This window comes from Arthrobacter sp. zg-Y844, assembly GCF_024385465.1.
Classification (GTDB): Bacteria; Actinomycetota; Actinomycetes; order Actinomycetales; family Micrococcaceae; genus Arthrobacter_B.
In genome coordinates this window covers 1-55,913 of sequence record NZ_JANFLS010000002.1, presented here as the reverse complement: position 1 = coordinate 55,913, position 55,913 = coordinate 1, and the positions used below count along the sequence as shown (strand labels likewise).

The 55,913-nt window shown below is 66.6% G+C and carries 58 protein-coding genes, 2 tRNA genes and 1 rRNA gene (1 of these 61 running past the window's edge); 14 read left to right on the top strand and 47 right to left on the bottom strand.

All coding sequences use genetic code 11. The annotated features are described in order from the left end of the window. Positions 1–289 carry the 5' end (the start) of a 2'-5' RNA ligase family protein gene (locus NNX35_RS06980; RefSeq protein ID WP_255867359.1) on the bottom strand. 299 nt of this gene lie to the left of the window's left edge, so the window shows 289 of its 588 coding nt (coding positions 1–289); it begins with the start codon at positions 287–289; its stop codon lies beyond the left edge, outside the window. 43 nt (positions 290–332) lie between these two features. Here NNX35_RS06980 and NNX35_RS06975 point away from each other — a divergent pair, with 43 nt between their 5' ends. After that, a complete protein-coding gene (locus NNX35_RS06975) occupies positions 333–923 on the top strand; it encodes a GNAT family N-acetyltransferase (RefSeq protein ID WP_255766516.1) in 591 nt (196 codons plus the stop codon). On the opposite strand, the gene NNX35_RS06970 is transcribed toward NNX35_RS06975, so the two are convergent. The 10 genes from NNX35_RS06970 to NNX35_RS06925 form a co-directional block, all read right to left on the bottom strand. Next, a complete protein-coding gene (locus tag NNX35_RS06970; RefSeq protein ID WP_227901490.1) occupies positions 895–1,215 on the bottom strand; it encodes a DUF2469 domain-containing protein in 321 nt (106 codons plus the stop codon). The two genes, NNX35_RS06975 and NNX35_RS06970, sit on opposite strands and share 29 nt — an antisense overlap. Before the next feature lie 7 nt (positions 1,216–1,222). Next, positions 1,223–1,960 carry a ribonuclease HII gene (locus NNX35_RS06965; protein WP_255867358.1) on the bottom strand — a complete coding sequence of 246 codons (738 nt, stop codon included), beginning with the start codon at positions 1,958–1,960 and terminating at the stop codon, positions 1,223–1,225. Beyond that, entirely contained in the window at positions 1,957–2,721 is a 765-nt protein-coding gene (gene lepB / locus NNX35_RS06960; RefSeq protein WP_255766521.1) for a signal peptidase I, read from the bottom strand. The genes NNX35_RS06965 and lepB (NNX35_RS06960) overlap by 4 nt, the downstream gene beginning before the upstream one ends. 11 nt (positions 2,722–2,732) lie before the next feature. Further along, positions 2,733–3,443: a signal peptidase I gene (lepB, locus tag NNX35_RS06955; RefSeq protein ID WP_255766522.1), complete on the bottom strand. Its 711-nt coding sequence runs from the start codon at positions 3,441–3,443 to the stop codon at positions 2,733–2,735. 5 nt (positions 3,444–3,448) lie between these two features. After that, on the bottom strand, positions 3,449–3,808 hold the full coding sequence (gene rplS / locus NNX35_RS06950; protein WP_146364401.1) for a 50S ribosomal protein L19: 360 nt from the start codon (positions 3,806–3,808) through the stop codon (positions 3,449–3,451). A 239-nt stretch (positions 3,809–4,047) separates the two neighbouring features. Next, on the bottom strand, positions 4,048–4,827 hold the full coding sequence (gene trmD, locus NNX35_RS06945; protein ID WP_255867357.1) for a tRNA (guanosine(37)-N1)-methyltransferase TrmD: 780 nt from the start codon (positions 4,825–4,827) through the stop codon (positions 4,048–4,050). Continuing rightward, positions 4,828–5,391, bottom strand: a complete 564-nt coding sequence (gene rimM, locus NNX35_RS06940) for a ribosome maturation factor RimM (protein WP_255766524.1) — start codon at positions 5,389–5,391, stop codon at positions 4,828–4,830. Between the two features lie 169 nt (positions 5,392–5,560). Beyond that, complete coding sequence (locus tag NNX35_RS06935; protein WP_255766526.1) at positions 5,561–5,803, bottom strand: RNA-binding protein; 243 nt, start codon at positions 5,801–5,803, stop codon at positions 5,561–5,563. A gap of 1 nt (position 5,804) precedes the next feature. Next, positions 5,805–6,212, bottom strand: coding sequence for a 30S ribosomal protein S16 (gene rpsP, locus NNX35_RS06930; RefSeq protein ID WP_255867356.1), 408 nt, complete (start codon positions 6,210–6,212; stop codon positions 5,805–5,807). A gap of 194 nt (positions 6,213–6,406) precedes the next feature. Beyond that, positions 6,407–7,288 (bottom strand): VOC family protein, encoded by an 882-nt coding sequence (locus NNX35_RS06925; protein ID WP_255867355.1) that lies wholly within the window; start codon positions 7,286–7,288, stop codon positions 6,407–6,409. Positions 7,289–7,635: 347 nt separating this feature from the next. Here NNX35_RS06925 and NNX35_RS06920 point away from each other — a divergent pair, with 347 nt between their 5' ends. Then, positions 7,636–8,385, top strand: coding sequence for a hypothetical protein (locus NNX35_RS06920; RefSeq protein WP_255867354.1), 750 nt, complete (start codon positions 7,636–7,638; stop codon positions 8,383–8,385). Here NNX35_RS06920 and NNX35_RS06915 read toward each other — a convergent pair. The 7 genes from NNX35_RS06915 to ftsY form a co-directional block, all read right to left on the bottom strand. After that, positions 8,382–8,873, bottom strand: coding sequence for a GNAT family N-acetyltransferase (locus tag NNX35_RS06915; protein ID WP_255867353.1), 492 nt, complete (start codon positions 8,871–8,873; stop codon positions 8,382–8,384). The genes NNX35_RS06920 and NNX35_RS06915 overlap by 4 nt on opposite strands. A gap of 56 nt (positions 8,874–8,929) precedes the next feature. Continuing rightward, positions 8,930–9,502, bottom strand: a complete 573-nt coding sequence (locus NNX35_RS06910; protein WP_255867352.1) for an alpha/beta fold hydrolase — start codon at positions 9,500–9,502, stop codon at positions 8,930–8,932. Between the two features lie 8 nt (positions 9,503–9,510). Next, a complete protein-coding gene (locus NNX35_RS06905) occupies positions 9,511–10,059 on the bottom strand; it encodes an NUDIX domain-containing protein (protein WP_255867351.1) in 549 nt (182 codons plus the stop codon). Between the two features lie 116 nt (positions 10,060–10,175). After that, complete coding sequence (gene ffh, locus NNX35_RS06900; protein ID WP_229951593.1) at positions 10,176–11,759, bottom strand: signal recognition particle protein; 1,584 nt, start codon at positions 11,757–11,759, stop codon at positions 10,176–10,178. A 173-nt stretch (positions 11,760–11,932) separates the two neighbouring features. Then, on the bottom strand, positions 11,933–12,271 hold the full coding sequence (locus NNX35_RS06895; RefSeq protein WP_227923647.1) for a P-II family nitrogen regulator: 339 nt from the start codon (positions 12,269–12,271) through the stop codon (positions 11,933–11,935). Next, the gene (locus tag NNX35_RS06890) at positions 12,268–13,566 is read right to left on the bottom strand and encodes an ammonium transporter (RefSeq protein ID WP_255867350.1); all 1,299 of its coding nucleotides are present in this window, start codon (positions 13,564–13,566) and stop codon (positions 12,268–12,270) included. The genes NNX35_RS06895 and NNX35_RS06890 overlap by 4 nt, the downstream gene beginning before the upstream one ends. Before the next feature lie 210 nt (positions 13,567–13,776). Beyond that, entirely contained in the window at positions 13,777–14,964 is a 1,188-nt protein-coding gene (gene ftsY, locus NNX35_RS06885; protein ID WP_255766538.1) for a signal recognition particle-docking protein FtsY, read from the bottom strand. A 65-nt stretch (positions 14,965–15,029) separates the two neighbouring features. Here ftsY and NNX35_RS06880 point away from each other — a divergent pair, with 65 nt between their 5' ends. Together NNX35_RS06880 and NNX35_RS06875 are read left to right on the top strand one after the other, a co-directional pair. Then, positions 15,030–16,256: an MFS transporter gene (locus tag NNX35_RS06880; protein ID WP_255766539.1), complete on the top strand. Its 1,227-nt coding sequence runs from the start codon at positions 15,030–15,032 to the stop codon at positions 16,254–16,256. After that, positions 16,253–16,984 (top strand): glutamine amidotransferase, encoded by a 732-nt coding sequence (locus NNX35_RS06875; protein WP_255766540.1) that lies wholly within the window; start codon positions 16,253–16,255, stop codon positions 16,982–16,984. Before NNX35_RS06880 ends, NNX35_RS06875 begins: the two co-directional genes overlap by 4 nt. Here NNX35_RS06875 and smc read toward each other — a convergent pair. Continuing rightward, entirely contained in the window at positions 16,981–20,598 is a 3,618-nt protein-coding gene (gene smc / locus NNX35_RS06870; protein ID WP_255867349.1) for a chromosome segregation protein SMC, read from the bottom strand. The two genes, NNX35_RS06875 and smc, sit on opposite strands and share 4 nt — an antisense overlap. 214 nt (positions 20,599–20,812) lie before the next feature. Here smc and NNX35_RS06865 point away from each other — a divergent pair, with 214 nt between their 5' ends. From NNX35_RS06865 to NNX35_RS06850, 4 genes are read left to right on the top strand one after another with little or no spacing between them, the layout of a single operon-like run. Further along, the gene (locus NNX35_RS06865; RefSeq protein WP_255766543.1) at positions 20,813–21,838 is read left to right on the top strand and encodes a 3-oxoacyl-ACP synthase III; all 1,026 of its coding nucleotides are present in this window, start codon (positions 20,813–20,815) and stop codon (positions 21,836–21,838) included. Beyond that, on the top strand, positions 21,832–24,456 hold the full coding sequence (locus NNX35_RS06860; protein WP_255867348.1) for an alpha/beta fold hydrolase: 2,625 nt from the start codon (positions 21,832–21,834) through the stop codon (positions 24,454–24,456). Before NNX35_RS06865 ends, NNX35_RS06860 begins: the two co-directional genes overlap by 7 nt. After that, entirely contained in the window at positions 24,453–25,451 is a 999-nt protein-coding gene (locus NNX35_RS06855) for an NAD(P)-dependent oxidoreductase (RefSeq protein ID WP_255862850.1), read from the top strand. The genes NNX35_RS06860 and NNX35_RS06855 overlap by 4 nt, the downstream gene beginning before the upstream one ends. A gap of 9 nt (positions 25,452–25,460) precedes the next feature. Then, on the top strand, positions 25,461–26,279 hold the full coding sequence (locus NNX35_RS06850) for a serine hydrolase (RefSeq protein ID WP_255862849.1): 819 nt from the start codon (positions 25,461–25,463) through the stop codon (positions 26,277–26,279). Positions 26,280–26,290: 11 nt separating this feature from the next. Here NNX35_RS06850 and NNX35_RS06845 read toward each other — a convergent pair whose 3' ends face one another. The 4 genes from NNX35_RS06845 to NNX35_RS06830 form a co-directional block, all read right to left on the bottom strand. Then, on the bottom strand, positions 26,291–27,775 hold the full coding sequence (locus NNX35_RS06845) for an HNH endonuclease signature motif containing protein (RefSeq protein WP_255867347.1): 1,485 nt from the start codon (positions 27,773–27,775) through the stop codon (positions 26,291–26,293). Between the two features lie 120 nt (positions 27,776–27,895). After that, entirely contained in the window at positions 27,896–28,450 is a 555-nt protein-coding gene (locus tag NNX35_RS06840) for a hypothetical protein (protein ID WP_255867346.1), read from the bottom strand. 116 nt (positions 28,451–28,566) lie between these two features. Beyond that, on the bottom strand, positions 28,567–29,652 hold the full coding sequence (locus NNX35_RS06835; protein WP_255867345.1) for a serine hydrolase: 1,086 nt from the start codon (positions 29,650–29,652) through the stop codon (positions 28,567–28,569). A gap of 1 nt (position 29,653) precedes the next feature. After that, on the bottom strand, positions 29,654–30,184 hold the full coding sequence (locus NNX35_RS06830) for an ArsR family transcriptional regulator (RefSeq protein ID WP_255867344.1): 531 nt from the start codon (positions 30,182–30,184) through the stop codon (positions 29,654–29,656). A gap of 208 nt (positions 30,185–30,392) precedes the next feature. Between NNX35_RS06830 and NNX35_RS06825 the strand changes: the two genes are divergently transcribed. Then, positions 30,393–30,845, top strand: coding sequence for a VOC family protein (locus NNX35_RS06825; RefSeq protein WP_255867343.1), 453 nt, complete (start codon positions 30,393–30,395; stop codon positions 30,843–30,845). Here the strand turns inward: NNX35_RS06825 and mutM are convergent. The 5 genes from mutM to coaD all read right to left on the bottom strand — a co-directional run bounded on the left by mutM (position 30,781) and on the right by coaD (position 34,044). Beyond that, on the bottom strand, positions 30,781–31,761 hold the full coding sequence (mutM, locus tag NNX35_RS06820; RefSeq protein ID WP_255867342.1) for a bifunctional DNA-formamidopyrimidine glycosylase/DNA-(apurinic or apyrimidinic site) lyase: 981 nt from the start codon (positions 31,759–31,761) through the stop codon (positions 30,781–30,783). The genes NNX35_RS06825 and mutM overlap by 65 nt on opposite strands. 12 nt (positions 31,762–31,773) lie before the next feature. Beyond that, positions 31,774–32,481: a ribonuclease III gene (gene rnc, locus NNX35_RS06815; protein WP_255867341.1), complete on the bottom strand. Its 708-nt coding sequence runs from the start codon at positions 32,479–32,481 to the stop codon at positions 31,774–31,776. 85 nt (positions 32,482–32,566) lie between these two features. After that, on the bottom strand, positions 32,567–32,770 hold the full coding sequence (gene rpmF, locus NNX35_RS06810) for a 50S ribosomal protein L32 (RefSeq protein WP_146364453.1): 204 nt from the start codon (positions 32,768–32,770) through the stop codon (positions 32,567–32,569). Positions 32,771–32,772: 2 nt separating this feature from the next. Next, on the bottom strand, positions 32,773–33,339 hold the full coding sequence (locus NNX35_RS06805) for a DUF177 domain-containing protein (RefSeq protein ID WP_227923697.1): 567 nt from the start codon (positions 33,337–33,339) through the stop codon (positions 32,773–32,775). A 234-nt stretch (positions 33,340–33,573) separates the two neighbouring features. After that, positions 33,574–34,044 (bottom strand): pantetheine-phosphate adenylyltransferase, encoded by a 471-nt coding sequence (gene coaD / locus NNX35_RS06800; RefSeq protein WP_255766553.1) that lies wholly within the window; start codon positions 34,042–34,044, stop codon positions 33,574–33,576. Positions 34,045–34,084: 40 nt separating this feature from the next. On the opposite strand from coaD, the gene NNX35_RS06795 reads away from it, so the two are divergent. Further along, entirely contained in the window at positions 34,085–35,338 is a 1,254-nt protein-coding gene (locus NNX35_RS06795; RefSeq protein ID WP_255867340.1) for an aminotransferase class I/II-fold pyridoxal phosphate-dependent enzyme, read from the top strand. Then, positions 35,335–36,141, top strand: a complete 807-nt coding sequence (locus NNX35_RS06790) for a fused MFS/spermidine synthase (RefSeq protein ID WP_255867339.1) — start codon at positions 35,335–35,337, stop codon at positions 36,139–36,141. The genes NNX35_RS06795 and NNX35_RS06790 overlap by 4 nt, the downstream gene beginning before the upstream one ends. Here NNX35_RS06790 and rsmD read toward each other — a convergent pair. The 4 genes from rsmD to NNX35_RS06770 form a co-directional block, all read right to left on the bottom strand. Continuing rightward, positions 36,138–36,746 carry a 16S rRNA (guanine(966)-N(2))-methyltransferase RsmD gene (rsmD, locus tag NNX35_RS06785; RefSeq protein WP_255766556.1) on the bottom strand — a complete coding sequence of 203 codons (609 nt, stop codon included), beginning with the start codon at positions 36,744–36,746 and terminating at the stop codon, positions 36,138–36,140. The two genes, NNX35_RS06790 and rsmD, sit on opposite strands and share 4 nt — an antisense overlap. Positions 36,747–36,794: 48 nt before the next feature. Further along, positions 36,795–39,020 carry an ATP-dependent DNA helicase RecG gene (locus NNX35_RS06780; protein ID WP_255867338.1) on the bottom strand — a complete coding sequence of 742 codons (2,226 nt, stop codon included), beginning with the start codon at positions 39,018–39,020 and terminating at the stop codon, positions 36,795–36,797. Continuing rightward, entirely contained in the window at positions 39,010–39,969 is a 960-nt protein-coding gene (locus NNX35_RS06775) for a DAK2 domain-containing protein (protein WP_255863297.1), read from the bottom strand. Before NNX35_RS06775 ends, NNX35_RS06780 begins: the two co-directional genes overlap by 11 nt. 203 nt (positions 39,970–40,172) lie before the next feature. Then, entirely contained in the window at positions 40,173–41,126 is a 954-nt protein-coding gene (locus NNX35_RS06770) for an LCP family protein (RefSeq protein WP_255867337.1), read from the bottom strand. Positions 41,127–41,277: 151 nt separating this feature from the next. Between NNX35_RS06770 and NNX35_RS06765 the strand changes: the two genes are divergently transcribed. Next, complete coding sequence (locus NNX35_RS06765; RefSeq protein WP_255766559.1) at positions 41,278–41,757, top strand: DUF3515 domain-containing protein; 480 nt, start codon at positions 41,278–41,280, stop codon at positions 41,755–41,757. Here the strand turns inward: NNX35_RS06765 and NNX35_RS06760 are convergent. From NNX35_RS06760 to leuC, 6 genes are all read right to left on the bottom strand, one after another. Continuing rightward, positions 41,754–42,911 carry a D-alanine--D-alanine ligase family protein gene (locus tag NNX35_RS06760; protein ID WP_255862837.1) on the bottom strand — a complete coding sequence of 386 codons (1,158 nt, stop codon included), beginning with the start codon at positions 42,909–42,911 and terminating at the stop codon, positions 41,754–41,756. The genes NNX35_RS06765 and NNX35_RS06760 overlap by 4 nt on opposite strands. Continuing rightward, positions 42,908–43,951: an NAD(P)H-dependent glycerol-3-phosphate dehydrogenase gene (locus NNX35_RS06755; RefSeq protein ID WP_255862836.1), complete on the bottom strand. Its 1,044-nt coding sequence runs from the start codon at positions 43,949–43,951 to the stop codon at positions 42,908–42,910. Before NNX35_RS06755 ends, NNX35_RS06760 begins: the two co-directional genes overlap by 4 nt. Further along, positions 43,948–44,742 carry a 1-acyl-sn-glycerol-3-phosphate acyltransferase gene (locus NNX35_RS06750; RefSeq protein ID WP_255867336.1) on the bottom strand — a complete coding sequence of 265 codons (795 nt, stop codon included), beginning with the start codon at positions 44,740–44,742 and terminating at the stop codon, positions 43,948–43,950. Before NNX35_RS06750 ends, NNX35_RS06755 begins: the two co-directional genes overlap by 4 nt. Before the next feature lie 9 nt (positions 44,743–44,751). Next, positions 44,752–46,092 carry a UDP-N-acetylglucosamine 1-carboxyvinyltransferase gene (gene murA / locus NNX35_RS06745; RefSeq protein WP_255862835.1) on the bottom strand — a complete coding sequence of 447 codons (1,341 nt, stop codon included), beginning with the start codon at positions 46,090–46,092 and terminating at the stop codon, positions 44,752–44,754. A 275-nt stretch (positions 46,093–46,367) separates the two neighbouring features. Then, a complete protein-coding gene (gene leuD / locus NNX35_RS06740; RefSeq protein WP_255867335.1) occupies positions 46,368–46,967 on the bottom strand; it encodes a 3-isopropylmalate dehydratase small subunit in 600 nt (199 codons plus the stop codon). Between the two features lie 10 nt (positions 46,968–46,977). Beyond that, on the bottom strand, positions 46,978–48,429 hold the full coding sequence (leuC, locus tag NNX35_RS06735) for a 3-isopropylmalate dehydratase large subunit (protein WP_255867334.1): 1,452 nt from the start codon (positions 48,427–48,429) through the stop codon (positions 46,978–46,980). A gap of 113 nt (positions 48,430–48,542) precedes the next feature. On the opposite strand from leuC, the gene NNX35_RS06730 reads away from it, so the two are divergent. Then, positions 48,543–49,262, top strand: a complete 720-nt coding sequence (locus NNX35_RS06730; protein WP_227923577.1) for an IclR family transcriptional regulator — start codon at positions 48,543–48,545, stop codon at positions 49,260–49,262. 52 nt (positions 49,263–49,314) lie between these two features. Then, complete coding sequence (locus NNX35_RS06725; RefSeq protein ID WP_255862832.1) at positions 49,315–49,743, top strand: potassium channel family protein; 429 nt, start codon at positions 49,315–49,317, stop codon at positions 49,741–49,743. 1 nt (position 49,744) lies between these two features. Here the strand turns inward: NNX35_RS06725 and thiL are convergent, their stop codons facing one another. From thiL to rrf, 9 genes are all read right to left on the bottom strand, one after another. Then, the gene (gene thiL / locus NNX35_RS06720) at positions 49,745–50,755 is read right to left on the bottom strand and encodes a thiamine-phosphate kinase (protein WP_255867333.1); all 1,011 of its coding nucleotides are present in this window, start codon (positions 50,753–50,755) and stop codon (positions 49,745–49,747) included. 133 nt (positions 50,756–50,888) lie between these two features. Continuing rightward, positions 50,889–50,961 (bottom strand) — tRNA-Glu (locus NNX35_RS06715). A gap of 124 nt (positions 50,962–51,085) precedes the next feature. After that, positions 51,086–51,157 (bottom strand) — tRNA-Gln (locus NNX35_RS06710). Between the two features lie 112 nt (positions 51,158–51,269). Continuing rightward, the gene (locus NNX35_RS06705; RefSeq protein WP_255867332.1) at positions 51,270–51,995 is read right to left on the bottom strand and encodes an HAD family hydrolase; all 726 of its coding nucleotides are present in this window, start codon (positions 51,993–51,995) and stop codon (positions 51,270–51,272) included. Between the two features lie 11 nt (positions 51,996–52,006). Then, a complete protein-coding gene (gene gltX / locus NNX35_RS06700) occupies positions 52,007–53,524 on the bottom strand; it encodes a glutamate--tRNA ligase (RefSeq protein WP_255867331.1) in 1,518 nt (505 codons plus the stop codon). 39 nt (positions 53,525–53,563) lie between these two features. Next, positions 53,564–54,124, bottom strand: a complete 561-nt coding sequence (locus NNX35_RS06695; RefSeq protein WP_255867330.1) for a hypothetical protein — start codon at positions 54,122–54,124, stop codon at positions 53,564–53,566. A gap of 41 nt (positions 54,125–54,165) precedes the next feature. Then, positions 54,166–54,939 carry a fumarylacetoacetate hydrolase family protein gene (locus NNX35_RS06690; protein ID WP_227923562.1) on the bottom strand — a complete coding sequence of 258 codons (774 nt, stop codon included), beginning with the start codon at positions 54,937–54,939 and terminating at the stop codon, positions 54,166–54,168. A 45-nt stretch (positions 54,940–54,984) separates the two neighbouring features. Continuing rightward, on the bottom strand, positions 54,985–55,734 hold the full coding sequence (locus NNX35_RS06685; protein ID WP_255867329.1) for a DUF1648 domain-containing protein: 750 nt from the start codon (positions 55,732–55,734) through the stop codon (positions 54,985–54,987). Between the two features lie 83 nt (positions 55,735–55,817). After that, positions 55,818–55,913: ribosomal RNA gene (rrf, locus tag NNX35_RS06680) — 5S ribosomal RNA — on the bottom strand; the annotation flags it as partial.

Sequence of the window (55,913 nt, the reverse complement as noted above, 5' to 3'; positions counted from 1 at the left end):
GCCGGAAGGAAACCGCGGGCAGCAGCGCCTCGGTCCGGGCAACGTACCCGGCGAGCAGCTGCTCGTAGGCGGAACATGAAATACCGGTCTGGGCATTGACGGCCCGGTGCACGTCCAGCACCTTCCCGAAGTGGATCAGCGTCAGGTGCAGCTGCTGCCGCGGCACCAGCCGCGTGCCGGCCGGCAGCGACTGCTGCAGGGACAGCAGGTGTGCCAGTGACGGACCGTCGGGCTGCATTTGTGCGTACAGGCGGAGGTTGGCGTCGAAGCCGCGCCGGGACTCGGGCATGCCGCTAAGTCTAGGCCCGGATTACACCCGCTAGGCTGTCGGGATGGCTTTCGCGATCCCGCTGCTCAGCGACGACATCCTCCTGCTCCGTCCGCACGCCGCCGCCGACCTCGATGCTGTGTATGCACGCTGCATCGACCCCGTGTCGGTCCAGTGGACCACCATTCCGCTGGGCTACACGCCGGAGATGGCGCAGCAGTACCTGGCCGCCATCTCGGTGCCGCAGGAAAACGCCGTGTCCTGGGCGCTCGACGTCGGCGGCAGCTATGCAGGCACCATCGACCTGCGCTTCGAAGGTGCAGCCTCCGGTTCGCTGGGCTTCGTCACGTCGCCGGAATACCGGGGCCGCGGCCTGATGTCCCGCGCGGTCCGGCTGGCAGTGGGGCACGCCTTCGAGGACCTGGACTGGGACGTGGTCACATGGAAGGCGAATGCGGGAAACACCGGCAGCTATAAGACCGTCTGGCGCTGCGGTTTCCCGCCGCCGATCGCGGTGCCGTATCTGCTGAACCACCGCGGAACAATGGTTGAGGGATGGATTTCCAGCCTCGCCCGGAATGACCCAAGGAGCCCATCCGTCAGCTGGGCGAAGGCAGGGGCGGAAGCTACAGTTCGTCGGCCTTCGGCAGTGTGAGGTCGTCGTTGCGGGTCAATTCCTCCACGTTGACGTCCTTGAAGGTGATCACCCGCACGCTTTTGACGAACCGGGCGGACCGGTAGACGTCCCAGACCCACGCGTCCTGCAGCGTGAGGTCGAAGTAGATCTCGCCGTCGGCGGACCGGGCCTGCAGGTCCACGTGGTTGGCCAGGTAAAAGCGCCGCTCGGTTTCCACCACGTAGCTGAAGAGGCCTACGACGTCGCGGTACTCCCGGTACAGCTGGAGCTCCATGTCCGTTTCATAGTTCTCAAGGTCTTCGGCGCTCATGTTCCTATCATCCCCCAACTGTGCTCAAGTCGTCTTCCAGTTCCAGCAACGGTTCCCCCGGGCGGGGCTTGGAGCCCAGCCGCCAGGACATGCGGTGCAGCGGCGTTGGTCCGTGGACGTCGATGGCCGCGCGGTGCGACTCGGTGGCATAACCCTTGTTGATCTCCCACGAATAGTGCGGGTTCGAAGCGGCAAACTCTACCATCATGGCGTCGCGTTCCACCTTCGCCAGCACGCTGGCGGCGGCCACGCTCAGGCACTGCATGTCCGCCTTGATCCGGGTGTGCACGGGTGCGGTGCATCCCGGTGCCGGTTCATCCGGATCGTCGAACAGGCTGCCCTGCCGCTCGGGCGAGAGCCAGTTGTAGTTGCCGTCCAGGAGTACGACGTCGGGACGCAGGGTTGAGCACACCTGGTCCCAGGCGCGCGTTCCGGCCAGGCGAAGGGCGACGGTCAGCCCGTGCAGGTCGATCTCCGCCGCACTGGCATGGCCCACACCCCAGGCCAGGGCCCATTTCCTGATCTGCGGAACCAGCGCGTTCCGGTCCGCCACGGAAAGCAGCTTGCTGTCCCGCACTCCCTTGAGGGAGCGCACGGTAGCCAGGTCCACGGCCACCATCCCTACGGACACCGGTCCGGCCAGGGCGCCGCGGCCTACTTCGTCGCAGCCGGCCAGGATCCGGTGCCCGGAGGCAGCGAACGTGCGCTCATACCGAAGGGTCGGTGGCTTCGCCGTGGAACTCACTTGCTGCCGCTCGGTTCCGGGACATCCTCGAAGACTTCCGAATAGTCGTCAACCCCGCCGACGCGGTTCAGCGGCCAGGCCGTCACTACGGCCTTGCCCTCAATGTCCGCCACGTCTACGAAACCGCCGCCCTCACCGTATTGGTGTTCGCGGGAATCGGCAGAGGCATTGCGGTGGTCCCCCATCACCCAGACCTTGCCCTCGGGGACAACCACGTCAAAGGGGATGTCGGAGGGCGCGGCGCCGGGGTACAGGTAGGGCTCGTCCAAGGGTTCGCCGTTTACGGTGATCCTGCCGTTGGCATCGCAGCAGACCACATGGTCGCCTTCGGTGCCGATGACACGCTTGACCAGGTGCTGCTGGGACTCGTCAGGAAGCAGGCCAACAAAGGTCAGGCCCTCGCGGATCGGATTCGTTGCCTTCTCCGCGGTCTGCGGCAGCCAGCCCTTGGTGTCCTTGAAGACCACGACGTCGCCGCGGTTCAGGTCCATCGGTTCAGGGACCAGAAGGTTCACGAAAATCCGGTCGTTGATTTCCAGCGTCTCTTCCATGGACCCCGAGGGGATGTAAAACGCCCGGAAAAGGAAGGTCTTGATCAGGAAGGACAGCACCAGGGCTATCACCACGATCGTGAGGACTTCACGCAGCCAGGCGCCGAAACCGCGTTTCTTTTCCTTCGGTGCGGCCGAGTGCGCTGCGTGGTCCCGCTGCTCCCCGGAGCCGGGCGTCCCGTCAGGGGACTGGTCCGGTTGCTGCGACATTGCGTTTCCTCTTATTTCTCCGTGTTCCACTCGGCTCCTAAGGATAGCCGGTCAATATTGGTGCCGCGCTCGAGCGGCCAAAGAATTCGCTGGGCCTGTCCGATCACCCGTTCCGTGGAGATCAGGCCGCCGCCGGGAGCTCCCAGCAGGGACCGGGAATCCGCCGAAACGGACCGGTGGTCCCCCATCAGCCACAGCCTGCCTTCGGGAACGACGACGTCGAACCCGTGGTCGCTGGGAGCGTCTCCAGAGTAAACGTACGGCTCGTCCACGGGAGTTCCGTTGATGGTTATCCGCGGATCCCCGTCCGTGCAGCAGCTCACCCTGTCCCCCGCCACACCGATGACCCGTTTCACGTAAACGGTGTCGCTGCCGGCCAGCCCGACCCAGCGCCCCACGGTGACCGCGGCGTCGGCCACTGCCGGACGCCCGCTGTGCAGCGGCGCCAGCGAGCCCCGGCCGTCGAACACCACCACATCGCCGCGCCGGATGTCAGCCGAATCATAGGCGGTGCGGGAGACCAGGATCCGGTCACCGGGTTCCAGCAACGGCTGCATGGAATCCGAGGGGATGTAGAAAACGTCGAACAGGAACGCCCGCACGAGGGCGGCCAGGATCACGGCCGCGGCGAGAGCACATAGCACAAAACGCCAGCCCACAAACCGGGGCCGGCGTTTCGTGTGCTTCGCGGAGGGACCCCCGGAGGCGGATGCTGCAGTCAAGTAAGTTACTTGGCGGGACGGAAGTCGCGCTTTTCCTTGATCTTGGCTGCCTTGCCGCGCAGATCGCGCATGTAGTACAGCTTCGCGCGGCGGACGTCGCCCTTGGAGACAACCTCGAGCTTGTCGATGACCGGGGAGTGTACCGGGAAGGTACGCTCCACGCCGACGCCGAAGCTGACCTTGCGGACCGTGAAGGTCGCGCGGAGGCCGTCGCCCTGGCGCTTGAGCACGAAGCCCTGGAAGACCTGAACACGGGTGTTCTTGCCTTCGATGATGTTTACGTGAACCTTGACCGTGTCACCGGCGCGGAACTCGGGGATGTCCGTACGCAGGGAAGCTGCGTCAACAGAATCTAGGATGTGCATTGTTTATCACTCCTGGTGAACGCCACAGGTCATTCACTTTGGTAACGGCAGCAAGAATGCGCCCCCAAAATGCGGGCTGCACGGATGCTGTCGAAGTTAGTAGACCGGCAGGACCGAGGGTGGAATGCCGGTGTGTACGTATCTGTTGGCCGCGTCCCCCCTGTGGCAGGTACGGACCCAGATGACACAACTCCCCATTTTGCCATACGCATCCGAACGGCACCAATCCGGCGCTGCCGTCAGGCGGGCGGGCAGACCCTGCCGTCACGGATTTCGTAGCCCAGCGCCGCCAAAGTGGCCCGGTCGGCCTTGTCCAGCGAAGCGGCGTCGAGCTTTTCGATCAGATCGGGCCGGCGTGCCGCGGTGCGCCGCAGCTGTTCGTCCCGCCGGAACCGGGCGATCTTGCCGTGGTTGCCGCTGAGCAGGACCTCCGGGACGGCACGATCGCGCCAGGCCGAGGGCTTGGTATAGACCGGGTATTCCAGCAGCCCGTCCGAGTGGGATTCCTCGACAAGGGACTCGGGATTCCCGACGACGCCGGGCACCAGCCTGCCTACGGCCTCGACCATGGCCAGCACCGCGACCTCCCCGCCGTTGAGCACGTAGTCTCCGAGGCTGACGGGACGGACGTCAAAGCGTTCCCCGGCCCATTCCAGCACCCGCTCGTCGATTCCTTCGTAGCGGCCGCAGGCGAAGACGAGGTGCTTCTCCTCGGCCAGCTCGTAGGCCATGGCCTGCGTGAAGACTGCACCGGCCGGCGAGGGGACGATCAGGACCGGCCGCTCGTCGCCGTCGCCCGCAACCGCGTCCAGTGCGGCGGCCCAGGGCTCGGGCTTCATAACCATGCCCGCTCCCCCGCCGTAGGGGGTGTCATCCACGGTACGGTGCCGGTCTGTGGTGAACTCCCGCAGGTCATGCACGGCCAGGTCCAGCAGGCCTTCCTGCCGGGCCTTGCCGATCAGGGACAGCTCAAGGGCTGCCAGGTACTCCGGGAAAATACTGACGACGTCGATGCGCACTTACTGTCCGGCTTCCTTCGTGTCGGCCGGGGCTGCGTCCTTTTTGTCTTCGGGCTTATTCAGCTCGAAGAGCCCCTCCGGCGGAGTGAGCAGGACATAGCCGTCTTCGATATTCACTTCGGGGACAATGGCCTCGACGAACGGTACGAGGATTTCCTCGCCGCGGCCGTCCTCGACCACCAGCAGGTCCTGGACGGTGAGGGTGCGCAGGCCGCTGACGGTGCCGACGACGTCGTCGCCTACCCGTGCCTTCAGGCCCACCAGTTCGTGCTCGTACCAGCCCTCGTCGTCGTCGTCCTCGTCCACCGTTTCGGTGTCGATGAACAGCTTCACGCCGCGCAGTTCCTCTGCGCCGTTGCGGTCCGTGATTTCTTCGAAGCCCAGCAGCAGGATGTCCTTGTTCCAACGCGCACTGATCACCGTCAGCGGGCCCTTGGCGGCCGGCTCTACGGTGAGCTCGGTGCCCGGGACAAAGCGGTCCTCGGGTGCGTCGGTCAGCACCTGGACGGTCACTTCACCGCGGATGCCGTGCGGCTTGCCGATGCGTGCCACCTGTAACTGCATGGATTCTCCTCTATGGGGTTTTCGTCGCCTGGATTGGCCGGCGCCTGAAAAAAATCCGGCCCCTTCACCATTATCTGGTGTCGGGGCCGGATCCTGTGTACTGCTTTACTTCCGGTACTGCAGTGAAGAACTGTTCGCTTCCGCTGCGCCGTCGGTGATCATTTTCAGATCAGCGGCGCCGGTCCGTGTCCACTACGTCCACTCGGACCTGCTCACCGTCGGCAAGGGCTGCGATGACCGTGCGCAGTGCGCGTGCGGTCCGTCCCTGCCTGCCGATGACCCGGCCGAGGTCGTCCTGGTGAACCCGAACCTCGAGGGTTTCCCCACGGCGGTTGCTCTTGGCGGAAACCTTGACGTCCTCAGGACTGTCAACGATTCCGCGCACGAGGTGCTCCAGCGCTTCAGCGAGCAAGTTACTCTGCCTCAGCCTCGGTGGAGGCCTCGGGAGCCTCTTCCTTCTTGACCTTCGGGGTGATGGCCTCGGGGACAATCACGGACTTCTTTTCGGGAACCACGAAGGGCTCCTTCGGGGCCTTGGTACGCAGGGTACCTTCCTGGCCGTCGATGTTCTTGAACTTCTGCCAGTCACCGGTGATCTTCAGCAGTGCTGCGACCTGCTCGGTGGGCTGGGCGCCGACGCCGAGCCAGTACTGCGCACGGTCCGACTTGATGTCGATGTACGACGGCTCTTCGGTCGGACGGTAAAGTCCGATTTCTTCGATGGCACGGCCATCGCGCTTGGCACGGGAATCCATGACAACAACGCGGTAGTGTGCTGAGAACTTCTTGCCAAGGCGCTTAAGGCGAATCTTTACGGCCACTTTTGTGGTCACTCCTGATCTGAAATGGGGCGAACCCGTACTTCTGCTCCCGTGGGGCGGGCCATAACGTTGGGGTTCAAAAGGACAAGATGCATGCACGGAGAGAGGGCCCGCGCAGATCGAGTACCAGACCATTGTGCCAGATGACTTCATCTTTTGCGACTCGCGCGGCCGCAGCGGATATCAGCGGATTTTCAGCCGGCGGCAACACGCAGCCGGTTCCGCCACGGGTCCTCGAAACGCAGCTCGGCCCCGGTGGAGTGGCTGGAAATTCCGGCAACCCGAAGGCGGTCCGCAAGCCCGGCAACGTCGTCGGCGGTTGGAACGGTAATCAGCACCTCGCCCAGGCCCAGCGTGTCGCGGCGCGGTCCGGCGCCGCGGCTGTTCCAGACGTTCATCGCCATGTGGTGGTGGTAGCCGCCGGCGGAGACAAAGAGTGCCTGCCCGTGGAAACCGGCCGTCCGCTCAAAGCCGAGTGTATCGATGTAGAACGCGGCAGCGGTTTCCGTGTCGCCTACCTGCAGGTGAACGTGCCCGACGGCGGCATCGGCGGCCTGGAGTCCATCCAGTGCCGCTTCGGTGAGGTGCTCGCGGAAGTAGGCCTGCGGAGACAGCGGCAATGACGCCATCCGCACTTCCTTGCCGGTCTCCGTCCGGTCCCAGCCCCAGGTTTCGCGCGGCTTGTCATAGTAGAGCTCGATGCCGTTGCCTTCAGGATCGGTGAGGTAGAACGCCTCGCTGACGAGGTGGTCCGCGGAACCGGCAAAGGCCGACGGGTCATACCGGGCCGCGGAGGCAACGGTGGCAGCAAGGTCGGCCTGGGTTTCGAAGAGGACGGCGGTGTGGAACAGTCCTGCCTCGCCGCGGGTGGCCACCTGCAATCCGGGCGCCGGCGCCAGATGCACCACCGGGACGCTTCCCCGCCCCAGATACTGGCCGCCGTCAGCCTCCGCCACTACCTCCAGGCCGAGGGCACCGCGGTAGTAGGCAGAGACCTTTGCGAGGTCGCCCACCTTGAGCATGACCGTGCCCATGGCGAGATCGGCGGGCAGCAGGTCATTTACTTGAAGGTTCATGCAATGAGTTTACTTGAAGCTTCATCTAATCCCAAGTCTCCTGCCCAGGGCGAAGGCGGTGACAATGCAAGGGCCCATTGTCCGGTTCCTTGATGCCTGTTACCGTCGGCTCGGCAATCGGCCGCGGACAAATACAAATGGGGGAATCCGCATGCTGGGCGCAAAGCGACACAACCGGATACTCGCCGACTACGACATTGGGCTGGAACGGGGATGAGCCAGTCAACGGTCCAACGAAAGCGGAAACCGTCCGGCGGAAGCAGGAAACCGTCCGGCGGAAGAACAAAGCGCAGAGTGCTGGGGGTCGTCACCGGCATCGGCGTCGTGTTGGCGGGCTCGGCGTGGCCATGGTGGCCTTGAACCTGTTCGTCTTCTCCAATACCTACAATCCGTCGTCGTGGGATGATGACGTCCCGGTTCCGGAAGGGCTCCTCCCCCTCTCCTCTTCCGAGATCGACGAACTCGCCGTCCTTTCCTCCGTCCCCGGGGTTCTGTTCCTGCTCGCGATGTGCTTCATCTTCACCGGACGGGTCCTGCGCGGCCAAGTGAGCACGACGACCCCCAAAGGCCTGGAGGGCGGAACGGTCGTCTCCGTCAACACCTATCTCTCCCCACGGGCCCATCTGGCGTGGCTGGGTGCGGCGCTGGCCTTCTGGATCGTCCTTATTCCAGTTCCTGTCGTGCTGTCCCTTGGGGACGGCTGGCCGGAGACCGTCAGCGACGTGGTGCGGGACCAGGTCTGGGTCAATCTGGTGCTCTACGGCGGCCTCGCGGCGGCAATCGCCGGCACCCTTCTCGTCTCCCACCTCAAGAAACAGCACTATCTGGCGCTGGCTGCCGCCGATAACCTCCGGCTGGATGAGCCGCAGCGCGGAATCTGGCGCTGGCTCACGTTCCGCTGGCGCTTCGACCTGTGGCTCGGAGGACTCGGAGGAGCATTCGTCGGCGCCTCGCTGCCCGCCCTGGCCTACGACCACCCCGCTGCCCTGGTGATCCTCCTGGCCATCGGCGCCGTGCCCATGGTCCTCGGGGTGCTGCTGGCACGGCAGTACTGGCGGGCAAAGCTGCCCCTGGGGCTGGCCGAATCCTTCGCCTAGGGTGTCCCGGACGACGACGGCGGCCGGGACGCCGGGCCCTGCCGCTTGAGCAGGTCCCGGCGCATGGCGACCCGCTCCCCCAGGGCATCCAGGCCGAGCTGCCTTTCGTGGGTCCGGAGTGCGGCAAGCCCGCCGACGGGATGGGTCACGATCTCGAAGCCGCAGCTGGCGTAGAACGGGGCGTTGAACGGCACCTCGGCAAAGGTGCACAGCGTCAGCGAGGTGTAGCCCCGCTGCCGCGCCCAGCCGAGGGCAGCCTCCACCAGCGCCCGTCCCACTCCCGCCCCGGCGGCACCGGGGTGTACCGAAAGCTGCTCCAGGTGGGCCTGTCCGTCAACCTCCTTCAGGCGGGCGAATCCCACGGGCGGATTGCCCGCAACCAGAATGTGGAGGGAAGCTGCGAGCTCCGGAACGGTGGCCGGCGGCGGCAGCTTCCCGGAGCCTGCGGGCAGCATCCCGTCCAGCAGCGTGTCGGATGCTTGCTCCAACGCGGGGAGGACGGGAAGATCTTCGGGGCCGGCGCTCCGGATGGACGGTCCACCCATCAGCTGGCCGGCATCCGGCTGACAGAGGCCAGGAACTCCCGGATCGCCTGCCGCCCGGCATCCGTGTCCTGCGGACGGTGGTTCCCGCCGACCTGCCGGTGCTCGGCTCCCGTCGAGACCAGGAAATCCGCCACCTCTTCATACAGCGGTTCCCATCCGCCGGTAAGGACCAGCGTGGGGACACCCGGGACAATGTCCAGCGGAGCGTCGTCAAAGAGGGGCTGCAGCAGGTTGCGGTGAGCCGTCGTGGCCGGCAGGTCGCGGGTCAGGGAGAAGACCGCAGGCTCACACAGGACCAGGGAAAAGACCCGAGCCGGATCGCGGAGTGCCGCCAGCATGGCCGGAACCGCACCGGCCGCATGCGCCACCAGGTGCCCTCCGTCGGCCAGTTCCTTCCGGATCAGGGCGATGTCCGCTTCCAGGTCCGGAGGCAGCGGATCGGCGACGGCGTCATAGCCGTGGCGCCGAAGGAACAGGCAGTCATAGTCGAGGGCGAGCCCGTGCTGCCGGGGCCAGGCGGCCGCGCCGAAACTGCCGGCGCCGTGCACAAACACCACTCGTTCCCGAGGCAAACCCACTCCTAATGTCCAAGAATTCCGGAGAAGCCCTCCAGCGGCGGCATCATCCTGCGGAGCGACGGCACGGCGACCGGCCCCGCGGAAACAGGTGCACCGTTCACGAGTTCCACCATGGTGCCCAGTTCCAGTGCTTCCAGCGCGGCTCCCCACTCCCCGCCATGCCCCTCGTCCAGTCCCGAACCGCAATCCGCCAGGGGAATGAATCCGGCCTCCCACTCCCCGCCTGCTCCGGTAAAGGACGTCACGGACGTGGACAATATGCCGCCGTCGAACAGGAAATCGATCGAGTCCGCCTGTCCCTGGGTGCCCTGCACGTAGTCCAGCACCAGCACGCGGCCGACATTGAACTCGGGATCCAGGGTTGCACGGGCAATGCGGCGGGCGGCGGAGCGTGGATCCTCCCCGCCCTTCACCACTCCTCCCGGCAGCTCCCAGGCGTTGCCGTTACGCAGCATCAGCACGCGGCCGTCGCTGGTGCGGATCAGGACCCGTACGGTGATGCTGCGTCGGAAGACCGACCCGTAAAAGCCGCTCAGCCCCTGTGCCGCCATGCTGGTCCCTTCCTCTGCTGCCGAACTTCGGCGCTGCGCCGTGAAGGCGCGCATCCGCCATTAAACACACAACGCCGGACTCCGAGTCCGGCGTTGTGCGGGGTGCGGTACAGGCCCTACTTACCGAGGAACTTGTCGAAGCCCTTGGGCAGGTTCAGCGAGGACGGGTCGAAGTCCGCCTCCTGGCCGCCGAACGCACTGCCGGTGGGCAGGGCCTGCCGGGCTCCGGCACGCCGGGCCTCCGCCTCTGCCCGTTCCTGGGCGGCCTTGGCCGGGTTGCCCGACTTGGCCTTCTTCTTGCCCTTGGCTGCCTGCTGCTTCTTGCGCGCACCGCCGAACCCGCCGGGTCCTGCCATGCCGGGCATGCCCGGAATGCCGCCGCCGGCAGCCATCTTCTTCATCATCTTCTGCGCCTGCACGAAACGCTCGAGCAGGCCGTTGACCTCGGAGACGTGGACGCCGGAACCGCGGGCGATGCGGGCGCGCCGGGATCCGTTGATGATCTTGGGTGCTACCCGCTCGTGCGGGGTCATGGAGCGGACAATCGCTTCCACCCGGTCGATTTCGCGTTCGTCGAAGTTCTCCAGCTGCTCACGCATGCCGGCGGCGCCGGGCATCATCATGAGCATCTTCTTCATGGAGCCCATCTTGCGGATCTGCTGCATCTGGGCGAGGAAGTCGTCGAGGGTGAAGTCTTCCTGGTCGGCGAACTTCTTCGCCATCCGGTTGGCTTCGTCCTTGTCCCAGCTCTGCTCGGCCTGCTCGATCAGGGTCAGGACGTCGCCGAGGTCCAGGATGCGGCTGGCCATGCGGTCCGGGTGGAAGACCTCGAAGTCGGTCAGGCCCTCGCCGGTGGAGGCGAACATGATGGGCTTGCCGGTCACCGACGCCACGGACAGTGCGGCACCGCCGCGGGCATCGCCGTCGAGCTTGGTGAGGACCACGCCGGTGAAGTTGACGCCCTCATTGAAGGCCTGCGCCGTGTTCACGGCGTCCTGGCCGATCATGGCGTCAATGACGAACAGGACTTCGTCCGGGTTGATCGCGGCGCGGATGTCCGCGGCCTGCTGCATCAGTTCGGCATCCACGCCCAAGCGGCCGGCGGTATCGACAATGACGACGTCGTAAAGCTTGGTGCGTGCTTCCTCGATGCCCTGGCGGGCGACGGCGACCGGGTCGCCGGTGGCTGCCTCGAACTCGGAGGAAACACCGGGGTGCGGTGCGTAGACGGGGACGCCGGCGCGTTCGCCGTTGACCTGCAGCTGGCGGACGGCGTTGGGTCGCTGCAGGTCCGCTGCGACCAGCAGCGGGCTGTGGCCCTGGGACTTCAGGTGCTTGGAGAGCTTGCCGGCGAGGGTGGTCTTACCGGCACCCTGCAGGCCCGCGAGCATGATGACCGTGGGCGGGTTCTTCGCCAGGCGCAGCCGGCGGGTCTCGCCGCCGAGGATGCCCTTGAGCTCCTCGTTGACGATCTTGACGACCTGCTGGCCCGGGTTCAGCGCCTGCGAAACCTCCAGGCCGAGGGCGCGTTCCTTGACGGAAGCGGTGAAGGCGCGCACCACCGGAACGGCGACGTCGGCGTCCAGCAGGGCGCGGCGGATCTCGCGAACGGTGGCATCGACGTCGGCCTCGGTGAGCCGGCCCTTGCCGCGGAGATTCTTGAAGGTTGAAGTCAACCGGTCAGACAGTGAATTGAACACGTGCCGCGCACTTCTTTCGTCAGTTCTTCGCCATGTTTGGCAGGCCCAGCTGTTAAGGGTACCAAGCCACTCCCGCTATTCGCCCCTCCTGCCCTGGCGGATGGCTTCGCCGGATCGCCGGACCGCCCGGCTGGAGCACCAGCCGGGCGGTAGGTTCCTTTCGCGCCGGGGCGTTAGAGCGCCGAGTCCCCCCGCTCCCCCGTCCGGACCCGCAGGGCTTCCTCCACGTTCACCACCCAGACCTTGCCGTCGCCGGCCTGGCCCGTGTTGGCCGTGGAAACCAGGACATCCACAATGTCGTTGACCCAGTCATTGGCCACCAGGATCTCCACCCGGACCTTGGGCAGCAGATCCACGGTGTATTCGGCGCCGCGGTAGACCTCGGTGTGGCCGCGCTGGCGGCCGTACCCGTTGGCGGAGCTTACCGTCAGGCCCTGGACCCCGTAGCTCTCCAGGCTTCCCCGGACGGCGTCAAGCTTTTCCGGCCGGACAATAGCGGTTACGAGTTTCATGAGTTGACCGTCTCCTTGGTTGTGGTGGCACGTGCCGTGTCCTGGAAGGGGCTGAAGGAGCCGCCGGTGCCGAGTCCGCCGAATTCGTAGGCGGTTTCGGCATGTTCGCTCAGGTCCACGCCGTTGATTTCGTCCTCCTCCGAGATCCGGAAGCCCATGGTCTTGTGGATCGCCAGCCCGATAATCAGCGTCAGGACGCCGGAGAAGACAATGGCCACTGCCGCGGCTGCTGCCTGGGCGCCGAGCTGGCCCAAACCTCCGCCGTAGAACAGGCCCCCGCCCGCGCCGTCGACCGGCAGGGCAATGAAGCCCAGGGCCAGGGTGCCCGCAAGGCCGGCGACGAGGTGCACGCCGACGACGTCGAGTGAGTCGTCATAGCCGAACCGGTATTTGAGTCCGACGGCGAGGGCGGACAGGGCACCGGAGACCAGGCCGAGCCCCACCGCGGCGAGCGGGCTGACGTTGGCGCAGGCCGGGGTGATGGCCACGAGTCCTGCCACGACGCCGGAGGCGGCTCCGAGCGACGTCGCGCGGCCGTCGCGCAGCCGTTCGGTCAGCAGCCAGCCGAGCATCGCTGCGGCCGGAGCGGCGAGGGTGTTGATCCAGATCAATCCCGCTTCCTCGGCAGTGCCCGCGGCGCCGCCGTTGAAGCCGAACCACCCGAACCAGAGCAGCGTGGCACCGAGCATCACGAACGGGATGTTGTGCGGACGCTGGTTGGGGTCCTTCCCGAAGCCCTTCCGCTTGCCGAGGATCAGGGCCAGGACCAGTCCGGCCACGCCTGCATTGATATGGACCACGGTGCCGCCGGCGAAGTCGATGGCTTCACCGACCACCGAACCCACGGCCCCTTCGGCACCGAGGAGTCCGCCGCCCCAGACCATGAACGCCAGCGGGCAGTAGACCAGGGTCACCCAGACCGGTACGAACACCGCCCAGGCGCCGAACTTGGTCCGGTCGGCCACCGCGCCGCTGATCAGGGCAACGGTGATAATGGCGAACGTGGCCCCGTAGCCGGCGGTGATGAGGTCCTCGGAGCCGAGGATGTCTTTCAGCCCGAAGGAGGTGAAGGGGCTGCCGAACAGTCCGGCGATACCGTCCCCGCCGGTCATGGAGAAGCCCCAGAGGATCCAGACCACGCCGATGAGCCCGATCGAGACGAAGCTCATCATCATCATGTTCAACGCGGCCTTGGCGCGGGTCATGCCGCCGTAGAAAAATGCCACACCCGGCGTCATAAGCAGCACAAGCGCCGCCGAAACCATTACCCAGACGTGACCTGCTGACAGATCCATCTTCACGTCCCTTCACATATGGCGGGCATCTCCCGCACAACGAACTCTGCCGGGGCCAGATTTCCGTCCGGACCCGGAGGTGTTGCCGGGAGGTTACAAACCGGGCGCTGAGGTAAAAGGATCGTGACAACGACATTTCGGAAACGTTTCCGGACACGCAAAAGCCCCGCCTCCCTTGCGGGAAACGGGGCTTTGGGTTCGGGAGGCCGCCTAGCTCAGCAGTGCGTCCACGAAGCTCTCCGCTTCGAACGGTGCCAGGTCGTCGGCACCTTCACCCAGTCCCACGAGCTTCACGGGCACGCCCAGGGTCCGCTGGATGGCGACGACGATGCCGCCCTTGGCGGTGCCGTCCAGCTTGGTCAGGACGATGCCGGAGATGTTGACGACCTCGGCGAAAACCTTCGCCTGGGTCAGTCCGTTCTGGCCGGTGGTGGCATCCAGGACCAGCAGGACCTCGTCCACGGCGGCCTGCTTTTCGATGACGCGCTTGACCTTGCCGAGCTCGTCCATCAGGCCGACCTTGTTCTGCAGCCGTCCGGCGGTGTCAATCAGGACCACGTCGACTTCGCCCTCGATGCCGGCCTTGACCGCTTCGAACGCCACGGAGGCGGGGTCAGCGCCGTCGATCTCGGACCGCACGGTGGGCACGCCTACGCGCTGTCCCCAGGTGGCCAGCTGTTCGGCGGCGGCGGCACGGAAGGTGTCGGCAGCGCCCAGCAGCACGTCCTTGTCTTCGGCGACGAGTACGCGGGCCAGCTTGCCCACGGTGGTGGTCTTGCCGACGCCGTTGACGCCCACGACCATGACGACGGCGGGGGTCTCGGCGTGGCGGGTCACTGCCAGGGAACGGTCCATGGACGGATCCACCAGCTTGATCAGTTCCTCGCGCAGCATCGCATGGACTTCCTGCGGATCCTGGCTGCCGGAGACCTTGACCCGCTGACGCAGCGCGTCCACGAGTTCCATGGTGGGTTCGGTGCCCAGATCGGCAAGGAGGAGGGTTTCCTCGATCTCGTCCCAGACGTCTTCGTCGATCGTGTCCCGGGACAGCAGTGCCAGCAGCGCCTTGCCCAGCGCGTTGTTGGATTTCGCCAGCCGTGCCCGCAGCCGGGCCAGGCGGCCCTGCACCGGTTCGGGCGTTTCGATGGTCGGCGCCTGCGGGGCAGGGGCTTCCTCCAGGTCGCGCAGGTCATCCGGGACGACGACGTCGGTCTCGCCCGGCGGTGCCTCCAGGGTGTCGGTGCCGCCGCCGGTTCCCGTGACCGGATCGTTGGCGTCCCGGCGGGTGGGGTACATGCTCTTGGGTGTACGCCGGGTCCGTACCAGCAGTGTCGCGGAGAAGCCGACAACGGCGATCGCAACAAGGACATAGATCACTATCGAAAGGGTCTCATTCACGCTCCCAAGCTTCTCACATGCTGCTCATCCCCTCCCCTGGGATCTGAGAGAATCGCCTTATCATGGTGCGCTCTTCCAGAATCCGAATCCCGCAGGAAATCCAGGTCCTCATCGCGGCCGCCTTCGTCATCGCCCTTGGCTTTGGCCTGGTGGCGCCGGTGTTGCCGCAGTTCGCGCAGAGTTTCGACGTCGGCGTGACCGCTTCCGCCGTCATTGTCAGCGCGTTCGCGTTCACCCGGCTGGTGTTTGCCCCGGCCGGCGGCATGCTGCTGGAAAAGCTCGGCGAGCGCCCGGTCTACATTGCCGGCCTGCTGATCGTGGCCCTGTCCACCGCCGCATGCGCCTTTGCCCAGAGCTACTGGCAGCTCCTGGTCTTCCGCGGCCTGGGCGGCATTGGTTCGACCATGTTCACGATCTCGGCCATGGCGCTCATCATCCGGCTTGCACCTCCGGAGATCCGCGGCAGGGTTTCCAGCGCCTATGCCTCCTCGTTCCTGCTGGGCAATATCGGCGGACCGCTGCTCGGCGGCCTGCTGGCCGGATTCGGACTGCGCGTTCCGTTCCTTGTCTATGCCGCCGCGCTGGTGCTGGCCGCCGGTGTCGTCTTCCTCCGGCTGAAGGACTCCCGGCCGGTCGCCGGGCCCGACGACACCAAGCCCGCCGCACTGCCCGTACTGACCGTCGCGGAGGCGCTGCGGGATCCGACGTACCGTGCGGCGCTGGTTTCCTCCTTCGCCAACGGCTGGTCCTCGTTCGGTGTGCGGAATGCCCTGGTTCCGCTGTTCGCTGCCGCGGCGCTGTCCGCAGGACCGGAGGTGGCGGGCATTTCCCTGACCGCCTTCGCAGTGGGTACCGCCGTCGTCCTGACGTTCTCCGGCCGGCTGGCCGACAGCTGGGGCCGCAAGCCCCTGGCCCTTATTGGACTGGCCGTCAACGCCGCAGCCACCGCGTTGATGGGCTTCAGCTCCAGCGTGCCGGAGTTCCTGATCATCTCCGTCATCGCCGGCATGGGCACCGGCCTGCTCAATCCCGCACAGCAGGCCGCCGTGGGCGACATCATCGGCAACGGGCGCAGCGGCGGAAAGGTCCTGGCCACCTTCCAGATGGCCAGCGACACCGGTGCCATTGCCGGTCCCATCCTCGCCGGCATGCTCGCCGACTCGCTGGGCTACTCCTGGGCGTTCGGCGTTACCGGCGCCATTGCCGCCATGGGCTTCATCGCCTGGCTGACGGCGCGGGAGACCCTGCCTGCCCGGAAAGCGGCCCCGGCCCCCACTACCATCGAGGAATGAAGCCTTTCCTGCTCCTGGCCACCCGCGCCGAAGATGACGCCGCCGACGAGGAGTACGCCTCTTTCCTGCGCTTCGGCGGGCTCGACGAGGGGCAGCTGCACCGGGTCCGTCTCGAAGCCGGCCCGCTGCCGCCGGTGGACCTGGATTCCTACAGCGGCGTGATTGTGGGCGGCGGCCCGTTCAACTCGAGCGATCCCGAGGAGTCCAAGTCCCCGGTCCAGCTGCGGGTGGAGTCGGAGATGGCCGAACTGCTGGACGACGTCGTGGCCCGCGACTTTCCGTTCTTCGGCGCCTGCTACGGAGTGGGCACGCTGGGCCGGCACCAGGGCGCAACCGTGGACCGCCGGTACGGCGAGCCGGTGGGCCCGGTCGAGGTACGGCTGACGCCCGAAGGCCGACGCGACCCGCTGCTGGAAGGCGTACCGGATACCTTCGCCGCGTACGTGGGGCATAAGGAGGCCGTCGCCGAGCTGCCGGCCCATGCGGTGAACCTTGCCGGTTCGGCGACCTGCCCGGTGCAGATGTTCCGGGTGAAGTCCAACCTGTACGCCACGCAGTTCCATCCGGAGCTGGACGTGGCCGGGCTGCTGACGCGGATCTCCGTGTACCGGCATGCCGGCTACTTTGAGCCGGATGAGGCGGAGACGGTGATGGACGCCGTCCGCGGATCGGCCGTGCACGTGCCGCCGCGGGTGCTGCGCAACTTCGTGAGCCGTTACGCGTCCTAGCTCCGGACGGCTCCGGGCTCCGTCCCGCGCTCGATCCGCTGGCTGATGACGGTGGAAACCCCGTCGCCGCGCATGGTCACGCCGTAGAGCGCGTCCGCCACTTCCATGGTGCGCTTCTGGTGGGTGATGACGATCAGCTGGCTGGACTCCCGCAGTTCCTCGAAGATGGTGAGCAGCCGGCCGAGGTTCGTGTCATCCAGCGCGGCCTCCACCTCGTCCATCACGTAGAACGGCGAGGGCCGGGCCTTGAAGATGGCCACCAGCAGCGCCACGGCCGTCAGTGAGCGTTCCCCGCCGGAGAGCAGGGAAAGCCGCTTGATCTTCTTGCCGGCCGGCCGGGCATGGACCTCGATTCCGGTGGTCAGCATGTTGTCCGGATCGGTCAGCACCAGCCGTCCCTCCCCGCCCGGGAACAGCGTGCCGAAGACATGCTTGAACTGCTCGGCAGTGTCCCGGTACGCGGCGGTGAAGACCTCTTCCACGCGGCGGTCGACGTCGGCAATGATGTCCAGCAGGTCCTTCCGGGTGGCTTTGAGGTCTTCCAGCTGCGTGGACAGGAACTGGTGGCGTTCCTCCAGGGCGGCAAATTCCTCCAGCGCCAGGGGATTGACCTTTCCGAGCGCCGCTAGGTCCCGTTCGGCGCGCTTCAGCCGCTTCTCCTGCTCCGCCCGGACATACGGGATGCCGTCCAGGAGCGGATTGCCGTCCTCGTCCACGGGCGTGCGCAGTGCCGCCCACTTGTCGCCGCTGACCGGCTCGGCGGGCACCGGAACCGGCTGGTCCGGCCCGAAGTTCGCCACCAGATGCTCGGCGGTCATGCCCAGCTCCTCGAGGGCGCGGGCTTCGAGGGTCTCGATGCGCAGCCGCTGCTGTGCACGGACCAGCTCGTCGCGGTGGACGGAGTCCGTGAGCCGTGCCAGTTCCGCAGCGGCGTCGTTGTTGGCGCTGCGGACGGAGGACAGTTCGGTTTCCTGTGCGGTCCGGGCTTCCTCCGCACGGCTGCGTTCCTCGGCTGCCAGTGCCAGGGAAACCTGCAGGTGTGCCAGCACGGCTTCTGCCGCCGCGCCCACGGCAACCGCGCGGGCATGCTGTCCGGCGCGGCGTCTGGCCCGTTCCGCCGCGGCAGCCCGGGCCCGGCGTTCGGCCAGGGCAGCGCGTTCCAGTGACTCCGCGCGGCCGGCTACGGCCTTGAGCTGTTCTTCGGCCGAGCGCAGGCCCAGCCGGGCATCCATTTCCGCCTGCCGTGCGGAGGCCGCGGCGAGCGCCAATGCATCCCGCCGGTCCGCGGACGGTTCCTCGTCGGGCAGGTGTTCCTCGCCGGCTGCGGCGAGGCGCTCGGACACGGCCGCCAGTTTCGCTTCTTCCGCCACCACGTTGGCTTCTGCCGCCGCCACCAGGGACGAGAGCCGCTCAGCCTCCCCCGAGGCGGCGCGCAGGGCGGAACCCAGAGTGCCGAGCCGTTCAGCTACCGCAGCCAGCCGAGCATCGGACTCGTGCAGGGCCGCGAGTGCCGTGTCCGCCCGCAGCCGGCACGCCTCGACCCGCGCGGCCGCTGCGCCGATGCCGGCACCGGCTTCCTCCGCCCGGGCGCGTGCCGCTGCCAGGCGGGCATCCGTTTCCTCCACCGCGGCGGAGATTTCCAGCAGCCCCGGGGCCGAGGCGGACCCGCCCCGGGCGCTGAAGGCGCTCAGCACATCCCCGTCGGGCGTCACCGCGACGGCACCGGGCGAGGCGGCCACCAGGCTCACGGCCGAGGCCAGGTCGGGGACTGCCACGGCGTTGCCCAGCAGTGCGTTCAGGGCTTCCTGCACCTTGGCATCGGCGCTCAGCAGGGACAGCACGGGCACCGCGCCGGCCGGAAGGTCCGCGGGCAGCTCAGCGGCCCGGGTCGGTGCCCCGCCCAGCAGCAGTTCCACCTGCCCCTCCCCCGTGTCCTTCAGGTGCTGCAGGGCCCGGGCTGCGGCGTCGAGGTCCGCGGCGGCCAGGGCGTCCGCTGCGGATCCCAATGCTGCCGCCACTGTCCGTTCACAGCCCGGCTTGACGCTGACCAATTCCGCCAGCGGTTCCAGCACGCCGTCCACCCCGGCCCCGCGCAGGGAGGCGCTGCCGTCGCGCCGGTCCAGGCCGACGGCGAGGGCCTCACGACGGGCGGCGAGGTTCTCGGTTTCGCGGACTGCTTCCCGCTCGGCCTGCTGCAGCTGCCGGAGTTCCTGCTCGGCCGCTTCGAGGGCTGCCTGCGCTTCTTCATACTCGGCGTCCAGGTCCGCTTCGCCTGCCTCGGCTCCGGCAGCGGACCCTTCCAGCTGCTCGAACTCTTCGCGGGCGCGGGTACGGCGTTCCTCGGCAGCGGTGATCGAGGCCCGCAGCCGGCCCGCTTCGGACTGCGCCGAGGCCACCCTCGAACGGGCGGCTTCCACCGAGCCGGTCAGCCGGGCCAGGCCCTCGCGCCGGTCCGCCGCGGCCCGGAGCAGCCCGGCATACCGCTTTTCCTCCGCAGCCGCTTCCTCTTCGGCCGCCTCGCGGATCTCCACGGCGTCCTCCAGCCGTGCCCGCCGGTCCTCGATTTCGGTGTCCAGGGCCGCGGCTTCAGCGCGGACCCGGTCCGCAGAGGCCTGCAGCTGTTCCGGGTCCCGGCCGCTGCCGGCCGCCGGTTCCGCTGCCCCCAGCAGCCGGGCACGCTCGGCCGCGAGCGCGGCAAGGGAACGGAACCGTTCCTGCAGGGAGGACAGTTCGTACCAGGTGTCCCGTGCGGCGTTGAGCTTCGGTGCGGCCTGCGCAGCCAGCGCCTCGAGTTCGGCCTGCCGCTTCCGGCCCTCTTCCACCGCAGCCTCCACTACCGTGCGGCGTGCCTTCAGGGCCGATTCATCCGCGGCGTCCTTCTCGTAGGCAGCCTTCAGGGTGGCCAGGTCATCGGCCAGCAGCCGTGAACGGGCGTCCCGGACATCCTGCTGCACCGTCTTGGCCCGGCGGGCGACGGCGGCCTGCTTGCCCAGCGGTCCGAGCTGGCGCCGCAGTTCGGCAGTGAGGTCGGTGACGCGGGCGAGGTTCGCGGCCATGGCGTCCAGCTTGCGCAGGGTTTTTTCCTTGCGCCGCCGGTGCTTGAGGATGCCGGCGGCTTCCTCGATAAAGCCCCGGCGTTCCTCCGCTGAAGCGTGCAGCACCTTGTCCAGCTGCCCCTGCCCGACTATGACATGCATCTCACGGCCCAGGCCGGAGTCCGAGAGCAGTTCCTGGATGTCGAGCAGGCGGCAGGGGCTGCCGTTGATGGCGTACTCGGATCCGCCGGTGCGGAAGAGCGTGCGCGAAATGGTGACTTCGGAGTATTCGATCGGCAGGGCGCCGTCGGCGTTGTCGATGGTCAGCGATACCTGGGCTCTGCCCAGCGGTGCACGGCCGGAAGCGCCGGACGTACCCGCGAAGATCACGTCTTCCATCTTTCCGCCGCGCAGGGTTTTGGCGCCCTGTTCGCCCATCACCCATGCCAGGGCATCCACCACATTGGACTTCCCGGACCCATTGGGGCCAACCACCGCCGTCACACCGGGTTCGAACTCAAAGGTGGTGGCCGATGCAAAGGACTTGAATCCTCGCATGGTCAGGGTCTTCAGATGCACGGGGGTTAATCTCTCCTGCCGGGGTTGATTCCTTAAATCTACGCGGTTAGCGTCAAAATTCCGCTCTACTCGGAGAGCGTAATCCGGCTTTTGCCTGCGGAATCGCGGGGCCGGTCAGTAGGCTTCTAGAAGAGTCATATGATTTTAGGGCGTGGATGCAGGCTTCACGGCGGCCGCCAGCGCGATAGGTTCAGCAGCAGACAAGGCAGGCATTTTGACCGGGAACTTCAACTTCCAGCACTCCAACTCCGCCATCCTCAGCGTGAACAGCGTTGAAGCTCCGGTGGTCATGAGTTCCAGTGAATTCGACGAGCGCCTCGAGCCGTCGCTCAAGCGGCTGCGGCTCTCCAAGCGCCTGCTCGAGCGGGTGGCAGGCGTGAGTGAACGCCGCTGGTGGGCCCCCGGCACCGCGTTCGACGACGGCGCCACCGAAGCCGGTGCCAAGGCCCTGGCCGAAGCCGGCGTCGAAGCATCCGAAATCGGACTGCTCATCAACACCTCGGTGACGCGCCGGAACCTTGAGCCTTCCGTAGCCGTGAAGATCCACAACGGCCTGGGCCTGCCCTCCTCCGCCATGAACTTCGACCTGGCCAACGCCTGCCTGGGCTTCGTCAACGGCATCACCCTGGCGTCCAACATGATCGACTCAGGGCAGATCAACTATGCCCTGATCGTGGCCGGCGAAGATTCCCAGGGCGTGCAGGAAGCCACTTTCGAGCGCCTGAACGCCCCCGATTCGACCCGCGACGACTACCTGCGGGAATTCGCCACCCTCACCCTCGGCTCCGGTGCGGCTGCCGCCGTCATCGGCCGCGCGGACCGCCACCCAGGCTCGCACCGCATCCTCGGCGGCGTTTCGCGTGCCGGCACCCAGCACCACGAGCTGTGCGTGGGCGGCATCGACGGCATGTACACCGATACCAAGGGCCTGCTGGACGGCGGCCTGGAACTCGTGGTGGATGCGTGGCACGAAGCCCACGGCAACGGCTGGGACTGGTCCGGCATGGACCGCTACGTGACCCACCAGGTGTCCAACTCCTACACCAACGCCATCATCAAGGCCGTGGACCTGGACCGGAAAAAAGTGCCGATCACGTTCCCGAACTGGGGCAATGTCGGTCCGGCGTCGCTGCCGATGACCCTGGCCCAGGAATCCCGTTCCCTGAACCCCGGCGACCGCGTGCTGTGCATGGGCGTGGGCTCCGGACTGAACACGACCATGATGGAGATTGCGTGGTAGAGGAGCTTTGGCCCGGCGTTTCCGCCGCCTGGTCCACGTTTGTCCACGTTCCCTCCACCGCCGCCGTCGACGTCGCCGGCTCAGTGCGCAAGTGGCACATCCTCGACAACGGCCCTGACCTGGCCGCCGCCGGGGTTGAACCGGCCGGAACCCTGCTCTGCGTACACGGCAACCCCACCTGGTCCTATCTCTGGCGCACCCTGCTGGCTGCCGGCGCTTCCGCCGACAAGCCGTGGCGCGTAGTGGCCGTTGACCAGCTGGATATGGGCTTCTCCGAGCGCACCGGCGCCTTCCGGCGGCTGGAGGACCGGATCACCGACCTCGGCAACCTCACGGACACGCTGGGGATCACGGGTCCCGTGGTCACTGTCGGCCATGACTGGGGCGGCGTGATTTCCCTGGGCTGGGCGCTGCGGCACCGCCGCCAGCTGGCCGGCGTCGTCCTGACCAACACCGCTGTGCATCCGGCCGGCTACTCGCTGCCGCCGGCCCTGAAGCTGGCCCTGCATCCGGCCGTCCACCCCTGGGGCACGCGCAGCACCGATGCCTTTATCCGGGTCACGCATTCCCTCGCGCAGCCAGCACTCCCGGCTCCCGTGCGGGATGCCTTCGCACTGCCGTACCGCGGTGCGGCCCGCCGGCAGGGCGTCGCGAACTTCGTTGCCGACATTCCCGCCGTCGATTCCCACCCGAGCTGGCGCGCGCTGAACACCGTAGCCGAGGGCATCCGCCGGCTCAACGTTCCCTCGCTGGTTCTCTGGGGTCCTCGGGATCCGGTCTTTTCCGACCGCTACCTGCGCGACCTGCTGGAGCGGCTGCCGGAATCCTCCGTGCACCGGTTCGAGGGTGCGGGGCACCTGCTTCCCGAAGACGTCGACATCGCCTCCCCCGTCTTCGCCTGGCTGCGGACCGCCGTCGAAGAGCCTGCGGATTCCGCCCTCCGGCGCACTGAGCCGTTCCGCCCCATGCTTGCCGAGTTGGATGAGCGGGCGCGCGATACGAGCCCCGCCGTCGTCGACATGGCACCGCTGGGCGGAGGCGAAGGCACGGCCCCGCGCACCTTGTCCTGGGCGGGCCTTGCGGAACGCGTGAATGCCCTCGCTGCGGGACTTGCCGCGGCCGGCGTACGTCCCGGAACCCGGGTGAACCTGCTGGTTCCGCCCGGCATTGAACTGACCTCGCTGATTTACGCGTGCCTGCGCCTGAACGCCGTCATCGTGGTGGCCGACGCCGGCCTCGGCACCAAGGGACTCGGCCGCGCCATCAAGGGCGCCGGTCCGGCGTTCCTGATCGGCATCGACCGGGCGCTGATCGGTGCCCGGGCGCTGGGCTGGCCGGGAACCCGGATCAGCGTGTCCGAGCTGTCTCCGGCCCGCAAACGGCTGCTGGGTGTGCGGCATTCCGTCGAGGGTCTCATTGCCGACGGTTCCGGCTCCGAAGCGCCGTGGTATCCCGCAGACCCCGACGCCGACGCCGCCGTCCTGTTCACCTCCGGCTCGACGGGCCCTGCCAAGGGCGTGGTGTACACGCACCGGCAGCTGGCCGCGATGCGCGACGCCATCAAGGACACCTATAACCTCCGTGCCGGGACCTCGCTGGTGGCCGGCTTCGCGCCGTTCGCCCTGCTGGGGCCGGCGCTGGGGGCAACGTCAGTGACTCCGGACATGGACGTCACCTCCCCGCGCACCCTGACCGCGGCAGCCCTGGCTGATGCCGCCGTCGCCGTGGATGCCACCACCATCTTTGCTTCCCCTGCGGCGCTGACCAACGTGCTGGCCACGTCCGGCCAACTGGACGCTGCACAACGGGCCGCACTGGCACAGGTGGAACTGCTGCTTTCCGCCGGCGCCCCGATAGCCGAGCCGCTTCTGGCCCAGGTGCAGGATCTGGTGCCGAAGGCGTCCCTGCACACCCCGTACGGCATGACCGAAGCGCTGCCGGTCACCGACATCAGCCTCGAGGGCATCCGTGCCGCGGGTGCCGGCAACGGCGTCTGCGTGGGCACCCCGGTGTCCCGGGCCGACGTGGCCATCGCCGAAGTCTTGCCGGACGGCTCGGTCGGCAACAAACCGCTGACCGTCGCGAACCGCACCGGTGAAATCCTGGTCAGCGCCCCGCACGTCAAGGACCGCTACGACCGGCTCTGGATCACGGAACGCCACAGTTCCTCCATTGACGGCTGGCACCGCACCGGCGACGTCGGCCACTTCGACGACGAGGGCCGGCTGTGGGTCGAGGGCCGCCTGGGGCACATCCTCACCACTGCGGACGGTGTCCGGACTCCGGTGGCAGCCGAGCAGGCGGCCGAGACGGTCGACGGCGTAGGCAGGGTGGCGCTGGTCGGCGTCGGACCCGCGGGTGCCCAGGTGCCCGTGGCCGTGCTCGAAACGGAACCGCCCGCCCGCCGGGCCGGAACCGCGACTCCGGCGCTGACCGCAGCTGTGCGGTCCCGCGTGGCCGAGCTGGTGGGGCTCGATCTGGCGGCGGTACTGGTGCTGCCGCAGATGCCCACCGATATCCGGCACAATTCCAAGATCGACCGCACCGCGTTGGCGGACTGGGCCTCCCGGCTGCTCGCCGGCGGTCCGGTGCCGAGCCTGGGCAAGGGACGGCGATGAGCTCCGCCGTCCTGCCTCCCCGGAATGTCCTCGTCACCGGTGCCAGCGGCCTGCTGGGCGGCGCCGTGGCGGACCTGCTGGAAGCCAAGGGCCACAAGGTCCGCACGTTCCAGCGCCGGCCGGGAGTCCCGGGCCGGGACTCCGTGGCCGGGTCCGTTGCGGATCCCGCTGCTGCTGCCCGCGCCGTGGACGGGATGGACGCAGTAATCCATCTCGCCGCGAAGGTTTCCTTTACCGGCGAGTGGCATGAGTTCGAGGAAACCAACATCGTTGGTACGCAGGTCCTGCTGCAGGCTGCGCAGGCGGCCGGGGTCCGCGACGTCGTCTTCGTGTCCTCTCCGTCCGTGGCGCACTTCGGCGAACCGATTGCCGGTGCCGGTGCGGGTACTGCAGATCCGTCCCGTGCCCGCGGCTTCTACGCCGCGTCCAAGGCCCAGGCCGAGCTCATTGCGCTGGCGCAGAACTCCTCCGATTTCCGGGTCACTGCCATCCGCCCGCATATCGTCTGGGGGCCCGGCGATACGCAGCTGGTGGAACGCGTGATCGACCGTGCCCGGTCCGGCCGGCTGCCGCTGCTGGATGCCGGTGCTGCGCTGATCGACACCACGTATATCGACAACGCGGCGGCAGCCATTGTCCGCGGGCTCGAGCGGATGGATGCCGCGGCCGGCCGTGCCCTCGTGGTGACTAACGGACAGCCGAGGCCGGTAGGGGAACTGATTGCCGGGATCTGTGCCGCCGCTGGAGTGGCTGCACCGGGCTGGAGCGTTCCCGGCAAGGTTGCCCGCGGCGCCGGAAGCCTGATCGAGAAGGCATGGCTGGTGGCCGGCCGGCGGGGTCTGGTCCATGACGAGCCGCCCATGACCCGCTTCCTTGCCGAGCAGCTCTCGACGTCGCACTGGTTTGACCAGCGCGAAACCCGCGAAGTGCTGGACTGGACGCCCGAAGTTTCGATTGAAGACGGCATGATCCGGCTTGCCCGGCACTACTCCTAGGATGATCCCGTGAAAAGCCTGCAGACGATCGAGTCCTGGCCCGTCGACCACGCCGCTGCCGCCGTCGTAGGCGTTGACGGCGAGGTGCTGGGAACCGCCGGCGACCAGGACCTCCGTTTTCGGCTGGCGTCAGTCACCAAGCTGCTGAGCGCATACGCCGTTCTGGTGTCCCTCGATGAGGGAGCCTTGGAACTCGATCAGCCTGCGGGCCCCGAGGGATCCACCGTCCGGCATCTGCTGGCCCATTCCGGCGGCTACGACTTCGGCGAGCGCACCGTCCGCTACACCCCCGGTACCCGGCGCCTGTATTCCAACGCGGGTTTTGAGGTACTCGGAGAGACACTGGAGCAGGCTACGGGCATGGCCTTCGGGGAATACCTGCGGGAAGGCGTGCTGGTTCCGCTGGGCATGTCTTCCACAACACTGGAGGGCTCCCCCGCTGCCGGTGCCGTCTCCACGGCTGCGGACCTCAGCAGGTTTGCTGCCGAGCTGCAGGCTCCCACGCTCACGGATCCGGGCCGGTTGACGGAAGCCACGCAGGTGGTCTTTCCCGGCCTGGCGGGAGTGCTTCCCGGTTTCGGCCGGCAGAACGAGAACGACTGGGGTCTCGGTTTCGAGATCCGTGCCCAGAAGTCTCCGCACTGGACCGGTGCCAACAGCTCGCCGGCCGCTTTCGGGCACTTCGGCCAGTCGGGCACTTTCCTCTGGGTGGATCCTGCGGCTCGTGCTGCTGCTGTCTGCCTTACCGACCGCGATTTCGGTCCTTGGGCTGCCGAGGTGTGGCCTCCCTTTACCGACGGGGTCCTTGCGGAGCTGGCGGACCGGTAGCGTTCTGCCTGCTACGCGGCCCAAACCAGGTCCACGATGCAGGCTTCCAGGAAACCCTTCGGGGGCGGCTTGCCTCCCGTCCGATCGCCAGCGCTGTCCTCGGCCCTGCTTCCGGGGAGCGGAGGCGCCGTGGACCGGTAGGTGTGCCCTGTTGGGGTGGTGGTCTCGACGGTTTGCGGTGTAGTTGATCCCGGCGGCGGATCGAGCGTTTGCGCCTTCCAATCGGGTGCTTCCTTAGCCTGGTTGCATGCCTCGCAGAGTCCCTGACCGTTCGCAGTGCTGGTCTCCCCGCCGTCACGGTGCGGGCGAATATGGTCGAGATGCCGAATCGGTGCCCCGCACCACGGCATTCGGCAGGTCTGGTCGCGTGCCGCGATAAACCGTCCCAGCGAAGCCGGGAACAAGCGCGCCCGGGAATCCATAGCGACTAATTGACCGGCAATCGGTTCGGTGTAGAGCCGGCGGATCCAGCGTTCTTCCTGCTTGTCCTGCTTCGTTGTCCGGCCTGCAGCCCGTTGCCCGTCATGTTCGGAGTCCTGCCCGGGTTCTTGCCCCGGACGCCTTCCCCGGACCAGGTCCCTTGCCCATTGCGCCGGCACCGGGCCGTACCCGGGGACCAGAGCAGGCTCTGAGTCTCCGCCGAACAGTGTCCGGTCCGACATCACCAGCTGAACTTCCACCTTCAGCTGCCCTGTCTCCGCCTGGCCGGTCACGCGTTCCACGAGAGTGTCCGCCATGATCTGGCCCCGCCCCCGGGTATCTCCGGTTGCCCGCAGCCGGTCTGCTTCACGGGACAGTGCGGCAAAGACTCCCACTCCCTGGGCGACGGGCAGTAGTCCGGTTAGGAAAGTCATGGTGTCCGGTGCCGGCCGGCAGGAAACAAAGCGTTCGGATTCGGCTTTGGCTGCGCGCTTGACCCCTGTCTGCGGGTCGAACCGGTAAGCGGCACCTCTGGTACGGGAAATGATCTGCCGGTCCCCCAGGGTTTCCAGCACGTCCGGATCTCCGGCCAGTTCTTCATCCACCCGCCGCCGGTCCTCCAGACTTAGGCAAGCTGTCTCGCGGACCAGCAGCGTTGCCCGCCATTCACTGATTTTCCCGCGGGTCAGCGCGTCCAGCGTGCACGGCATCTCTTTTGTCAGCACCTTGGCAAACCCCAGCAGCCGTCCCCCGCGGCTCGGTGACTCCCTGCGGGCCAAGGCAATCTGGGACGCGACTCCGCGGCCGAGGTCCGCGCGCGGCACTCCGGCCTCGGCCTGCTTCCTGCGCTGCGAGGCATCGAATTCTACAGCCGCCCGGGCCTGTGCCGCCGAGGCTGCGGCTTTCAGTTCCTCGAGCGCCCGGATCCGGTCAATGAGCTCGCCGTCATCCGGCGCCCCGCTGGACAGGCCCTCAGCTTGGTCTCCCAGTACCTCGGCCCACGCGTTCACCAACGCGGTACCGGCGGTCGATCCGCCGGTCCGCGGGTGGTTTGCAGGGTGAGAATATTCGAACATGTGTTCGAGTCTATCGGGGTCTGGAGCTCTGATCTAGGCGCAAAATACCCGTTCAACCACCTGTTTTTTCAGTTGTCTTTTATAGCCTTCCAAGCGACGCTCTTGCGTCCGAAACCGGCCTTACCCAGCCAGAAAAGAAACCACGACGACGCCGAGCAGCAGGGCAGCGTTCCCCGCCAGCGCGAGGTTTCCGGGCTCCTTCTTCGGCTTCTTCTTCCCGGCCTTCGCCTTCCCTCCGGGCTTCCCGGCCTTCGCCTTCCGGTCTGGGCTTCCGGGGTCGGGGCTGCCGGGGTCGGAATTCCCGGTGTCGGATGCGGCCGCCCTTTCCCGCACAGGAAAGAACGGTAGCCGTGACCGCTCCACCGATGCGGCTTGTGCCGCCGCGGTCTGCGGCAGCCGGGATTGATCCGACGCCTCCGCAGGGATGTCTGGGTTCGGAACCAGCTCCGATCCGGCCGGCTCCGGTCCCGTCGTAGCCTCGGATACCTTCTCCCGTAACAAACCCTCAGACTCAACCCGGCCCGGCAGCTCCGGCCAGCGAAGAACAGCACCGGCAACAGCTGCAGCGAGCGCAACCACGGCCACCACCCAAAGGACCACCGACCCGGAAGCCCACGGGGACATCAGACGTAAAAGGCCGGCGATAAATGCCGCTTCCATCAAACCGGCCAGCAAAGACCTCCTGCCGGGACCGGACGGCTGTCCCGCCCGCTTCCAGACGGGAACCGCCACGGACAGGCAGAGCGCCACCAGCCAGACGGCGAGGATCCAGGACAACAGGGTGAATGTCATCAGAGACCTTCCTTCAGCAAAGCCAAGGCAGCTTCTTCCTGCCCGGCAGCCACGTTGGAGAGGATCAGCACCGCCGTGCCCGCCTCGCGGTCCATCGCCGCCATGGCCGAGAAGCCTCCGGTCATGCCGTTGTGCCAGGTCGCAGCCCGCCCACTCGAGGGAGAGGCTTGGGTGAACCATGCCAGGCCCACCTGCTCTCCGTCCTCACCGGTATCCCACTGCGGTTCCAGGGCACGGGAACCCGGAGCAGTGTCCGCCAGCAGTGCCTGGAGGTAGAGCGACATATCCGCTGCGGTAGACCGGATCCCACCCATCGGCGCCCCGCCGTTGCCGGTCCAGGCACCCTCTGGCAGTCCGCTTGCATTCCGGCCGGTCGGAGCATCGGGACGTAGGTTGTCGGCCGTCATTGGCACGTACGTGTCCTTCATTCCCAGTGGCTCGAAAATCCGCTGCTCCAGCAGGTCGGTGTATTCCATCCCGGCTGCCCTGGCGAGCAGCTGCCCGAGGAAGGCATACCCGAGGTTGGAGTAGGCCACCGTTCCCCTTCCACCCACCGACGCAGACTGTGCCTGCTCCAGCACCTCGGCAGGCGAGGCGGTGTAGGGGTCGCGGTGGAGGACGGTGCCGGCAAGCAGGGAGACCAGCGCTCCCGGATCGGTGGCAAGCCGGGGAAGCCCCGAACGGTGGCTGGCCAGCTCCACCAGGGTGACGGTGCCGATTTCGGCTTCCGGATCCCGCAGCTCCGGACCCAGGATCTCGGCAACGGTGGTCTCCAACGTCACCTCGCCGCGCTCGACGGCGTCCGCGAGCAGCGCTGCAGTGAATGTCTTGGACACCGAACCGATTTCGAACTCGGTCCGCTCGTCGGCACCGGATCCGGCAAACCGGACATCGCCGTTTTCGAGGTAGGCCACACTGACCGCATCGGCAGGTTTCTGCAGCAGGGGCCGGACAGCATCGGCGAGGGCTGCATCCCCGGATACCTGCGTCGACAGGCGCGGCGTCCACGGGGCAGCAAGGAGCCCGGCGGCCAGTACCGCTGCAGCAGCCAGGACGGCCACGGCCATGCGTCTGTGTTTGGACATGTCAGTTACCTCCGGAGGCAGCGGTCAGAATCGCCAGCAGCGGGATGACCCGGGCCGGTGGGATTTGGTAGCGGGACCGGGCGTGCGGTGCGAGCCATCCCGAGGCGGTCAGCTGGTGAACGTGGTGGTAAATCTGTCCGGAGGTTCCGGAACCCAGTTCCTCCACCAGTTCTGCCACGGTCTCGGTTCCGCCGAGCACGGCGTGGAGCACGGCCAGACGGATGGGATGGCCGAGGGAGGCAAGGGTTTCGGCGAACTGCGTCCAGTCGACGTCGAGCAGGTGCCCGGTCTCCAACCCGTACTGGTACTCGTAGTGGGCACCGGCGGCGGTAGTGGCGGTGCCGGTGAACAGCACGGCTCCCGGCTCGGGATGGCGCTTCCGCACCCCTTCGAGGGCCCAGAACACGTCTGCCCCGTCCGAGGCCGACGTCCCGTCCGCGGCCGACGTAGGCTCCGCGGCTTCCGCGCGTTGCTCCAGGGCTGCCACGCGCGCTTCCAGCGCCTCCAGCCGGGCGTCATCTCCTGCAGTCATGAATAGAGAATTACGTAATTACGGAAGGATTGCAAGAGTTTCGTAATTTTTCTGTTCCTGACGCTGGTGGCGGGACCGGCCCTGGATGCCCGTCCGGAGCGCGCCCGGTGTGACGCCGGCTGCTGGGCGACGGATACCACCCGGATTTGTTACCGTGCGCAAAGGTGCCGTGAACGGGCGCACTCCAACGCCCGAGATGAGGACAGCCGTGAAAATCTACAATCCGCAGGTCATCTTGTTCGTCGCCGACGTCGCGCGGGCGGCGCGCTTCTACGCGGCCCTCGGCTTCACTGAAGAGTTCCGCGCAACGGGAGCAGGGACAGCACCCGTCAAAATCGAAATGTCATTGGAAGGCTTCGAACTCGGGCTCGCTCTGCCTGGACCGGCGGCCGAAGCCCACGGGCTCACCCCGGTCACGGCCGGGCACCGCGCGTGCCTCACGCTCTGGACGGATGACGCCGCAGCCGCCTACACAGCTGCGCTCGACGCCGGAGCGAAAGACCTTCAAGGACCGCACCCGTTCCTGGACGGAAAACTGCGGGTTGCATTCGTCGAGGACTTCGACGGACATCCGATCCAGTTCGTGGAACGGAAAACTACCAGCGGCCGTTCCGGGGCCGCGGCTGGCACACGGGACAGCTGTACGACGACCGGTTCATAAATGAATCCCGCCGGATCAGGGTGTGCAACCCCAGTTCCTCGCAGCGCGGGCAGGGCAGTCCTTCGCGGCCATAGGCGTTGAGGGACCGGGAGAAGTACCCCGAGGCACCGTTCACATTGACGTACAGCGAGTCGAAGCTGGTGCCGCCTGCAGCCAGGGCGCGGGTCATCACGTCCCGGGCGGCCTCGACCAGCCGCAGCGCGTCAGCCCGGCGCATGGTGTCCGTGGGGCGGGCAAAGTGCATCCGTGCCGCCCACAGGGACTCGTCGGCATAAATGTTTCCGACCCCGGAAATCAGTCCCTGGTCCAGCAGTGCGCGTTTGATCCCGGTCTTCCTGCCCCGCAGCCGACGGTAGAACCCGTCAAAGGAAAACGCCGGATCGAGGGGGTCCCGCGCAATGTGCGCGGCTTCCTGCGCCACGAGCGGAAGTCCGGTTTCGGACAGGCCGCCGGGAGCGCCGTCGGGAGTCGGCACCAGATCGGTGAGGAACACACCGCCGAAGATCCGCTGGTCCACAAAACGCAGCTCGTCCGGCATCGCAGCACCGGAGGCATCAACGGCGGGACTGAGCGTGAACCGGACCTTCAGGTGCTTCTCGTCCGGAAGCGCCGAGTCCTCCATCAGCAGCTGCCCGCTCATGCCGAGGTGGGCCATCAGCGCAAAGGGGGGCACGACGTCGTCGTCCGCACCGTTCGGTGAAGGAGCCGACTCGAGCAGCGGCAGCCAAAGGAACTTGCCGCGGCGCACGACGTCGGCCACCACCGCGCCTTCAAGGTTGGCGACGAGGTCGGCCGGGCCGGGCGCATGGCGCCGCACGGACCGGGGATCCACGACTTCGACGCCGGTGATGGTACGGCCGCGGACCCATGACGCCAGTCCGCGGCGGACCACCTCGACTTCGGGAAGCTCAGGCATTGCCGGGAGTGCCTAGGAACCGGCAGCCGTGGAATCGGCTTCCTTGGCGTTGATCATCTTCCAGGAGGCAGCGGCGGCTTCCTGCTCGGCTTCCTTCTTGGAGTGGCCGACACCGGTGCCGTAGGCCTTGTCACCGATATGCAGGACAGCAACGAAGCTGCGGGAATGGTCGGGACCGGATCCGGAGACCCGGTATTCGATGTCGCCCATTTTCCGGCCGGCAGCGATTTCCTGGATGCTCGTTTTCCAGTCCGTGCCGGCGCCGAGTGCCTCGGCATTGGACAGCAGCGGCCCGACAAGGCGCATCACCATCTGCCGCGCGGTTTCGATTCCGTGATCCAGGTACACGGCACCGATGATTGCCTCGGTGGTGTCCGCAAGGATGGAGGATTTGTCGCGCCCGTTGGTCAGCTTTTCACCCTGGCCCAGCAGGATGTACTCCCCCAGCCCCAGGCCGCGGGCAATGCCGGCGAGGGCACGGGTACTCACGACGGCGGAGCGGCGCTTGGCCAGCTCGCCTTCGGAAAGATCAGGATTATCCCGGTAGAGCGCATCGGTTACCGAGAACCCCAGAATGGAGTCACCCAGGAATTCCAGGCGCTCGTTCGTGGGGATGCCGCCCTGCTCGTAAGCGTAGGAACGGTGCGTGAGTGCAAGACGAAGCGTCCCGGCGTCGATATCGACACCGAGACGCTTCATAAGCTCTTCAGTATTCTTCACTTTTTGGATACAACCCGAAAAGCAGTATTCACGTGCCCGTCCGCAACAACACTAATGATGCGCAAAACCGGGCCGAACACTGGTCTTAGACGTCCGCGACCTTGCGGCCCTTGTATTCAAGGAACAGCGCGGTACCGGCGGAGTCGGTTACGACCTTGGCCTGGTGCGGCAGGCTATAGGTGACGCGGCCGTTCTCCACGGTCTTCACCAGGTTGGGCGCGGTCGCCTTCCACTGGGACCGGCGTGCACGTGTATTCGCGCGGGACATTTTCCGCTTCGGAACAGCCACGGCTAACTCTCTTCTCTCTCGTCTGACTCTGTACTTGGTGCCGCAGTATCTTCTGCGGCCGTGCCGGTCAGCCCGGCGAGGGCTGCCCAGCGAGGATCCACTGCTTCATGGTGGTGACCCGGATCCTCCTCAAGGCGCGCTCCGCATTCGGAGCAAAGGCCTTCGCAGTCTTCCCGGCACACCGGCTGGAACGGCATGGTAAGAACCACTGCGTCCCGCAATACCGGCTCAAGATCGATGACATCTCGCTCGATCCGGTGTTGCTCTTCTTCATCTTCTTCTTCGAAGGACTCAGCGTCCTCGTAGTAGAAGAGTTCCTGCACATCGACTTCTTGGTCGTACGCGAGTGGCTTCAGGCAGCGGCCGCATTCGCCCTTTACGGGGGCGATTACTACGCCGGATACCAGAATCCCTTCGTGCACGGCCTCCAACCTCAGATCGAGCTCGAGGCCGGATCCTTCCGGAACGCCGATAAGCGCAACACCGAAGTCTTTCGGTGCCGGTACATGTTCATGCAAGGTCCGCATCGTTCCCGGGCTGCGCCCGAGGTCCCTGACGTTGATAGCCAGGGGAGTTTCCGGATTGGACCGCGAAAATTCGCTAATGAGAACTCCTGTAGAACATAGACCGACATATCATCTTAGCCTGACTTGCCGGAATCTCTCAAACTGCGGCTGCACCGCAGCCAAGGAACACGTGCGGGCACGTGCTCCATTACCCAGTTTACCCGCCGCGCAGCATCCGGCTAATCGGCGTCCCCGGTACTTCCCCTCCGGTGCGTCCGGGGACGGATCCGACCCCGACTAGCTTGCCGTCAGGCGCTTGAACACCGTTGGGGGAACATAGCCGGCGACGTCGCCGCCCAGGGCCGCCACTTCCTTGATCAGGGACGAGGACAGGTGGGTGTAGCTGCTTTCCGCGGCCAGGAAGACGGTTTCGACGCCGGTGAGCTGCCTGTTCATGACGGCCATGGGCAGTTCGTACTGGTAGTCCTGGACGGACCGCAGCCCCTTCACGATCGCGGAGGCTCCGTGTTCCCGGCAGAAGTCGGCCAGGAGCCCGTCCCCCATGGGGACCACGGAGACTCCGCTCAGAGCCTCAAAGGTTTCCGCTGCGAGTTCCAGGCGTTCCTCGGCACTGAAGCGGTACTTCTTCGCATAGTTGGTGGACACCGCCACGATGACTTCGTCGAAGAGGGTCGCCGCACGGGCAATCACCTCCACGTGGCCGTTGTGGATGGGATCAAAGGAACCGGGGCATACAGCGCGTCGCATAGGTCGAATCTACCGGGTGCGGGCGGGTAATACTTGAGGAATGAGTATCAGCACAGCCGCGTCCCTGCTCCGCGCCCGGTCCGGCACCGGCCCGGCCGCCGCCCAGCCCTGGCAGCGGACCGCCGCGGGGGCCAACCTGCTCGCGGCCGACGGCAACCTCGGGGTGACCATTTTCGAGGAGATCACCGCCCTTGCCGGACAGCACGGAGCCATCAACCTCGGCCAGGGCTTTCCCGATGAGGACGGCCCGGCCGTAATGCTCGACGCCGCACGGGAGGCCATTGCCTCCGGCGCCAACCAGTACGCCCCGGGGCAGGGCCTGCCCGTCCTGCGCACCGCCGTCGCAGCGCACCAGGAGCGGTTCTACGGGCTGCACGTGGACCCGGACACCGAGGTGATCGTCAGCACCGGCGCCACGGAAGCCATTGCGTCGTCCCTGCTGGCCCTGACGGGTCCCGGCGACGAGGTGCTGACCTTCGAACCGTTCTACGATTCCTACGGCGCGGTCATTGGGCTCAGCGGCGCCACGCACACCACCGTCGCCCTCGAGGCACCGCATTTCCTCCCCGCCGACGGCGCCCTCGAAGCGGCGTTCACCGACCGCACCCGGGTGGTGCTGGTCAATAACCCGCACAACCCCACGGGCGCTGTCCTTCCCCGCGAGGTCCTGCAGCGGATCGTGGACCTGGCAGCGAAGCACGACGCCGTGATCGTCACCGACGAGGTGTACGAACACCTGACCTTCGGGCCGGTGCACATTCCCGTAGCCACGCTGCCCGGTGCCGCGGAACGGACCCTGACCATTTCCTCGGCGGGCAAAACGTTTTCCGTGACCGGCTGGAAAATCGGCTGGCTTACGGGCCCGGCGCCGCTGGTGGCAGCAGTCCGCACCGTCAAAACCTTCCTGAGCTACACCTCCGGCACCCCCTTCCAGTCCGCGGTCGCCGTCGGCCTGGGACTGGAGGATTCCTACTTCACCGGAGCCGCCGCGGCGCTGCAGGCGAAGCGGGACCTGCTCGGTTCCGGGCTGCGGGCGGCCGGGATGGAAGTCCTGCCGTCCGCCGGAACGTACTTCGTTACCGCCGACACGTCGCCCCTGGGGATTACCGACGCCACGGAACTGGCCCGGCGGCTGCCGGAAATGATCGGTGTGGCGGCCATTCCGGTGGCCGTGTTCTGCCATGCGGAAGGAGCGCAGCGCACCCGGTCCCTGCTGAGGTTCGCGTTCTGCAAGAAAACGGACGTCCTGGACCAGGCCTCCGAGCGCCTCGCCCGGCTGGGTGGGCTGCTGTGAACGCGTCCCGGCTGCTGCGGGGCATCGGCGCCCACGCCACCATCACCGAAGACGGCTTCACCCCCGGTGCCTTCATCCTGAGCATCGGCGGCGCGGAGCAGTCCCACGTGGACCTGGCCCGCCCGCAGGAAATCTTCTACGAGTACCTGCGCCGGATAGGCAACGTCCTGGACCTGGCCGCACCGGACGAGGAGCCGCTGCGTGCACTGCATCTGGGTGCCGGAGCGCTGACCCTCACCCGTTACCTCCAGGCCACCCGCCCCGGGTCCGAGCAGGCGGCGGTGGAGCTGGAACGCGAACTGCTGGACTTCGTGCTGGCGCACCTTCCGCTGCCGGAGGGCACCCGGCTGGAGACCGTCATCGGGGACGCACGGGAATCACTGGACCGCTTTGCCGGCCGGCATTTCGATGCCATTGTCCTGGACATCTTCGCCGGACCCGATGCACCCGCGCACCTGGCGACGTCGGACTTCTACGCCGAGCTGCTTGCGTTGCTCTCCCCCGCCGGGGTGCTGCTGGTCAACGTCGGGGACGATCCGCCGCTGGCCTTCGCCCGCCGGCAGGTCCGCGAGATGCAGGCCGCACTGGGCACGGACGGCACGGAAACGGACTCTGAGCGTACGGATTGCGGCGTGGCGGCGCTGGCGCAGCGGGACATGTTCACGGGGCGCTACCCCGGCAATATCGTGCTCGCGGCAACCCGGTTCCCCTGGCCCGCCGAGTGGACGCAGCAGCTCCTGGCGGCCGGTCCGCACCCGGCAGCGGTGCTGACGGGCGAGAACCTGGACCGCTTCGCGGGTTAGGCCTGCGCGGCCTCGGCGTCATCGGACTCTGCGTCATCGTCGGCGGGTTCGGCGAACCACAGAGTGGTTTCACCGTATTTACGCTCGCTGAAACGCTCCAGGCCCTCGGGCCAGACCGGCTCGGGGGAACGCGTGGAGCGCTCGAGCACCACAACCGCTCCGACTGCGAGGTGCCCGGCCAGCGGGGTAAGGACCGTAGCCAGCTCCGCTTCGGTGAACGCGTAAGGCGGATCGATGAACACCACGTCCCAGCGCACGTCCGCCGGGACCCGCAGCAGGAAGGTTTCGGCCTTGGCCCGGTGCACGTTGACGCAGGTCCGGCCCAGGATCTTGTTGACCAGTTCCGCGTTCTGCCGGCAGGTGGCCGCGGGCTTGTCGGCCAGTTCCACCAGGTCGACGGCGGCCGCGCCGCGGCTTGCGCTCTCCACCCCCAGGGCACCGGACCCGGCGAACAGATCCAGCACGCGGGCTTCCTGCAGGATGCCGTAGGACTCGAGGCGGGAAAAGAGGGCTTCCTTCACCCGGTCCGTGGTGGGACGCGTTCCGTCACCCGGAACGCTGTACAAGGAGGATCCGCCGGCAGCCCCGGCAATAATGCGGCTCATGCCTTCACTTTATCCGCTGCCGGAAGCCGAGAGGACGGATGGCGGGCGTTAGCCGCGCTCCAGGAACGCCTCGGCTTCGGGGTTCAGGTAGGCCTCGATGGCTTCATCCAGGGCCGGGTAGTCGCGCAGGTCCGGATCCTCGGCCACCAGGGCCACGGCGTCGGCACGTGCCTTTTCAATGAGCTTTTCGTCCTGGACGGCGCGCAGCAGTTTCAGGGTGGAGCGGCCGCCGGACTGGCTGGCGCCGAGGATGTCGCCTTCGCGGCGCAGTTCCAGGTCCTTGCGGGACAGTTCGAAACCGTCGGTGGTGGCCGCCACGGCCTCCAGCCGCTCACGGCTCGGATGTCCCGGTTCCAGCTGCGTCACGAGCAGGCAGGTGCCGGGCAGCCCGCCGCGGCCCACCCGGCCGCGCAGCTGGTGCAGCTGGGAGATGCCGAACCGGTCCGCGTCCATGATCACCATCAGCGAGGCATTGGGCACGTCCACCCCCACTTCGATGACGGTGGTGGAGACCAGCACGTCAATGTCGCCGCGGTTGAAGGCAGCCATGGTCTCGTGCTTGTCGTTCGGGTCCAGCCGTCCGTGCAGCGGCGCAATGACCTTCCCTGCGAGCGCCGGCACGGTGGTGAGGTATTCGGTTAACTCGGTGACGGAGGTCAGCTCCTGCCGCTGGGCACGCTCCCGTCCGGCAGCTGCTTCCTTCTCGTCGAACAGGTCCAGCTCCGTACCGGGTTCCTCTTCTTTCGCTCCGATTTTGGGGCAGACCACGTACACCTGACGGCCGGCGTCGATCTCTTCCCGGGCGCGGGCCCAGATCCGCTGCTCCCACTGCGGCTTTTCGGCCAGCGGCGAGACGTAGGTGGAGATGGGGGCCCGCCCGGCCGGCAGCTCGGTGAGGGTGGAGACCTCGAGGTCACCGAAGACAGTCATCGCCACGGTACGGGGAATCGGGGTGGCCGTCATGACCAGCAGGTGCGGGGTGCTGTGCCCCTTGGTGCGCAGGACATCGCGCTGCTCGACGCCGAACCGGTGCTGTTCATCCACCACCACCAGGCCGAGGTCGGCAAAGGAGACGTTCTCGGACAGCAGTGCGTGCGTGCCGATGATGATTCCGGCGGCGCCGCCGGCAGCATCCAGCATGGCCGCCCGCCGCCCGGCGGTGCTCATCGACCCGGTGAGCAGCGCCACGCGGGTGCCGTCCGGATCGCCGTCGAGCTGGCCGCCGCGGCCCAGCGGTCCCAGCATGGCGCTGATGGATTCGTAGTGCTGCGATGCCAGAACTTCGGTGGGTGCCAGCAGCGCGGCCTGTCCCCCGGCGTCGATCACCTGCAGCATGGCGCGCAGGGCCACCAGGGTCTTGCCCGAGCCCACTTCGCCCTGCAGGAGGCGGTTCATGGGATGGTCCCCGCCCAGTTCGGCGGAAAGGTCGCGCCCGATTTCGGCCTGGCCGCGAGTCAGGGTGAAGGGAAGGGACGCGTCAAAGCGGTCCAGGAGGCCGCCGGGCACTGCCGGACGCGCGGTGGCTTCCTCTTCGGCGGTCAGGGCACGACGCCGGGCCAGTGCGGTCTGCAGGACCAGGGCTTCCTGGTACCGGAACCGGTGCCTGGCGGCGTAGGCCTCCTCCATGGTGGCCGGCCGGTGGATCCGCTGGTAGGCCTCCGTGATGTCGGGTAAGTGTTCCCGACGGCGGATCGGCTCCGGGATCGGATCACGCAGCCGGGCTGCCTGAAGCACGTCCAGCAGCATCGACACGGACTTTTCAATGGTGGGACTGGCTAGTTTGGCGGAGGCCGGGTAGACGGGGATAGGCCGTTTGGCCTCCTCTTCATCCACGGCGTCATCATCCAGCAGCGCGTAACTGGGATTGGTCAGCTGCAGCTGGCCGCGGTAGGCACCGACCTTGCCGGAGAACATGGCCCGGGTGCCGACGGTGAGCTCCTTGTGGGCGTTGAACCCGTTGAAGAACGTCAGGTGCAGCTGGCCGAGGCTGCCGTCGGTGTCGTCGGTGACCACCACTTCAACGATCGATCCCTTGCGGGCCCGCATCTGCCGGCGGTTGTTGCTTTGCACCCGGGCTATCAGGGTGACGTCTTCGTCGAACGGTATTTCGGCGATGGGTGTGAGTTCGCCCCGCTCGAGGTACCGGCGCGGGAAATGGTGGAGCAGATCGCCGACGGTCTTCAGGCCGAGCTGCTTCTCCATGGCGTTGGCCGTGGTCTTGCCGATGCGGCGGTCCAGCGGAAAGTCGAGTTCTCCGGGGAGCCTAGAGTCCATGTGCCTCGGGGACTTCTTTGGTTTCGTGTCCGTCTGCGGACAGCTCGGTGATGGTCAGGTTCTCGGGATCGCCCAGGGTGCGCAGCAGGTCGATGGCGGCACCGGCGTCGGGCGTGTGGACGTGGATCCGCCAGCGGTAGCCGTCTCCCACCGGGCTGACGGCGCTCATGATGACGGAGTCCCCCAGCTCGTCCAGCTGGAGCCGCAGCGTGGCTGCATCCAACGGGCTGAGGGTGATGGTGCACATGACCTCCACGCCTTCCATGCGGGGCATGTGGGCGTGGATGTGCGGGTCCTGGACGTCGTAGCCGTGCAGTCCGTCCAGCAGTTCTTCCTGCAGTTCCTCGCCCAGGGCTGCGGCTCGCAGGGCGTCCAGTACCAGCAGGAAACCGACGCCGCCGGCGTCCACCACATGGGCAGCGGCAAGCGCATCCAGCTGGCTTTCGGTGTGGATGACGGCGGTCAGGGCGGCGTCCATCACGGCGCGCAGCGTGACCGCGAGTCCCACGTTGCTGTCATCTCCGGTGACTGCTGCTTCGCTGTCGGAGGCGGCGTGGGCTGCCGCCTCGAGGACGGAGAGCATGGTGCCGGGCACCGGGTCGCTAAGCACCGACCAGGAGCGCAGCTGCGCGCGCTGCAGGGCGGATGCGAGCAACGGCGCGGAGAGCCGGGTTGCGCCGGCCAGGGGTTCCGCCATGGAGGTGAGGAAGACTGAAAACAGGGTTCCGGAGTTGCCGCGGGCTTCTTCCATCGCTGCACGGCCGGCTATTCCCAGCAGCTCGCCGATGTCGGCGGTGTCCTCTTCCGCAATAGCCCTCGAGGCGGAGCGGAGCGTCAGGTAGAGGTTGGTGCCGGTATCGCCGTCGGCCACGGGAAAGATATTGATGGCATTGAGGCGGTCGCTGTGGTTACCCAAGGAGACCTCTGCGTTGCTCAACCATCGCTTCAGCGCTTGCGCGTTGGCGGTGATTTTAGTCTGCAAGGTAATCCCGTTTCCTGCTTGTAGAGCTGTCTCTGGTCCTGCTGGTGCCGCTCATCGGGGCCCGTCCCATCCGGTCTTCGTCGTCATTGCCGCTAACCGTCTATGTCATTAGGAAGCCTACCGCAGGGCACTGACAGTGGCCGATAACGATTTGCCGCCGGTTGGGCCGGTCAACTCTGCGGAACGGCGGACCGGAGGTAGCCGGCGAGGTCGTCAGCGTCCAGTGCAGCACCGATTTCGGCGATGGCTGCCTCGTCCGGCACCACAATCGACTGTCCGTCGGAGGACGTGCCTACCCCGGCGTTCGGCAGGGTGAACATATGGACATCCCCGGACCGGACGTTGCGGAGGCTGACCGCCAACGCCCCTGCCGCCGCTGCGTCCAGGTCTTCATCAACGCTCAGGTACGGTGAAATTTCGCCCACGATGTTGCTGACCTTTACCGGGTCGGTCAGGGTTTCCGTGTTGAGGACACCGGAGATCACACCGCTCAGGAAAGCCTGCTGGTTCTTGACCCGCTGGTAGTCCCCGTCGGCAAAGGCGTACCGCTCGCGGACGTACTTGAGCGCGGACTCACCCTCAACGGTGATCGGCCCGGCGGCAAAGTACTCGCCGTGGCCGCCCTCGGACTGGAAGGCGATGTCGTTGTTGAGGGTAACCCCGCCCAGGGCGTCCGTCAGACCCTGGAAACCTTCAAAATCGATAATCGCCACGTGGTCGATGGGGACGTCGAACAGGGTCTGAACGGTGTCAACCGTCAGGGACACTCCGCCGAGAGCCATGGCAGCGTTGATCTTGTGTTCCCCGTGCCCGGGGATCTCCACCCAGGTGTCCCGCATGATCGACATAACGTAAACGCCGCTTCGATCCCCGGGGATATGGACCAGCATCATCGTGTCCGACCGTGCGTCGCCGGAAGCGGGATCGCGGGTATCGCTTCCCATCAGCAGGATGTTCTGTGAGTCTCCTGCGGCAGCGCCCTTCTCCGGACGTGTCTCTGGAAGCGCATTGGCAATGGTGTCCGTGGAACTGTCGAAGGTCCGCGCCAGATGCCACAGGTAGCCACCGGCCGCCAGCGCGGCAACCAACACGAGGGCAACAAAAACCAGCAGCACATTTCGCACACGGTGTGACTTCCTGCGCGTGGTGTCTGCGGGAACGTCAGTTTCAGGGGAAAAGGGGTACTCGCTCAAGTGTTTTTCCTCAGGTCGGGGGCGGTATGAGTCTATACATTCCGATTCCGGTCCGGGGCACCGCGGCGGATACGCTGGAATCATGAAGTTCTATGCGTTACCAGCAGTCCTCATTCTCGCTGCAGTGGCGGCCACCGGCTGCAGTCCGGTAGCCAGCATCGAATCGGCCCCGGACGCTGCCAATCCGGACTGCGCCGCCGTCATGGTGGCTTTGCCGGACGAGATGGCCGGTTACGCCCTGCGGGACACCGACAGCCAGTCGACGGCCGCGTGGGGCAACCCGTCCCGGGCGATCCTGAAGTGCGGTGTCCCCGTGCCGGGCCCGACCACCGATCCGTGCGCCTCAGTGAACGGCGTCGACTGGATCCTGCGTGAGGGCGAAGACACCTGGACCGCCACCACCTACGGCCGGGAACCGGCGGTGGAAGTGATCTTCAATCCGAACGAGGTCGCCTCGTCTACCCTCCTGGTCCAGCTGCAGAACGCAGTGTCCAAAATCGAGCCCACCAGCCAGTGCCTGAGCCCCGCGGACACGCTGGACCTGGAAGCCGGGCAGGGCTAGCGCAGCCCCGTCTTCCGGGCCAGCGCCAGGGAAATCAGTTCATCGATCAGCTCGGTGTACGGCAACCCGGACTTGGCCCACATCTGCGGATACATGCTGATGGGTGTGAAGCCGGGCATGGTGTTGATCTCGTTGATGATCAGTTCGCCGTCCGGCGTGTAGAAGAAGTCCACCCGGGACAGGCCTTCACCGCCCACTGCGTCGAAGGCGGTCCCGGCAAGCCTGCGGACCCGGGCGGTGATATCCGCCGGAAGGTCGGCCGGGCAGCTCAGGTCTGCCGCCGCCCCGTCCACGTACTTGGCTTCGAAGTCGTACCACTCGTGGCCGCCGTCGCGCACGGCAACCTCGCCGGGCTGGCTGGTGCGCGGATCCTCGGTGCCGCGTCCCTGCAGGACGGCCACTTCGATTTCCCGGCCGACGATCCCGGCTTCCACGACCACCTTCGGGTCGTGGAGGCGTGCCGCTTCGATGGCTTCCGGCAGTTCCGCTGCGTCCGTGACGCGGGTGATGCCCATGGAGGAACCGGCGCGGGCCGGCTTGACGAACAGCGGGAATTCCAGGGCACCGGCACGGTCGAGGCAGGACTGCGGGTCGCGCAGCCACTGCCGGTCGGTGATGACCTCATAGGGGCCTACCATCAGGCCTGCGGATTCGAAGACCACCTTCATGTAGTGCTTGTCCATGCCGACGGCAGACGCCAGGACACCTGCTCCCACATACCTCATGTCAGCCATTTCCAGCATGCCCTGGAGGGTTCCGTCCTCGCCGAAGGGGCCGTGCAGCAGCGGCATCACCACGTCGATGGTGCCGAGGCTGCGGGGCAGGCTGCCGGCGGCGTGTGCCACCAGTTCCCGGCTGCCGTTCTGCGAGGAGAGCACCACGGATTCCTCCGACGCCGGAACCTCGGGCAGGGTCGCGGCGCGCAGGGACCACTCGGCCGGGTCAGCCGACACCAGGCTCCACTGGCCGTTCTTCGCGATGCCGATGGGAACGACGTCGTACTTGGACGTATCAATGGCCTGCAGCACGCCGGCCGCGGTCACGCAGCTGACGGCGTGTTCGCTGGAGCGTCCGCCGAACAGGACGGCAACCCGGGGGCGCTCAGTTCCGGGACGGTCAGCTACGGTACCGGCGGGCAGGGGTTCAACAGTCACGGGGCGGACACACCTTCGGATTTCAGTTCTCGGGCCAGCAACCGCGGGCCCAGTTCGTCAACAGTAATTACGCCCTGCAGTACGGCGACAACGTTTTCGGTGATGGGCATGTAGACGCCAAGCTGGGTGGCGCGGTCCAGCACGGCCTGCGCGGACTTGATGCCCTCGGCGGTCTGGGTCATGGACGCGTTGACCTCGGCAAGGCTCAGGCCCTGGGCCAGCAGCGTACCTGCCGTGTGGTTACGCGACAGCGGCGAGGAACAGGTGGCAATCAGGTCGCCCATGCCGGCCAGGCCGGCCATGGTTTCCGCATTGCCGCCCAGCGCCAGGGCCAGGCGGGTGGTTTCGGCAAGTCCGCGGGTCATCACGGAGGCCTTGGTGTTGTCCCCCATGCCCTTGCCGTCGCAGATCCCCACCGCCAGGGCAATAACGTTCTTGACGATGCCGCCGATCTCGGTGCCCACCACGTCCTCGTTGGTGTAGGGGCGGAAATACGGCGCCGTGCAGGCCTCGGCGATCCAAGCGGCGGTATCCAGGTCGGTGCAGGCCACTACGGACGCGGTGGGCTCCTGCCGGGCAATTTCCATGGCAAGGTTCGGACCTGAAACCACGGCGATACGCTCGGCGGGCAGTCCCAGTTCCTCGGCGATCACCTGGCTCATCCGGGCGTCGGTGCCCCGCTCCAGGCCCTTCATCAGCGACACAACGACGGCGTCGGCGGGAATCCGGCCGGCAACGTCCCGGAGCTGTGCGCGCAGGGACTGTGCAGGGACGGCGAGGACCACCATGTCGGCTCCGGCGAGCACCTCGCCGAGGTCCGTGAAGGCGCGCAGGTTCGCGGGCAGGACGGTGTCCTTGAGGTACTGGGTGTTGCGGTGCCTGCCGTTGATGTCTGCGGCCACCTCGGGGCGGCGGGCCCAGAGCCGGACGTCGGTGCCGCGCCCGGCTCCCGAGTCGGCGGCAATCTTGGCAAAGGCGGTACCCCAGCTGCCGGCGCCCAGTACGGCGACGACGGCGGGGTGTTCACTGCGGGGGGTCACTGTCCGGCCTCCGGTTGGATTGGTTTGGTTGATGTGGCGGATGCGCCGGCTCCGTTTTCGAAGGAACGTCCCACCTGCCGCTGGCCCCGGGCCACGGGGTTCCACCGCTCGGTGGGCGGCTGGGTGCCGCGGAGCTTGGAGACCATGTCCGTAAGGTCGGACATGATCCGTTCCGTGGCTGCGTCCAGCACTGCCTTGCTGATCGGCAGTCCGGAGAATTCGGACAGGTCCACGGGCTTGCCGACCACCAGCCGCACCCGCTTGCGCGGGAACAGCTTGGGGAACTTCGCGTAGCGCGGGAAGGCTTCCTGCGCACCCCAGTGGGCGATCGGGATGACGGGCACCCCGGTCTGCAGGGCCAGCCGCGCAGCCCCGGTCCGGCCTTTCATCGGCCAGAGGTCGGGGTCGCGGGTGAGGGTGCCTTCGGGGTAGATGACCAGCGTGCGCCCTGCCGCCAGGGCTTCACGGGCGGCCTCCAGCGAACCGGCGGCCCCGGTGGTGATCCGCTCCACCGGGACCTGGTTCGTGGCGGACAGCGCCGGTCCCAGCACGGGCACCTTAAAGAGGGATGCCTTCGCGAGGAAGTGCGGCGGGCGTCCCTGGTTGTACAGGAAGTGCCCCACGACCACCGGATCGATTTCAGTCACGTGGTTCGGGCAGACAATGAAGCCCGGGTCCTTCGGCAGGTTCTCTGCCCCCTGCCACTGCTTTTTCAGGAAGATATTGAATACCGGCCGGAGAGATCCGGCGAGCAGAGCAAAAACAACCCGTGACTTATTCGATTCCGTCATTCCGTCAGGCTACCGGAGTCCGGCAGATACGCCGGAAGCGACGTCAAAGTCCGCGCCGAGGCCCTCGAGCTTGCCCTGGAAGTGCTCGTACCCGCGGTTGATCAGCTCGATGCCGGTCACCCGCGAGGTTCCCTCGGCCGCCAGCGCCGCAATGAGGTGGCTGAAGCCGCCGCGCAGGTCCGGGATGTCGATCTCTGCACCGCGCAGCTGCACGGATCCGGCAATAACCGCCGAGTGCAGGAAGTTGCGCTGGCCGAAACGGCACGGAACGCTGCCCAGGCACTCACGGTGCACCTGGATGTTGGCACCCATGCGGATCAGCGCATCCGTGAACCCGAAACGGTTCTCGTACACGGTTTCGTGCACGATGGACACACCCTCGGCCTGCGTCAGGGCGACAACCAGGGGCTGCTGCCAGTCGGTCATAAAGCCGGGGTGTACATCCGTTTCCAGCACCAGCGGGTTCAGTGCGCCGCCCGGGTGGTAGAACCGGATGCCGCCGTCGTCGACGTCGAACGCGCCGCCGATCTTGCGGTAGGTATTCAGGAAGGCGGTGAGGTCCTTCTGCTCCGCGCCCTCAACGTAGATGTCACCCTTGGTGACGAGTGCGGCGGAGGCCCAGGAAGCAGCCTCGTTGCGGTCCGGAAGCGCCCGGTGGTTGTACCCGGTGAGTTCGGAAACGCCCTCGATGCGGATCACTCGGTCCGTCTGCACGGAGATGATGGCGCCCATCTTCTGCAGGATGGCGATCAGGTCCATGATTTCCGGTTCCACGGCCGCGCCGCGAAGCTCGGTGATGCCTACGGCCTTGACCGCCGTCAGGAGCACCTGTTCGGTGGCTCCGACGCTCGGGTACGGCAGTTCGAGCTTTGCGCCGCTGAGGCCCTTGGGCGCGGAAATGGAAATGCCGCCGGGGCGCTTTTCCACTACGGCACCGAAGTTGCGCAGCATCTGCAGGTGGTAGTCGATGGGCCGGTCGCCGATTTTGCAGCCGCCGAGGTCAGGAATGAAGGCTTCGCCCAGGCTGTGCATGAGGGGCCCGCAGAGCAGGATCGGGATGCGGGAATCGCCGGCGTGGGCGTCGATGTCCTTGGACGCCGCCGTCTTGGCGTTCTTCGGATCCATGGTGAGATCACCCGTGACAGGGTCCTTGGTGACCTCGACGCCGTGCAGCTGCAGCAGCGACGTAACTACCTCGACGTCCTTGATTTCAGGAACGTTGCGCAGGGTGGACGGGCCGGTGCCAAGCAGGGCCGCAACCATCGCCTTGGGGACCAGATTTTTCGCCCCGCGGACCGGTACCTTCCCTGAGAGAGGAACACCGCCTCGGATGGTGAGGACGCTACCCATGAACACCTGATTTCTTAAAATAGATTGGCCCCGGAAGCAATAAGAGACTGCACTCAAGCATATGAGCAAGGCTCTGCTTACTGAAATAACGCCGCCCTCCGGCAGGCCGGAACCGGTGTGATTCCGGTCATGCCCGCAGTGGAAAGCGGATAGGCCCCGCCGAAGCGGGGCCTATCAATGATATCGGGGCGCTGGGAGAGGCAGAAAAACCGCCGGAGTGCAAACCGGAAGCCTGCTGATCATTGCAGTGCCGGCCTGCCCCTGCCTGGACTGTGCTAGTGCAGGGCAGGGAGCGTGGTGGGCTTGTACGCGGGGCGCTCGGCCTCGAACGATGTGATGTCCGACTCATGGCGCAGGGTCAGGGCAATGTCGTCCAATCCCTCCAGCAGGCGCCAGCGAGTGTACTCGTCAATCTCGAATGGAGCCGTGACGCTGCCGCAGACCGCGGTCCGGGCCTGCAGATCAACGGTGACCGTTGTTCCCGGCGAGTTTTCCAGGACCTTCCAGATCAGCTCGATGTCATCCTGCGCAAGCTGGGCCGCGACCAGGCCCTGTTTGCCGGCGTTCCCGCGGAAAATGTCAGCGAAGCGGGAGGAGAGCACGGCGCGGAAGCCGTAGTCGTTCAGGGCCCAGACGGCATGTTCACGGGAGGATCCGGTACCGAAGTCCGGCCCGGCCACCAGCACGGAGCCCTGGCGGTAGGGTTCCCGGTTCAGGATGAAGTCCTCGTTCTTCCGCCAGCCGGCGAAGAGCGCATCCTCGAATCCGGTGCGGGTGATCCGCTTGAGGTAGACGGCCGGAATGATCTGGTCGGTGTCCACGTCGCTTTGGCGCAGCGGGACGCCGATTCCGGTGTGGGTGGTGATCTTGTCCATGACGGTTCTCCTAGGCTGCGGTGCCGACGACGGCGCCCGGCAGCGGGTCAAGGTCCGAGGGTGAGCTGAGGGTTCCCCGGACGGCAGTGGCTGCTGCCACCACCGGGGAGACCAGGTGGGTCCGTCCACCCTTGCCCTGCCGGCCCTCGAAGTTTCGGTTGGAGGTGGAGGCGCAGCGCTCCCCCGGCTCGAGCTGGTCGGGATTCATGCCCAGGCACATGGAACAGCCGGCGAACCGCCATTCGGCGCCGAAGTCCTTGAACACCCGGTCCAGTCCTTCGGCTTCGGCCTCCAGCCGCACCCGCGCGGAGCCGGGCACCACCATCATCCGGACTGCCGGGTCCTTCTGCCGGCCGCGGATAATATCCGCGGCTATCCGCAGGTCCTCGATGCGGCTGTTGGTACAGGAGCCCAGGAAGACGGTGTCCACGCGGATGTCCTTCATGGGAGTGCCGGCGGCCAGGTCCATGTAGGCCAGCGCACGTTCGGCGGCGGCGCGCGCGTTTTCATCGCTGAAATCTTCGGGCGCGGGAACTGCTTCGGAGAGCGAAACTCCCTGCCCGGGGTTGGTTCCCCAGGTGACGAACGGTTCCAGGGTGTCGGCGTCCAGGAAAACCTCGGCGTCGAACTCGGCGTCGGCGTCCGTGGCAAGGGATTTCCAGTGCTCGACGGCGGCGTCCCAGTCCCGGCCCTGTGGTGCGTGCGGGCGGTGCTTGAGGTAGGCGAAGGTCGTTTCGTCCGGGGCGACCATCCCTGCACGGGCGCCGGCCTCGATGGACATGTTGCAGATGGTCATCCGCGCCTCCATCGACAGTGCGCGAATGGCGGAGCCGCGGTATTCCAGCACGTAGCCCTGCCCGCCGCCGGTGCCGATCTTGGCGATCACCGCCAGGATGATGTCCTTGGACGTCACACCGGGCCGCAGGGTTCCCTCGACGTTGATCGCCATGGTCCGAAACGGCTTGAGGGACAGTGTCTGGGTGGCCATGACGTGTTCGACCTCGGAGGTGCCGATACCCATGGCCAGCGCGCCGAACGCGCCGTGTGTCGAGGTGTGGGAGTCTCCGCAGACCACAGTGAGTCCGGGCTGGGTCAGGCCAAGCTGAGGGCCCACCACATGGACGATGCCCTGCTCGGCATCCCCCAGCGGATGCAGCCGCACGCCGAACTCGGCGCAGTTGGCCCGCAGCGTTTCGATCTGGGTGCGGCTCACCGGGTCTGCAATGGGCTTGTCGATGGCCAGGGTGGGAGTGTTGTGGTCCTCGGTGGCAATGGTCAGGTCCGGGCGGCGCAGTCCGCGGCCTGACAGCCGCAGGCCCTCGAAGGCCTGCGGGGAGGTGACCTCGTGGACGAGGTGGAGATCGATGTAGAGCAGGTCGGGGGCACCGTCCTCCCCCTTGCGGACCACGTGCTCGTCCCAGACTTTCTGCGCAAGCGTCCTGCCTGCCACATGCTCACCCATACCGGTACCCCTCATTTGGTTCAATCCCTAGTCCCTCAAGAGAACCAGCAGGCAGAGCCGGCGGTCCAGCTTTCCGATTTGCATCTCAGATAGTGAGACGGCAGTATCAGCTTATGGACACAGTCAGCGGGGTAGGCGTTATCGACAAAGCGGCCATGGTGCTTGATGCACTGGAAGCCGGCCCCACCACGCTGGCGCAGCTGGTTTCCGCGACGGGACTGGCCCGTCCCACTGTGCACCGGCTGGCGCTGGCACTGGTGCACCACCGCCTGGTCGGCCGCGATATCCAGGGCCGCTTTGTCCTGGGCGGACGCCTGGTGGAACTGGCCTCCGCGGCCGGTGAAGACCGTTTGATAGCCTCCGCCGGGCCGGTGCTGCTGTCGCTGCGTGACGCGACGGGCGAAAGCTCCCAGGTCTTCCGGCGGCAGGGCGAGTGGCGGGTCTGCGTCGCCTCCGCCGAGCGGCCCATCGGCCTGCGGGACACCATCCCGGTGGGCACCCAGCTGTCCATGAAAGCCGGTTCCGCCGCCCAGTGCCTGCTGGCCTGGGAGGACCATGACCGTCTGCTCGAGGGCCTGCAGAATGCCCGCTTCACCCCTACCGTCCTCGCCGGTGTCCGACGCCGCGGCTGGGCCCAGAGCCTGGGCGAACGTGAACCCGGCGTTGCCTCCGTTTCCGCTCCGGTGCGCGGGCCGTCCGGACGGGTGATTGCCGCCGTGTCCATTTCAGGGCCGATAGAACGCCTCACCCGCCAGCCGGGCCGCGTTCACGCCGAAGTGGTGGCCAAGGCCGGAGCCCAGCTTACCGAGGCACTGCGCAACAGCGGCGAGTAACCCTATATTGGGAACCTAGAACCGTTGGGGATCGAAACCCAAGGGAGTTCCCATGAAGCGGATGCGGGTGCTGTGGCACATTGTCCGGATCTCCGGCGCCGACTACATTTTCTTCGGCTTCCTGATTGTCCTTGGGGTCGCCGGCTTCCTGCTGCCGCGGCTCGAACCGCAATTCTCCGATTTCGGCGACGGCCTCTGGTACCTGTTCGTTTCCTTCACAACCGTCGGCTTCGGCGATTATGTGGCTACCGGACCGGCCGGCCGGATTATCACGGTGGTCGTGACCCTGTACGGGATCCTCGTGGTGGCCCTCATGACCGGCATCATCGTCGGTTTCTACACCGAACTCCTCAAGGCCCGGGCCACCAACGCACTGGATGACTTCGTCAAGGAGCTGGAGCACCTGCCGGACCTGTCCCGGGAGCAGCTGCTGGAGCTGGCCGAACGGATCCGCAACCGGCGCATCATGCCGGACCCCTGAGCTAGCCGGCGAAGTGGTCCCAGCCGACGGCCGGCGGCACCTCTCCGCCGAAGGTAACTCCCTCGCCGTCCGTTACCTCTCCAATACGGACAAACCCTTCCGGCAGGACCGCGTCCGGCGGGAAGGTGGCCAGCAGCCCGTGATCCTCTCCCCCGCCGAGCACCCAGGCCAGCGGATCCGCACCGAGGCGCGCAGCTGCCGGTGCCAGCACCTCCGCCCGGGAGGCGAGATAGCCGGCATCGAGGTCAATGGCCACGCCCGAGGCACGGGCGATGCGTCCGGCGTCGCGCACCAGGCCGTCGGAGACGTCCAACATGGCCGTAGCGCCCGCAATTGCTGCCTCGGGTCCGGCGCCGGTCCGCGGCGGACGCGGCCTGCACTGCGCCATGGCCAGCACGGCAAGCAAGTGGTCCTTGGAATTCCCGGGGTCTGCCATGTCAACGTTGCTCTCGAGTACGGCCAGCCCGCCGGCCGCGAGTCCCAGCGATCCAATGTGGGCCAGAACGTCTCCCGGCCGGGCCCCGGAACGCAGAACCGGGTCCCGCCCCTCCAAATCACCTGTCACAGCTGCCGTGACGACAATCTGGCTGCCCCGGCCAAGGTCGCCGCCCACCACGGAGCACCGCTCGAATGCCAGGGATTCAATGCCGGCGGCAAGCCCTGCAGCGAGTTCCTCCACCCATGCGACTTCCGTACTGCCCGGGAGGGTGAGACTGACCACCAGCGAGGTGGGCACCGCGCCCATGGCACGGATATCGGAGACATTCTGGGCCACGCATTTCCAGCCGACGTCGGCCCCAGAGGTACGGTAACCGGAGGGCCAAAGCAGGCGGAAATCTGCGTCCTGGACGAGGGTGTCGATGGAGATCACCGTTCGCCCGTCCGGGGCAGCGATGACGGCGGCGTCGTCACCCGGCCCCAGCAGCGCAGTATCCGGTCCGAGCCTAGGGAAGATCCGGGCCAGGAGTGACTTTTCATCGAGCTGGTCCACGGTCAGGGCTTCGGACGGCACGGGCTGTTCCTCTGGTTATGGTTTTGCGGCTGCCTTTTCGAAATTAGCACGGCGGCAATCCTGCGCCGCGGGCCAATATTATCGGGGCAAAACAAAACCGGCCCCGGACATATTGTCCGGAGCCGGTAATCTGTGACCCCAGCGGGATTCGAACCCGCGTTACCGCCGTGAGAGGGCAGCGTACTAGGCCGCTATACGATGGGGCCGTGTACAGTGCTCCAAGTCTTTCAACCCGGGCACTTCCTTGCCGGTTTCGGAGAACCGGCCTGTAGAGTATTTCATACTCTTTCAGAGGAGACCAATCGGGGCTAAACCACCAATTGACTACCGCTGGGATACCAGGACTCGAACCTAGAATGTCGGTACCAGAAACCGATGTGTTGCCAATTACACCATATCCCAATGCACTTTTCCGGCTGCTTCTCGAGGAGTTATCCCCGGCCGCAGCCCCTCAGCACGAGATATAACTATACACGGCTTCCGGACCAAGTACAAAACGGGCCCGGTGCCCGCTTCAGACCAGCTCCAGCAGCTCCCCGAGGGACCCGATGGTGTGCACTTCCGAAGGCGCTGCTGCTCCGTCGTCGCGCACCGGAGAAGGATTGCCCGTGCGGTCGAGCCAAACGCCCAGCAGGCCGGCGCCTGCCGCTCCCACGGCGTCCACCTGCAGGTTGTCCCCGACGTAGGCGGTCCGTTCCAGCCTGCTGCCGAGCAGGCGTACTCCTTCATGGAAGATGGCCGGTTCCGGTTTGGCGGCACCGACGGTGTCGATGCCGACCAGGACCTTGATGCGCTGCAGCCCGGCGGCGTCCAGCTTGGCCCGCTGGTAGTCGTGCACGTTGTTGCTGACTGCCCCGTACGCGATGCCGCGGGCTTCCAGGGCATCGAGCAGCGGAGCGACGTCGTCAAAGGCGCGGAAGTACTGCGGCAGGGCTTGTTCATAGGCCTGGTTCCATGCCCGTGCCGCGTCACTGTCCAGGGGTGCCAGCCCCGCCTGTTCGCGGGCATGCTGCAGGCGCAGCACCCGCTGGTCGGCAAAGCCCAGCCGTCCGGCCAGGTAGGCGTCATAGTGCCCCTGGGGGTCGGCGGCGAACAGGGAGGTGTAGGCCTCCCAGTCCGCCGCTGTGAAGTGGGTCAGGTCATCGGCGCTGACCGCCTGCAGGGTAGTGCCCATGGCCGCCTGCAGATCGATGAGGGTCTCGTCGATGTCGAACAGCACCGCATCGATGAACCTGCCCATTTCGGTGTTCCCTAGGCTGCGGCGCGGAACGCGCGGATCCGTGCAAGCGAGGATTCCCGGCCAAGGATGACCATGGACTCGAACAGGGGCGGTGAGATCCGGCGTCCCGAGACGGCAGTGCGCACCGGCCCGAAGGCCAGGCGGGGCTTGATGCCCATGTCTTCCACCAGTGCCTGGCGCAGCGCTGCCTGGATGTTCTCCGCGGTCCAGTCGGACACGGACTCGAGGGCCGCCAGGGCGGCGTCGAGGACCTCGCCCAGGTTCGCCGGCAGGCCCTTGCGGGCGTCTTCGGCAACGTCGACGGCGTCGTCGGCCTTGAAGAGGAAGCCGAGCATGTCCGGGGCCTCGCCCAGCAGGGTGATGCGTTCCTGTACCAGCGGGGCGGCTTCGGTCAGGATTTCCTCTTCACGCGGTGTGAGAGTCTCCCCTACCAAGCCGGCCTGCTGCAGGTAGGGAACCAGCCGGTTGCGGAAGTCTTCGGCTTCGAGCATGCGTACGTGGGTGCCGTTGATGGCCTCGGCCTTCTTCAGGTCGAAGCGGGCGGGGTTGGCCAGCACGTTGTGGATGTCGAAGTTCTCCACCAGCTGGTCGACCGTGAAAATGTCTTCATCTGCGGACAGGGACCAGCCCAGCAGGGACAGGTAGTTCAGCAGGCCTTCGGGGATGAAGCCGCGTTCCCGGTGCAGGAAGAGGCTGGACTCCGGATCGCGCTTGGAGAGCTTCTTGTTGCCGGCACCCATGACGTACGGGAGGTGCCCGAACAAGGGCATGTACTTGGCCACGCCGACGTCGATCAGCGCGCGGTAGAGCGCGACCTGGCGGGGGGTGGAGGACAGCAGGTCCTCGCCGCGGAGGATGTGGGTGATGCCCATGAGCGCGTCGTCCACCGGGTTGACCAGCGTGTACAGCGGTGCGCCGTTGGCCCGGACCACTACGAAGTCGGGAACGGTTCCGGCCTTGAAGGTGATCTCGCCGCGGACCAGGTCCGTGAAGGTGATGTCTTCATCCGGCATCCGCACGCGCAGCACGGGTGAACGGCCTTCAGCCCGGAAGGCTTCGATCTGCTCCGGGGTCAGGTCGCGGTCATAGTTGTCATAGCCAAGCTTGATGTCGCGTCCGGCGGCGCGGTGGCGTGCTTCGATTTCCTCCGGGGTGGAGTAGGACTCGTAAACGTAGCCGGCCTCGCGCAGCTTCGCGATGACGTCCTGGTAGATCTCGCCGCGCTGGGACTGCCGGTACGGTTCGTGCGGGCCGCCCACTTCCACGCCTTCATCCCACGTGATGCCCAGCCACTTCAGCGCGTCGAGGAGCTGGAGGTAGCTTTCCTCGCTGTCACGCGCAGTGTCGGTATCTTCGATGCGGAACACCATGGTGCCCTTGGTGTGCTTGGCATAGGCCCAGTTGAAAAGGGCGGTCCGGATGAGGCCGACGTGCGGGGTGCCCGTGGGAGACGGGCAGAAGCGCACGCGTACGGGCGTGTCATCGGTAACGGTGGGCAGGTCAGCTAAGGGAGTGGGAGCGTTAGTCATGATACTTCCCAGTTTAGACTCTTCTGTCCGGTAGCCGCCTTATTGTGCGTAGGACAGCAGCCAGAGGAAGACTCCCCCACCGGCTGCCGCTCCGGCGGCGGCCGCGAGGAGATGGCCTGCCGGGCGTCCCTGCTGCAGCCGGGCGGCGAGGAAAAGCGCCAGGCCGCCGGCGATGACGACACCTGACACTGTCCCCGGCAGTCCCGGGAACAGCAGGGCCGCCGTCGAACCGAGGATCACAATGCCCGCCCCCAGGGTGAGGTCCAGCCAGGACCAGGACGTGAACGCGTTGGCGACCAGCAGCACGAGGACTGCGGCCAGCAGGGCGAAGGCCGCCGCAGAAAGCGGCAGCGGGCCGTCCAGCCAGAGGATGAGCCGCTGGAACATAAACGCCAGTGCCGCCGCGCCAAGCACGGTGGGCGGCAGGGACGACGGCGGCAGGCTGCGGAGGTCGTTGTGCCGCTGCAGGTAGCTGACCAGGACGGCCGGGAAAACGCCCATCAGCAACGCTGCACCTGCACCCCACGGCAGGGCGGCACCGGGTGGAAAGCCGAGAAACGGAGCGGCCAGGAGGATGAAGGACCAGATCAGCGCAGGCACGGCTGTGTTCCGGCCGGACTCCCGGTCCGCTCCGCGGGGCATCAGCTGCGGACGGTGTTGACCAGCCGGCCGATGCCTTCGATATCGACCTCGAAGCGTTCGCCGTCGCTGATGATGCCGACGCCGGCGGGGGTGCCCGTGAGGATGACGTCGCCCGGCAGCAGTGTGAAGGCCTGCGAGACGTAGGAAACCAGTTCCTTGACCCCCCAGATCATCGAGTTGGTGTTGCCGTCCTGGACCAGTTCGCCGTTGAGGTAGCCGCGGACCGCCGTGTTCTCGGGATCCAGTTCGGTTTCGATCCACGGGCCCAGCGGGCAGGAGGTGTCAAAGCCCTTGGCGCGGGCCCACTGGTCGTCGGTGCGCTGGGCATCGCGGGCGGTGAGGTCGTTGGCGCAGGTGTAGCCGAAGATGACTTCATCCACGCGTTCAATCGGGACATCCTTGCAGATGCGCCCGATGACGACGGCGAGTTCGGCTTCGTAGGAAACCTCGTCCGAGAAGGAGGGCAGCACCACGGGATCGTTGGGGCCGATCACCGAGGTGTTCGGCTTGAGGAACATCAACGGCGCCGGCGGCACGTCATTGCCCATTTCGCTGGCGTGGTCCGCGTAGTTACGGCCGATGCCGACCACTTTGCTTCGCGGGATGATCGGGGCCAGCAGGCGCACGTCTTCCAGCTTGTGCCGCTCCCCCGTCAGCTGGACGCCCGAAAAGAACGGGTCACCCTTAATGACGGCGATTTCTTCGCTGCCTTCTTCTCCGCCGACCACGCCGAAGGCGGGGTCGCTGTCCTGTACAAATCGAGCAATACGCATGGGTATAAGCCTAGTGGAGAAACGGACCAAGCCGGCAGGCGGTACTCACAGGGCCAGGAAGACTCCGAAACCGGCAGGAAGGACAACAAAAACGACCAGGAACACAACGACGGCGGTGCGTCCGGCGCGGTTGCCGACATTCACCGTCAAGCCAGTGCCGGACCCGCTGCGCTTGGGTACCAGGACGTGGGGGTCATTCGGATCGTTGTAGAGGATACCGCCCACCCATCGTTTCTCCTCTTCCTGTTCCTCTGCTGTCGGGCGGACACCGTCCCGCTCAGCCGTCCGCCTCGCCCAGCGCGCGCCAGCCGCATAGCAAAGGACCAGGCAGCCAAGAATCAGCGCAACCATCACGAGGGCCGGCCCGGCGGGGACATGGTCCGGGGTTCGCCAGCCGGCAACAGTGAGCGTACCGATCAGCACCGCTATCAGGAACGAAGTCCAGCCCAAGGCCGCAACTGTGCCGCGGATCGTCCCCTCCCGGCGGTACAGCTCCCAGTCCGATGAATCCTTCTCCGGGGGGACCATGGCAGGCACGACGGCGGCAATCAAGGCCAGGAGGACGCTGAGGCCGCCGCCCATCATCAAGGGGAAGAAAACGGTGCCGAAAGACTTGGCTTCCCACTCGTCCGGGCTGCCGCCGGCGCCCCAATGGGTCGGAATTGTCTCCGGCAGGGAATCGTAAATCGTGGTTCCGTAGGCAAAACAAGACAGCGAAACAAGCAATGCCGCGAAATGGATCAGCCAGAAGATACCGCGCCCGCTGGTGATTTTTGTCTCGACCTTGGAATCCATGTATTCAATCTATCCGGATTGGCGGGTTAAAGAGGAAGAGCCCGTACCAGCACTGGTACGGGCTCAACCTGTATTCAAATATTGTCCGGCGGTGACCTACTCTCCCACATCCTCCCGGATGCAGTACCATCGGCGCTGTGGGTCTTAGCTTCCGGGTTCGGAATGGGACCGGGCGTTTC

Bases quoted from the DNA above. Each gene is read 5' to 3' on its own strand.
- mutM (WP_255867342.1), bottom strand. From the start codon at position 31,761: ATGCCTGAGCTTCCCGAAGTCGAGGTGGTCCGCCGCGGACTGGCGTCA.
- NNX35_RS06905 (WP_255867351.1), bottom strand. From the start codon at position 10,059: ATGGCGGCACAGGGGCTGAGCGGCTTTTACGGGTCGGTCTTCCGACGC.
- rsmD (WP_255766556.1), bottom strand. From the start codon at position 36,746: ATGAGCCGCATTATTGCCGGGGCTGCCGGCGGATCCTCCTTGTACAGC.
- NNX35_RS06925 (WP_255867355.1), bottom strand. From the start codon at position 7,288: ATGAACCTTCAAGTAAATGACCTGCTGCCCGCCGATCTCGCCATGGGC.
- murA (WP_255862835.1), bottom strand. From the start codon at position 46,092: ATGGGTAGCGTCCTCACCATCCGAGGCGGTGTTCCTCTCTCAGGGAAG.
- NNX35_RS06975 (WP_255766516.1), top strand. From the start codon at position 333: ATGGCTTTCGCGATCCCGCTGCTCAGCGACGACATCCTCCTGCTCCGT.
- lepB (WP_255766521.1), bottom strand. From the start codon at position 2,721: ATGTCGCAGCAACCGGACCAGTCCCCTGACGGGACGCCCGGCTCCGGG.
- NNX35_RS06875 (WP_255766540.1), top strand. From the start codon at position 16,253: ATGAAGCCTTTCCTGCTCCTGGCCACCCGCGCCGAAGATGACGCCGCC.
- NNX35_RS06855 (WP_255862850.1), top strand. From the start codon at position 24,453: ATGAGCTCCGCCGTCCTGCCTCCCCGGAATGTCCTCGTCACCGGTGCC.
- NNX35_RS06845 (WP_255867347.1), bottom strand. From the start codon at position 27,775: ATGTTCGAATATTCTCACCCTGCAAACCACCCGCGGACCGGCGGATCG.
- NNX35_RS06835 (WP_255867345.1), bottom strand. From the start codon at position 29,652: ATGTCCAAACACAGACGCATGGCCGTGGCCGTCCTGGCTGCTGCAGCG.
- rplS (WP_146364401.1), bottom strand. From the start codon at position 3,808: ATGCACATCCTAGATTCTGTTGACGCAGCTTCCCTGCGTACGGACATC.
- NNX35_RS06690 (WP_227923562.1), bottom strand. From the start codon at position 54,939: ATGCGTATTGCTCGATTTGTACAGGACAGCGACCCCGCCTTCGGCGTG.
- leuD (WP_255867335.1), bottom strand. From the start codon at position 46,967: ATGGACAAGATCACCACCCACACCGGAATCGGCGTCCCGCTGCGCCAA.
- rimM (WP_255766524.1), bottom strand. From the start codon at position 5,391: ATGCAGTTACAGGTGGCACGCATCGGCAAGCCGCACGGCATCCGCGGT.
- NNX35_RS06920 (WP_255867354.1), top strand. From the start codon at position 7,636: ATGGTGGCCTTGAACCTGTTCGTCTTCTCCAATACCTACAATCCGTCG.
- NNX35_RS06750 (WP_255867336.1), bottom strand. From the start codon at position 44,742: ATGACGGAATCGAATAAGTCACGGGTTGTTTTTGCTCTGCTCGCCGGA.
- NNX35_RS06730 (WP_227923577.1), top strand. From the start codon at position 48,543: ATGGACACAGTCAGCGGGGTAGGCGTTATCGACAAAGCGGCCATGGTG.
- NNX35_RS06890 (WP_255867350.1), bottom strand. From the start codon at position 13,566: ATGGATCTGTCAGCAGGTCACGTCTGGGTAATGGTTTCGGCGGCGCTT.
- NNX35_RS06725 (WP_255862832.1), top strand. From the start codon at position 49,315: ATGAAGCGGATGCGGGTGCTGTGGCACATTGTCCGGATCTCCGGCGCC.
- NNX35_RS06795 (WP_255867340.1), top strand. From the start codon at position 34,085: ATGAGTATCAGCACAGCCGCGTCCCTGCTCCGCGCCCGGTCCGGCACC.
- NNX35_RS06780 (WP_255867338.1), bottom strand. From the start codon at position 39,020: ATGGACTCTAGGCTCCCCGGAGAACTCGACTTTCCGCTGGACCGCCGC.
- NNX35_RS06685 (WP_255867329.1), bottom strand. From the start codon at position 55,734: ATGGATTCCAAGGTCGAGACAAAAATCACCAGCGGGCGCGGTATCTTC.
- leuC (WP_255867334.1), bottom strand. From the start codon at position 48,429: ATGGGTGAGCATGTGGCAGGCAGGACGCTTGCGCAGAAAGTCTGGGAC.
- gltX (WP_255867331.1), bottom strand. From the start codon at position 53,524: ATGACTAACGCTCCCACTCCCTTAGCTGACCTGCCCACCGTTACCGAT.
- NNX35_RS06705 (WP_255867332.1), bottom strand. From the start codon at position 51,995: ATGGGCAGGTTCATCGATGCGGTGCTGTTCGACATCGACGAGACCCTC.
- NNX35_RS06765 (WP_255766559.1), top strand. From the start codon at position 41,278: ATGAAGTTCTATGCGTTACCAGCAGTCCTCATTCTCGCTGCAGTGGCG.
- NNX35_RS06830 (WP_255867344.1), bottom strand. From the start codon at position 30,184: ATGACTGCAGGAGATGACGCCCGGCTGGAGGCGCTGGAAGCGCGCGTG.
- coaD (WP_255766553.1), bottom strand. From the start codon at position 34,044: ATGCGACGCGCTGTATGCCCCGGTTCCTTTGATCCCATCCACAACGGC.
- NNX35_RS06895 (WP_227923647.1), bottom strand. From the start codon at position 12,271: ATGAAACTCGTAACCGCTATTGTCCGGCCGGAAAAGCTTGACGCCGTC.
- NNX35_RS06970 (WP_227901490.1), bottom strand. From the start codon at position 1,215: ATGAGCGCCGAAGACCTTGAGAACTATGAAACGGACATGGAGCTCCAG.